Origin of the sequence: Actinocorallia herbida (genome assembly GCF_003751225.1) — a bacterium.
GTDB lineage: Bacteria > Actinomycetota > Actinomycetes > Streptosporangiales > Streptosporangiaceae > Actinocorallia > Actinocorallia herbida.
In genome coordinates this window covers 8000970-8056527 of the sequence record NZ_RJKE01000001.1, presented here as the reverse complement: position 1 = coordinate 8056527, position 55558 = coordinate 8000970, and the positions used below count along the sequence as shown (strand labels likewise).

Annotated in this window: 54 protein-coding genes (2 of these 54 only partly in view); 22 read left to right on the top strand and 32 right to left on the bottom strand. The window is 72.8% G+C overall.

What is annotated here, in order from left to right; genetic code table 11:
• Positions 1-87: the beginning of a DUF397 domain-containing protein gene (locus EDD29_RS47900; RefSeq protein WP_281280977.1), read on the bottom strand. It extends 261 nt beyond the left edge of the window; only the first 87 of its 348 coding nucleotides appear in the window; the start codon lies at positions 85-87; the stop codon falls past the left edge of the window.
• Between the two features lie 310 nt (positions 88-397).
• Between EDD29_RS47900 and EDD29_RS36515 the strand changes: the two genes are divergently transcribed.
• The 7 genes from EDD29_RS36515 to EDD29_RS36485 all read left to right on the top strand — a co-directional run bounded on the left by EDD29_RS36515 (position 398) and on the right by EDD29_RS36485 (position 7952).
• Positions 398-1978, top strand: coding sequence for an ABC transporter substrate-binding protein (locus tag EDD29_RS36515; RefSeq protein ID WP_123668769.1), 1581 nt, complete (start codon positions 398-400; stop codon positions 1976-1978).
• Complete coding sequence (locus EDD29_RS36510) at positions 1975-2910, top strand: ABC transporter permease (RefSeq protein ID WP_246053190.1); 936 nt, start codon at positions 1975-1977, stop codon at positions 2908-2910. The genes EDD29_RS36515 and EDD29_RS36510 overlap by 4 nt, the downstream gene beginning before the upstream one ends.
• Entirely contained in the window at positions 2907-4808 is a 1902-nt protein-coding gene (locus tag EDD29_RS36505) for a dipeptide/oligopeptide/nickel ABC transporter permease/ATP-binding protein (RefSeq protein WP_123668768.1), read from the top strand. Before EDD29_RS36510 ends, EDD29_RS36505 begins: the two co-directional genes overlap by 4 nt.
• Positions 4805-5542, top strand: a complete 738-nt coding sequence (locus tag EDD29_RS36500; protein ID WP_211360122.1) for an ABC transporter ATP-binding protein — start codon at positions 4805-4807, stop codon at positions 5540-5542. Before EDD29_RS36505 ends, EDD29_RS36500 begins: the two co-directional genes overlap by 4 nt.
• A 37-nt stretch (positions 5543-5579) precedes the next feature.
• Positions 5580-6083, top strand: coding sequence for a helix-turn-helix transcriptional regulator (locus EDD29_RS36495; protein ID WP_342774463.1), 504 nt, complete (start codon positions 5580-5582; stop codon positions 6081-6083).
• Positions 6084-6284: 201 nt separating this feature from the next.
• A complete protein-coding gene (locus tag EDD29_RS36490; RefSeq protein WP_123670906.1) occupies positions 6285-6965 on the top strand; it encodes a purine nucleoside phosphorylase YfiH/LACC1 family protein in 681 nt (226 codons plus the stop codon).
• Between the two features lie 141 nt (positions 6966-7106).
• Complete coding sequence (locus EDD29_RS36485; protein WP_123668766.1) at positions 7107-7952, top strand: spermidine synthase; 846 nt, start codon at positions 7107-7109, stop codon at positions 7950-7952.
• Positions 7953-8105: 153 nt separating this feature from the next.
• Here the strand turns inward: EDD29_RS36485 and EDD29_RS36480 are convergent, their stop codons facing one another.
• Positions 8106-10004: a PhoX family protein gene (locus EDD29_RS36480; RefSeq protein WP_123668765.1), complete on the bottom strand. Its 1899-nt coding sequence runs from the start codon at positions 10002-10004 to the stop codon at positions 8106-8108.
• Positions 10005-10232: 228 nt separating this feature from the next.
• Between EDD29_RS36480 and EDD29_RS36475 the strand changes: the two genes are divergently transcribed.
• The 6 genes from EDD29_RS36475 to EDD29_RS36450 all read left to right on the top strand — a co-directional run bounded on the left by EDD29_RS36475 (position 10233) and on the right by EDD29_RS36450 (position 15956).
• On the top strand, positions 10233-11441 hold the full coding sequence (locus EDD29_RS36475; protein WP_170201719.1) for a serpin family protein: 1209 nt from the start codon (positions 10233-10235) through the stop codon (positions 11439-11441).
• Between the two features lie 40 nt (positions 11442-11481).
• Positions 11482-12237, top strand: coding sequence for a DUF4184 family protein (locus EDD29_RS36470; RefSeq protein ID WP_123668763.1), 756 nt, complete (start codon positions 11482-11484; stop codon positions 12235-12237).
• Positions 12234-12911 carry a cyclase family protein gene (locus EDD29_RS36465; RefSeq protein ID WP_123668762.1) on the top strand — a complete coding sequence of 226 codons (678 nt, stop codon included), beginning with the start codon at positions 12234-12236 and terminating at the stop codon, positions 12909-12911. The genes EDD29_RS36470 and EDD29_RS36465 overlap by 4 nt, the downstream gene beginning before the upstream one ends.
• Before the next feature lie 41 nt (positions 12912-12952).
• Positions 12953-13690 carry a hypothetical protein gene (locus EDD29_RS36460; protein ID WP_123668761.1) on the top strand — a complete coding sequence of 246 codons (738 nt, stop codon included), beginning with the start codon at positions 12953-12955 and terminating at the stop codon, positions 13688-13690.
• 303 nt (positions 13691-13993) lie between these two features.
• Positions 13994-14494 (top strand): hypothetical protein, encoded by a 501-nt coding sequence (locus EDD29_RS36455; RefSeq protein ID WP_123668760.1) that lies wholly within the window; start codon positions 13994-13996, stop codon positions 14492-14494.
• A 190-nt stretch (positions 14495-14684) separates the two neighbouring features.
• Positions 14685-15956, top strand: coding sequence for a citrate synthase (locus EDD29_RS36450; protein ID WP_123668759.1), 1272 nt, complete (start codon positions 14685-14687; stop codon positions 15954-15956).
• Between the two features lie 139 nt (positions 15957-16095).
• Here EDD29_RS36450 and EDD29_RS36445 read toward each other — a convergent pair whose 3' ends face one another.
• The gene (locus EDD29_RS36445; RefSeq protein ID WP_123668758.1) at positions 16096-16521 is read right to left on the bottom strand and encodes a limonene-1,2-epoxide hydrolase family protein; all 426 of its coding nucleotides are present in this window, start codon (positions 16519-16521) and stop codon (positions 16096-16098) included.
• 106 nt (positions 16522-16627) lie between these two features.
• Between EDD29_RS36445 and EDD29_RS36440 the strand changes: the two genes are divergently transcribed.
• Together EDD29_RS36440 and glnII are read left to right on the top strand one after the other, a co-directional pair.
• Positions 16628-17185 carry a flavin reductase family protein gene (locus EDD29_RS36440; protein ID WP_123668757.1) on the top strand — a complete coding sequence of 186 codons (558 nt, stop codon included), beginning with the start codon at positions 16628-16630 and terminating at the stop codon, positions 17183-17185.
• Between the two features lie 219 nt (positions 17186-17404).
• The gene (glnII, locus tag EDD29_RS36435; protein WP_123668756.1) at positions 17405-18433 is read left to right on the top strand and encodes a glutamine synthetase GlnII; all 1029 of its coding nucleotides are present in this window, start codon (positions 17405-17407) and stop codon (positions 18431-18433) included.
• A gap of 200 nt (positions 18434-18633) precedes the next feature.
• On the opposite strand, the gene EDD29_RS46580 is transcribed toward glnII, so the two are convergent.
• Both EDD29_RS46580 and EDD29_RS45945 read right to left on the bottom strand, forming a co-directional pair.
• Positions 18634-20328, bottom strand: coding sequence for a serine/threonine-protein kinase (locus EDD29_RS46580; protein WP_211360121.1), 1695 nt, complete (start codon positions 20326-20328; stop codon positions 18634-18636).
• 143 nt (positions 20329-20471) lie between these two features.
• Entirely contained in the window at positions 20472-22124 is a 1653-nt protein-coding gene (locus EDD29_RS45945) for a serine/threonine-protein kinase (protein WP_170201718.1), read from the bottom strand.
• 79 nt (positions 22125-22203) lie between these two features.
• Here EDD29_RS45945 and EDD29_RS36420 point away from each other — a divergent pair, with 79 nt between their 5' ends.
• Positions 22204-22827 carry a pyridoxamine 5'-phosphate oxidase family protein gene (locus tag EDD29_RS36420; protein WP_123668755.1) on the top strand — a complete coding sequence of 208 codons (624 nt, stop codon included), beginning with the start codon at positions 22204-22206 and terminating at the stop codon, positions 22825-22827.
• Between the two features lie 22 nt (positions 22828-22849).
• On the opposite strand, the gene EDD29_RS36415 is transcribed toward EDD29_RS36420, so the two are convergent.
• Both EDD29_RS36415 and EDD29_RS36410 read right to left on the bottom strand, forming a co-directional pair.
• Positions 22850-23521, bottom strand: coding sequence for a GNAT family N-acetyltransferase (locus tag EDD29_RS36415; protein ID WP_246053188.1), 672 nt, complete (start codon positions 23519-23521; stop codon positions 22850-22852).
• Between the two features lie 32 nt (positions 23522-23553).
• The gene (locus EDD29_RS36410) at positions 23554-24789 is read right to left on the bottom strand and encodes a polysaccharide deacetylase family protein (RefSeq protein WP_211360120.1); all 1236 of its coding nucleotides are present in this window, start codon (positions 24787-24789) and stop codon (positions 23554-23556) included.
• A 145-nt stretch (positions 24790-24934) separates the two neighbouring features.
• Here EDD29_RS36410 and EDD29_RS36405 point away from each other — a divergent pair, with 145 nt between their 5' ends.
• On the top strand, positions 24935-25240 hold the full coding sequence (locus tag EDD29_RS36405; protein ID WP_123668753.1) for a hypothetical protein: 306 nt from the start codon (positions 24935-24937) through the stop codon (positions 25238-25240).
• A 111-nt stretch (positions 25241-25351) separates the two neighbouring features.
• On the opposite strand, the gene EDD29_RS36400 is transcribed toward EDD29_RS36405, so the two are convergent.
• Positions 25352-26179, bottom strand: a complete 828-nt coding sequence (locus tag EDD29_RS36400; protein WP_246053187.1) for an oxygenase MpaB family protein — start codon at positions 26177-26179, stop codon at positions 25352-25354.
• A gap of 110 nt (positions 26180-26289) precedes the next feature.
• Here EDD29_RS36400 and EDD29_RS36395 point away from each other — a divergent pair, with 110 nt between their 5' ends.
• A complete protein-coding gene (locus EDD29_RS36395; RefSeq protein ID WP_123668752.1) occupies positions 26290-26892 on the top strand; it encodes a TetR/AcrR family transcriptional regulator in 603 nt (200 codons plus the stop codon).
• 16 nt (positions 26893-26908) lie between these two features.
• On the top strand, positions 26909-27553 hold the full coding sequence (locus tag EDD29_RS36390; RefSeq protein ID WP_123668751.1) for an SDR family oxidoreductase: 645 nt from the start codon (positions 26909-26911) through the stop codon (positions 27551-27553).
• Between the two features lie 5 nt (positions 27554-27558).
• On the opposite strand, the gene EDD29_RS36385 is transcribed toward EDD29_RS36390, so the two are convergent.
• The 12 genes from EDD29_RS36385 to uraD are packed head-to-tail and all read right to left on the bottom strand — an operon-like array spanning position 27559 to position 39248.
• Positions 27559-28677, bottom strand: a complete 1119-nt coding sequence (locus EDD29_RS36385) for an XdhC family protein (protein ID WP_123668750.1) — start codon at positions 28675-28677, stop codon at positions 27559-27561.
• On the bottom strand, positions 28670-29218 hold the full coding sequence (locus EDD29_RS36380) for a nucleotidyltransferase family protein (RefSeq protein WP_123668749.1): 549 nt from the start codon (positions 29216-29218) through the stop codon (positions 28670-28672). Before EDD29_RS36380 ends, EDD29_RS36385 begins: the two co-directional genes overlap by 8 nt.
• Entirely contained in the window at positions 29218-30195 is a 978-nt protein-coding gene (gene alc / locus EDD29_RS36375; RefSeq protein WP_246053186.1) for an allantoicase, read from the bottom strand. The genes EDD29_RS36380 and alc overlap by 1 nt, the downstream gene beginning before the upstream one ends.
• On the bottom strand, positions 30185-31504 hold the full coding sequence (gene allB / locus EDD29_RS36370; protein WP_246053185.1) for an allantoinase AllB: 1320 nt from the start codon (positions 31502-31504) through the stop codon (positions 30185-30187). Before allB ends, alc begins: the two co-directional genes overlap by 11 nt.
• On the bottom strand, positions 31501-32637 hold the full coding sequence (locus EDD29_RS36365) for a DUF6986 family protein (RefSeq protein WP_123668747.1): 1137 nt from the start codon (positions 32635-32637) through the stop codon (positions 31501-31503). The genes allB and EDD29_RS36365 overlap by 4 nt, the downstream gene beginning before the upstream one ends.
• The gene (gene pucD, locus EDD29_RS36360) at positions 32631-34901 is read right to left on the bottom strand and encodes a xanthine dehydrogenase subunit D (RefSeq protein WP_123668746.1); all 2271 of its coding nucleotides are present in this window, start codon (positions 34899-34901) and stop codon (positions 32631-32633) included. The genes EDD29_RS36365 and pucD overlap by 7 nt, the downstream gene beginning before the upstream one ends.
• 31 nt (positions 34902-34932) lie before the next feature.
• Positions 34933-36285, bottom strand: a complete 1353-nt coding sequence (locus EDD29_RS36355; protein ID WP_123668745.1) for an 8-oxoguanine deaminase — start codon at positions 36283-36285, stop codon at positions 34933-34935.
• A complete protein-coding gene (locus tag EDD29_RS36350; RefSeq protein WP_123668744.1) occupies positions 36282-36755 on the bottom strand; it encodes a (2Fe-2S)-binding protein in 474 nt (157 codons plus the stop codon). The genes EDD29_RS36355 and EDD29_RS36350 overlap by 4 nt, the downstream gene beginning before the upstream one ends.
• On the bottom strand, positions 36746-37606 hold the full coding sequence (locus EDD29_RS36345; protein ID WP_123668743.1) for an FAD binding domain-containing protein: 861 nt from the start codon (positions 37604-37606) through the stop codon (positions 36746-36748). Before EDD29_RS36345 ends, EDD29_RS36350 begins: the two co-directional genes overlap by 10 nt.
• Positions 37594-38454, bottom strand: a complete 861-nt coding sequence (pucL, locus tag EDD29_RS36340) for a factor-independent urate hydroxylase (RefSeq protein ID WP_123668742.1) — start codon at positions 38452-38454, stop codon at positions 37594-37596. The genes EDD29_RS36345 and pucL overlap by 13 nt, the downstream gene beginning before the upstream one ends.
• Positions 38455-38751 carry a hydroxyisourate hydrolase gene (gene uraH, locus EDD29_RS36335; RefSeq protein ID WP_123668741.1) on the bottom strand — a complete coding sequence of 99 codons (297 nt, stop codon included), beginning with the start codon at positions 38749-38751 and terminating at the stop codon, positions 38455-38457.
• On the bottom strand, positions 38748-39248 hold the full coding sequence (uraD, locus tag EDD29_RS36330) for a 2-oxo-4-hydroxy-4-carboxy-5-ureidoimidazoline decarboxylase (RefSeq protein ID WP_123668740.1): 501 nt from the start codon (positions 39246-39248) through the stop codon (positions 38748-38750). The genes uraH and uraD overlap by 4 nt, the downstream gene beginning before the upstream one ends.
• A gap of 104 nt (positions 39249-39352) precedes the next feature.
• Here uraD and EDD29_RS36325 point away from each other — a divergent pair, with 104 nt between their 5' ends.
• The gene (locus EDD29_RS36325) at positions 39353-40780 is read left to right on the top strand and encodes a PucR family transcriptional regulator (RefSeq protein WP_170201717.1); all 1428 of its coding nucleotides are present in this window, start codon (positions 39353-39355) and stop codon (positions 40778-40780) included.
• On the opposite strand, the gene EDD29_RS36320 is transcribed toward EDD29_RS36325, so the two are convergent.
• From EDD29_RS36320 to EDD29_RS36300, 5 genes are read right to left on the bottom strand one after another with little or no spacing between them, the layout of a single operon-like run.
• Positions 40736-41410, bottom strand: coding sequence for a GrpB family protein (locus EDD29_RS36320; protein ID WP_123668738.1), 675 nt, complete (start codon positions 41408-41410; stop codon positions 40736-40738). The genes EDD29_RS36325 and EDD29_RS36320 overlap by 45 nt on opposite strands.
• 31 nt (positions 41411-41441) lie before the next feature.
• The gene (locus tag EDD29_RS36315; RefSeq protein WP_246053184.1) at positions 41442-42224 is read right to left on the bottom strand and encodes an ABC transporter permease; all 783 of its coding nucleotides are present in this window, start codon (positions 42222-42224) and stop codon (positions 41442-41444) included.
• Positions 42221-43006, bottom strand: a complete 786-nt coding sequence (locus tag EDD29_RS36310) for an ABC transporter permease (RefSeq protein WP_246053183.1) — start codon at positions 43004-43006, stop codon at positions 42221-42223. Before EDD29_RS36310 ends, EDD29_RS36315 begins: the two co-directional genes overlap by 4 nt.
• Complete coding sequence (locus tag EDD29_RS36305) at positions 43003-43773, bottom strand: ABC transporter ATP-binding protein (RefSeq protein ID WP_123668736.1); 771 nt, start codon at positions 43771-43773, stop codon at positions 43003-43005. Before EDD29_RS36305 ends, EDD29_RS36310 begins: the two co-directional genes overlap by 4 nt.
• A complete protein-coding gene (locus tag EDD29_RS36300) occupies positions 43766-44830 on the bottom strand; it encodes an ABC transporter substrate-binding protein (RefSeq protein WP_123668735.1) in 1065 nt (354 codons plus the stop codon). Before EDD29_RS36300 ends, EDD29_RS36305 begins: the two co-directional genes overlap by 8 nt.
• Before the next feature lie 256 nt (positions 44831-45086).
• Here EDD29_RS36300 and EDD29_RS36295 point away from each other — a divergent pair, with 256 nt between their 5' ends.
• Complete coding sequence (locus EDD29_RS36295) at positions 45087-46496, top strand: FAD-dependent oxidoreductase (protein ID WP_123668734.1); 1410 nt, start codon at positions 45087-45089, stop codon at positions 46494-46496.
• On the opposite strand, the gene EDD29_RS36290 is transcribed toward EDD29_RS36295, so the two are convergent.
• The 4 genes from EDD29_RS36290 to EDD29_RS47895 form a co-directional block, all read right to left on the bottom strand.
• Positions 46477-47298 carry an NAD(P)-binding domain-containing protein gene (locus EDD29_RS36290; protein WP_123668733.1) on the bottom strand — a complete coding sequence of 274 codons (822 nt, stop codon included), beginning with the start codon at positions 47296-47298 and terminating at the stop codon, positions 46477-46479. The genes EDD29_RS36295 and EDD29_RS36290 overlap by 20 nt on opposite strands.
• A 65-nt stretch (positions 47299-47363) precedes the next feature.
• Positions 47364-48524: an esterase-like activity of phytase family protein gene (locus EDD29_RS36285; RefSeq protein ID WP_123668732.1), complete on the bottom strand. Its 1161-nt coding sequence runs from the start codon at positions 48522-48524 to the stop codon at positions 47364-47366.
• A 63-nt stretch (positions 48525-48587) separates the two neighbouring features.
• Positions 48588-49379, bottom strand: a complete 792-nt coding sequence (locus EDD29_RS36280; protein WP_211360119.1) for an enoyl-CoA hydratase-related protein — start codon at positions 49377-49379, stop codon at positions 48588-48590.
• A 144-nt stretch (positions 49380-49523) separates the two neighbouring features.
• Positions 49524-52076: a serine/threonine-protein kinase gene (locus EDD29_RS47895; RefSeq protein ID WP_170201716.1), complete on the bottom strand. Its 2553-nt coding sequence runs from the start codon at positions 52074-52076 to the stop codon at positions 49524-49526.
• A 577-nt stretch (positions 52077-52653) separates the two neighbouring features.
• Here EDD29_RS47895 and EDD29_RS36270 point away from each other — a divergent pair.
• Entirely contained in the window at positions 52654-53286 is a 633-nt protein-coding gene (locus tag EDD29_RS36270) for a hypothetical protein (RefSeq protein WP_148086214.1), read from the top strand.
• A 2-nt stretch (positions 53287-53288) separates the two neighbouring features.
• On the opposite strand, the gene EDD29_RS36265 is transcribed toward EDD29_RS36270, so the two are convergent.
• The 3 genes from EDD29_RS36265 to EDD29_RS36255 all read right to left on the bottom strand — a co-directional run.
• Positions 53289-54182: an exonuclease domain-containing protein gene (locus EDD29_RS36265; protein WP_123668728.1), complete on the bottom strand. Its 894-nt coding sequence runs from the start codon at positions 54180-54182 to the stop codon at positions 53289-53291.
• 159 nt (positions 54183-54341) lie between these two features.
• Positions 54342-55001, bottom strand: coding sequence for a cache domain-containing protein (locus EDD29_RS36260; RefSeq protein WP_123668727.1), 660 nt, complete (start codon positions 54999-55001; stop codon positions 54342-54344).
• An 11-nt stretch (positions 55002-55012) separates the two neighbouring features.
• On the bottom strand, positions 55013-55558 hold the 3' portion of the coding sequence (locus EDD29_RS36255) for a FadR/GntR family transcriptional regulator (RefSeq protein WP_123668726.1). The gene runs 174 nt beyond the window's last position; the window shows 546 of its 720 coding nt (coding positions 175-720); its start codon lies off the right edge, out of view; the stop codon is at positions 55013-55015.

Below are 55558 nucleotides of genomic sequence, written 5' to 3'. Positions count from 1 at the left end.
CCCTGGCCGCCCGGTCGCGCGCGTTCCGCCGGTCCGTCCGCGCCGAGCCGGCGCCGCCCGCCCGCGAGGCCGTCGCGCCCGCGCCACGGCGTGTAGTGCCCTCCTCTGCGCCGACGCCGCTCGGCACCGCCGACCACCGGCCCGGCTGCCGCTCTCGGCAGGACGCCGGTCCTCGGCGGCCGAGCCTCCTTGCCCGTCTCGGCGGCCGGGGCCGCGCCCGGCGCGCCGCCGCGTGAGCCGCCGCGCCGCGCTCCGGTGACCCCGTACCGCCTCGCGTGTCCGGGGCTGCTGTGCGGATCTACAAGTGGGGGTGGGCGGCTTGTTTGATTCGACGATGACTGTTGGTGGCGGGGTTCGGGAACCTTGTTGATCTCCTCATCCCCCCAAAGGAGACTCCGTGAAGAAGGTTCTGGGTGTTGTGGTGGCGGTGGCGCTCGCCGCGGCCGCGTGTGGGTCCGATGACTCCGAGGGCGCGCCCGAGGTGGTGAGTGGAGGGACGTTCACGTTCGCGTTGTCGGCGGATCCGGGTGCGCTGGAGCCGGCGAGTGCGGCGTTGGGCGTCACCAACACGACGCTCGGGTTCGCGTACGACCCGCTGGTGCATTCCGATGCCGAAGGGCGGATCGTGTCGGGCATCGCGGAGCGGTGGGAGCCGTCGGCGAACCAGGTGGTGTTCACGCTGCGGAAGGGCGTCACCTGCGCGGACGGGTCGGCCGTGACGGCCAAGACCGTCGCGGACTCGATGAACTACCTCAGTGATCCGGCCAACAAGGCGGTGCTGCTCGGGGTGCTCATTCCGGCGGGGATGACGGCCACCGCGGACGAAGCCGCCGGAACCGTCACGCTCGCCACGAAGGAGCCGAATCCGTTCCTGCTGGAGTCGATGACCGCCGTGTCGGTCGTGTGCGGGAAGGGGCTCGCCGACCGGAGCGTGCTCCAGGCCGGGACGTCAGGGTCGGGGCCGTATCGGCTCACCGAGGCGGTGTCCGGCGACCACTACACGTTCCAGGTGCGCAAGGACTACGCGTGGGGGGCGGGCGGCGCCGGGATCGTCGCGGGAATGCCCGACACGGTCGTGCTGAAGGTCGTCAAGGACGAGTCGACGGCCGCGAACCTCCTCACCTCCGGGGGGCTCACCGCGGGCCAGTTCACCGGGCCCGATCGCGAGCGCGTCGCGGCGCTGCCCGGCATCAAGACGGGCAGCGCGCCCGACGGGATCGGCGAGTTCTTCTTCCACCAGGGCGACGACCGGCCGGCCGCCGCGCCGGAGGTGCGCAAGGCCCTCGTGCAGGCCCTGAGCCTCGACGAGCTCCGCACGATCGCGTCCGGCGGAAACGGGGTCGCGGCCACCCACCTGACCTCCCTCGCGCCCGACCCCTGCCGGGGCGACGCCGTCACCGGGAACCTGCCCGCGTTCGACGCCGCGGCCGCCGCGAGCGCGCTGGACGCGGCCGGGTGGAAGGCCGGATCCGACGGGGTCCGCGCGAAGGACGGGAAGAAGCTGACCCTGCGCATCGCCTACCAGACCTCGGCGGGGCCGTCGGTCCAGGCGGGGCTGGAGTTCGTCGCGCAGAAGTGGAAGGACCTCGGCGTCGACACGAAGCTCGTCGGGAGCGCCGACGCGGCCTACTCCGACTCGCTGTTCAAGAACGGCGACTGGGACATGGCGTGGGTGCCGCTCGGCCTGAGCCTGCCGACGCAGCTCGGCGGCTACCTGTCCGGGGCCGCGCCCGACAAGGGCGGCGCCAACTTCGCGCATCTGGACAACGCCGAATACGTCCGGCTCTCGGGTGACGCCGCGAAGACCGTCGGGGCCGCGGGCTGCGACGGCTGGATCGCCGCGCAGGCCGCGCTGGTGAAGAACGCCGACGTCGTCCCGGTCGTGCTGCCGACCCAGCTGGTCGCGGCGAAGAACGCCGAGGTCCAGGTGATCGGCGGGATCGTGCGCCCGACGTCCATCAGGATGCTGGCGCCGTGAGGTGGGGGCGGCGCGTTCTCCGGTTCGCCCTCTCCCTGGGCGGGGTGGTCGTGGCGTCCTTCGCCATGCTCCACCTCATCCCGGGCGACCCGGTGCGCGCCGCCCTCGGCCCGACCGCGCCTCCAGAGACGGTCGAGCGGCGCCGGACGGAACTGGGGCTCGACCGGCCGCTGCTCGACCAATTCACCTCCTATGCCGGCGGGATCTTCCGCGGCGATCTGGGCGAGTCGTTCCTGTCGCGGCGGCCCGCCGCCGAGGTGATCGCCGACCGGCTGCCCGCGACCGTCCAGCTCGTCGCGGTCACGATGCTGCTGGCCTTGGCCGTCGCGGTGCCGCTCGGCATGTGGGCGGCGGCCCGCACCGAGAACGGCAGGGGCCGCGGCACCGACCTGGCCTTCACCGCGGCGACCGGGGCGCTCTCGGTGGTGCCGGAGTTCCTGCTGGCGGTCGCCATGGTCGCGGTGTTCGGGGTGACGCTCGGCTGGCTGCCCGTCGCGGGCAAGGACGGGCCGGAATCGTTCGTCATGCCCGTCCTCGCGCTCGCCGCCGGGCCGACCGCGCTGCTCGCCCGGCTGGTCCGCGCGGAGACGCTGCGCGAACTCGGCGCCGACTACGTGCGGCTGGCCCGCGCGAAGCGGCTCCCGCCCGTCCGCATCCACCTGCGGCATCTGCTGCCCAACACCCTCACCGCCACCCTGACGACCGGGGGACTCCTCCTCGCGTCGCTGCTCGGCGGGTCCGTCGTGATCGAGTACGTCTTCCAGTGGCCCGGCCTCGGCGGGGCCGCGGTCGAGGCCATCGCCGGGAAGGACTACGCGCTCGCCCAGGCCGCCGTGCTCGTCTACGGGGCCATCTCGCTGACCGTCCTGCTCGCGGTCGACCTCGCGCTCGGCCTGCTCGACCGGCGCTCGACCCTGGGGAGCCGAGGATGATCCGCAGGCCCGCCGCGCTCGCCGGGGCCGTGCTCGTCGGCGTCACCGTGGTGCTCGCGGTGATCGGGCCGTGGGTGTGGGGGGCGGAAGCCGTCCGGTTCGATCCGCGGCACACCCTGGAGGGCCACGGCGCGGCGCACTGGCTCGGCACCGACGACGGCGGCCGTGACATGCTCGCCAGGACCCTCGCCGCGACCCGGTTGAGCGTGCTCCTCGCCGCCTTGGCGACCGCGATCGGCGCGGTCCTGGGTGTCGGCCTCGGGGCGGTGCCCTCGATACTCGGCCCGCGCGCGGCGCGGCTGGTGACCGCGCTCGTCAACGGGCTCACCGCGATCCCGGTGCTGCTGCTCGCGATGTTCGCGGCGCTGGTCGCCGGGACCGGGACGACGGGCGCGGTCGTAGGGATCGGGGTGGCCTCCGCGCCCGGACTCGCCAGGCTCACCCGGACCCTCGCGGCCGGGGTGGAGGCCGCCGACTACGTCGCCGCGGCCCGGATGCTCGGCACGGGACGCGTGCGGGTGCTCACCCGGCACATCCTGCCGAACATCGCGGAACCGCTCATCCTGTCCGTCACCGCGGCCCTCGGGTACGCGCTGCTCGGGATGGCGACCCTTTCGCTGCTCGGTCTCGGCGTCCAGCCTCCCGACTACGACTGGGGCCGGCTCCTGCACGACGCTCTTCCCCGCGTGTACGTCGACCCGGAGGTGATCGCCGGTCCTGCGCTGGCCGTCGCCGTCGCGGGGATCGGCTTCACCCTTGTCGGGGAGTCCTTGGCCCGCGCCGCGGCGCGGGCCCCTGTACCGCCCGGAGCCGGGGAGAAGGCCGAACTTCCCCTTGAGCCGACTTCCCGGCCCGGGCCTTCCGCAGCCGTTCTCGACGTGCGGGATCTGACCGTCTCCTTCGGCGGCGTGACGCCCGTGCGAGGGGTCTCGTTCTCGGTGGCGGCCGGGGAGGTCGTAGGGATCGTGGGGGAGTCGGGCAGCGGGAAGAGCCTGACGGCGCTGGCAGTAGGCGGACTGGTGCCTTATCCCGGACGGGTGCACGGGGAGGTGCTGCTCGAAGGCAGGCCGCTGGGGGAGCTGTCCCGGAAGGAGCTGGGGACGAAGCTCGCGATGGTCTTCCAGGATCCGCTCTCGGCGCTGAACCCCGCGCTCCGGGTGGGGACACAGCTCGCCGAGACGGCGACCGTCCATCTGGGGATGACGCGCCGGGAGGCCCGCGCACGGGCGGTGGAACGGCTGGAGCGGACGGGGGTGCCGGGCGCTCGGGCCGCGTCGTTCCCGCACGAGCTGAGCGGCGGGATGCGGCAGCGGGCGGTCATCGCGATGGGGCTGATGGGGGACCCGCGGCTGGTCGTCGCGGACGAGCCGACGACCGCCCTGGACACGACGGTGCAGCGGCGGGTGCTGGATCTGCTGGAGGAGGTCACGGGCGCGTCCGGGACCGCGGCGCTGCTCATCTCGCACGACATCGCGGTGGTCTCCGGCCGGTGCTCCCGGGTGCTCGTCATGTATGCGGGGCGGGTCGTGGAGGAGCTGGGCGCGGAGGAGCTGCGTGAGGCCCGGCATCCGTACACGCGGGCGCTCGTGGCCTCGATCCCCGACCTGTCCACGGATCGGAGTCTTCCGCTCGCGACGATCCCCGGGGCGCAGCCGGTGCCTTCCGAGGTGCCGGAGGGGTGTGCCTTCGCGGCTCGGTGCGCGTTCGCGGACGGGGTGTGCCTTGAGGAGGCGCCTTCGTTGGTGAAGGGGGTGGCTTGCCATCATCCGGTGCGGGAGGACGCCGTGGGGTTCGTCGCGGAGGTGCCCGTGCAGGGATCGGCATCGGGGGAGGGGCTGCACGGGGCGTCACAGGGTCTTGGAGAAGGCGCCGGGGACGGGGAGGGGAGCGCGGGATGAGCCCGTGGAAGCGGCGGAAAGGCGCCTCGGCGCCTTCGGAGAGCGGGGTGACGGTCGAGGGGCTGCGTGTCCGCTATGGGGCTTTCACGGCCGTCGACGGGGTGTCCTTCTCGATCGGGGAGGGGGAGGTGCTCGGGCTCGTCGGGGAATCGGGGTCGGGCAAGTCGACCGTCGGACGGGCGCTGGCGGGGCTCGTGCCTTACGAGGGGGAGGTGCGCGGGGGAGCGCGCACCCAGATGGTCTTCCAGGATCCGTACGGGTCGCTCGACCCGCGGATGCGGATCGGCGCGGCGGTCGCGGAGGGGCTGGGCCGGGACCTCTCGCGGGCCGCGCGGTCGGCGGAGGCTCGGCGGCTCCTGGAGGTCGTCGGGCTCTCCGGCGACCTCGCCGCGCGCTACCCGCGCGAACTGTCCGGCGGCCAGCGGCAAAGGGTCGCGCTCGCCCGCGCGCTGGGCGCCCGGCCGGGCCTGCTCATCGCCGACGAGATCACCTCCGCCCTCGACGCGTCGGTCCAAGGCGCGGTGCTCAACCTCGTCCGGGACCTGCGTGACGCCCTGGGCCTCTCGGTGCTGTTCGTCTCCCACGATCTGGCGGTCGTGAGGTACGTGTGCGACCGGGTGGCGGTGCTGCGCGAGGGGCGGATCGTGGAGTGCGGGACCGTCGAACAGGTGACGGAAGTACCGGGGCACGAGTACACGAAAGCCCTGCTAGAGGCGGTCCCGCGGCTCAAGTGAACGCCCGGTGTTCGAACATACGTGCTATACTGTTCGCATGGACGTGATGACGCTTCCGGGCCTCGAAGACGCCGCGCAGATGGATCGCCTCACCCTGTCCGCCGACGAGATCTCCGCACTCGCGCTGTCCCTCGCGCACCTCGGCGCGGGCCCCCAGGCCGCCACCGCGCGGCGCGCGCTCGCCCATCTGGCCGAGCGCGGCGGGCCCGACCTCGCCGCCCTCCTCACCCCACTCGACCCCGACACCGCGCGCCGCGCCCGCGTCCTCGCCCAGGCGATCACCGAGCGCCGGGTCGTGCGCGTCCACTACGCCGACGAGAAGCGCCGGGTCTCGCACCGCGAGGTCGAGCCCGTCACCACGCTCGTGCACGGCGACCATTGGTACCTCGTCGGCTGGTGCCGCCTGCGGCACGGCGTGCGCGCCTTCCGCATGGAGCGCATCCTCGCCGTCGAGCAGACCGAGCTGCCGGCCTCTCCCCACCGCCCAGATCGTTTCCTCCCCTTCCAGGGCAAGCGCGCGCAGGGCGTCCAGGCCGCCTGAACCGGAAAGGCGCCCGCACGCCCAGGGCCTCTGCACCGAACCCCCGGAACCAGAGCTTCTGAACCGAGACCCCCCGGCCGGAGCCGCCTGACCCGCCGCCGGGGCCGCGCCGCACTCCCCCTGCGGACGGCCCCGGCAGGCCAGGCGACGCTCGTGGGGGCGGGTGGGCCGGCGGGGCCGCGGTGCGGCAGTATGTGGCTCATGCAGCTTGCGGACGGCGTGCGGACGGTCGTCACCGATCGCACCGGCGGATTCAGCACCGGCCCCTACGACAGCCGCAACCTCGGGACGAACGTGGGCGACGCGCCCCGTGCCGTCGCCAGGAACCGGGCGAGGACGGTCGCGGAGATCGGCGCCGAGGCCGCGGTCTTCATGCGCCAGATCCACGGGGTCCGGGTCGAGCGGGTCTTCGCCGCGCACGAAGGCGTCCCCGACACCGACGCGGTCTTCACCGACACCCCGGGCCTCGCCCTCGCCGCCCTCGGCGCGGACTGCCCGGGCGTCGTCGTCGCCGGGGACGGCTGGGTCGGCGCCGCTCACGCGGGCCGCGTGGGCACCCTCGGAGGCGTCGTCCCGGCCCTGGTCGAGGCGATGCGCAAGGCGGGCGCCGACGACCTCGCCGCGTTCATCGGCCCGGGAGCCTGCGGCCGCTGCTACGAGGTCCCCGAGGAGATGCGCGCCGCCTCCCCCCTGGCCATGCGCTCCACCACGAGCTGGGGCACCCCCGCCCTCGATCTCCGCGCCGCCCTCACCGCCCAGCTCGCCGACCTGGGCGTCCCCACCGCCCACGACCCCCGCTGCACCATCGAGACCCCCGAGCTCTACTCCTACCGCCGCGACACCACCACAGGCCGCTTCGCCACCTTCATCTGGCTCACCTGACCCAGCCTGCCCACGCGCCCCCGTCCTCGCGGCGCCCCTCGCCCTTGCCGGGCCCGCAGAGCGGCCCGGGCACCGGCGAGAGATCCGGAGGGACCGGCGTCTGCGGGGAGGGGTGGGGGTGGGGCGGCTTAGGGTGGTGGGATGAGACGAGGGGAGAGGCCGGAGGCCGGGGTTCACGCGATCGGGCAGGGGGAGGCCGAGCTGGTGCGGGACGGGGACCGCGGCGGCTGGGTGATCCTCATCGACGGGGTGCCGCAGTCGTATGTGGACCCGGACGATCCGACGCATCTGGATTTCGAGTACATGCGGATGCTCGGCGACATCGTCGACCACCTCGGGGTGGGGGACGAGCCGCTGGACGCCGTGCACATCGGCGGCGCCGGGTGCACCCTCGCCCGTTACGTCGCCGCGACCCGGCCCGGATCCCGGCAGGTGGTCTTCGAGCTCGACGGCGCCCTGGTCCAGCTCGTCCGCGACAACTTCCCGGTGAAGCAGATCCGCGGCCTCAAGATCAAGGTGGGCGACGGCCGCGCGGGCCTCGCCGCCCTCCCCGACGCCTCCGACGACCTGGTCGTCCTGGACGCCTTCTCCGGGGCCGAGATGCCCCTCGCGCTGGCCACCGCCGAGTTCACCCGCGACGTCGCCCGCGTCCTGCGCGACGACGGCGTCTACCTCGTCAACGTCGCCGACGGCGGCCGCCTCCCCTTCGCCCGCCGCCTTGCCGCCACCCTCCAGTCGGTCTTCCCGCACACCCTCCTCATGGCGGAGCCCGGCACCCTCCGCGGCCGCCGCTACGGCAACCTCGTCCTCGGCGCCTCCCGCGAGCCCCTCCCCATCGCCGCCCTGACCCGCATCAGCGCGGGCAAGCCCATCCCCGCCCGCTGTATGGACACCGCGGACCTCGCCCGCTTCACCTCCGGCCACCCGCCCATCCACGACGGCGACCCGGTGATCCCCCCGAACCCCCCGAAATCCACCTTCGCTTGATCGCGCCCGGGAAAGCGGTCGGTTCCTGAGCGACCGGAGCCCGCCCTCACCTGAGCGCCGCGCCCGGGAAATGGGCGGCGCCCCCGTCTCCCTGAGGCCTCAGATGGGAGAGGGGGCGCCTGGTCTTTCTGGGGAAAGTCGTGGGACAGGGGGTCAGGATCCGATCTTGCCGCCGTCGTTCTTGGTGATGACGACGGTGGCGGAGCGGGGCCGGCCGGCTGGGTCGAAGTCGGGCCAGTTGGAGACGGCGCGGGGGTTGGCCGGGGTGGGCGCGCCCCAGGCCGTCGACGCCTCACCGGGGTGCTGGACGTTGACGAAGAGGGAGCGGCCGTCGGCGGCGAAGGTGATGCCGGTGACCTCGGCCCCGCGCGGGACGGTGAGGAACCGCTTGATCTCCTTGGTCTCCGGGTCCGCGGCCAGCATCGCGCAGTTGCCGATGTTGTCGTAGCCCTTGGACGCGAGCGTCTGGGACGTGTTGGAGATGTCGGTCTGGATCCACAGGCGGCCGTCGGCGTCGAAGCCGATGCCGTCGGGGGAGCCGAAGATGTTGTCCGGGCCGAGCTGCACCGCGGGGTCGTAGGCCGGGTCGCCCGCGAGCACGAAGACGTCCCAGGTGAAGGACAGCGCGGTGTTGTCGCCGTTCTTCTCGTGCCAGCGCAGGATGTGGCCGTACGGGTTGGGCTTGCGCGGGTTGACCGTGCCGCCGTTGCCGACGCCGTTGGTCAGCGTCAGGTAGACGTCCTTGTTGTCAGGGTTGACCGCGACCCACTCGGGCCGGTCCAGCTTGGTCGCGCCGACGGCGTCGGCGGCCGAACGGGTCCGGATGAGGACGTCGGCCTGGTCCGCCCAGCCGTTGGCCGCGGTCAGCGCGCCCTTGCCGAACTCCAGCGGCAGCCACACGCCCGAGCCGTCGTCGTTGAACTTGGCGACGTACAGGGTGCCGTGGTCGAGCGGGCTCTGGCGCTTGGCCCGGCGCTTGCGCCACGAGCCGTCGCCCACGAACTTGTAGACGTACTCGCCGTCCTGGTCGTCACCGGTGTAGACGACGACCTGGCCCTTGGACTCGGTGACCGTCGCGCTCTCGTGCTTGACGCGGCCGAGCGCGGTGCGCTTCACCGGGGCGGCCTTGGGGTCGAACGGGTCGATCTCGACGACCCAGCCGAACCGGTTGGCCTCGTTCGGGTTCTTGGCGATGTCCCAGCGGGCGTCGGCCTTGTGCCAGTTGTAGCCGGACGTGGCGGTGATGCCGTAGCGCTTCTGCTCGGTCGTGGCGGTGAACGCCTCGTCCGTGCCGAAGTACCCGTTGAAGTTCTCCTCGCAGGTCACGTAGGTGCCCCACGGGGTGTAGCCGCTGGAGCAGTTGTTCAGCGTGCCCTTCGGCGCGTTGTTGCTGCGCAGCAGCGGGTGCGAGGCCCGGACGGGGCCGGAGAACTCCACCGGGGTGTCGGTGGTGACGCGGCGGTTGTACCGCGAGTCCTTCAGCTCCCACTTGCCGGATCGCTTGTCGCGCTCCAGCTTGACGACGCTGATGCCGTGCCCGGCGGTGGCCTTGTCGACCTTCTCCTGAGTGATCGTCGCGCTGCCGTCGGTGTAGTGCAGCGTCGTGTCGATGTACTCGTGGTTGAGCGCGAGGAGGCCGGACGAGCCCGTCAGCGGGAACAGGTGCATGCCGTCGTGGTGCGCGCCGATCTGCCGGCGCTGCTCGGCGGCGGTGTTGGACCCGTCCTTCTTGAACTGCGGGCCACGGCTGTGGATCGGGGTGCCCCAGGGGATGATCACCTGGGCGGAGTAGCCCTCCGGGACGCGCACGGCGTCGTCGGTGCTCGGCGCGATGGCCTCGAAGCCCAGCAGCTTCGGCTTCGGCTTGCCCGGCTTGGAGGGCTTGCCCTTGCCGCTCTTGGCGGCGGCCGAGGTCGTCATGAAGCCCGCGGCGGCGACGACGCCGCCGCCCACGATGACTGCCCTGCGGGACAGGACGTCGCGGATGTGGCGGTTGCCCGAAGGGTTGGACGGGACGTCGTCCGGGTCGACGTCGACAATGACGCGGGTCATGCGGGACTTCCTTTTTTTGCCTCTAGGTGCACGGCACATTCGTTGTGCACGCTGGTGCGGATGTTCGCTCCGCGAGCTTCGACGGCCCGGAAGACGCCAAGGGAAAACCCGGATGAACTCAGGGCAAAGTGCCGAGCAAGCCATCGAATCCTTGCTTTTCGGATATACCCACGCTGCAACGCGAGGCGGCGGCCGATCCGTCACAGGGACATGAGGACCTATCGGTTGATGGCGGGGCTCGTGGCGCTGGCGGGAATCGCGGGCCTGGCCGCGGGGTGCGGGAGCGCGAGCGCGGAGGAGCGGCGCGGCGCCGACCTGGAGGTCGCGGCGGGGGACCCGGCGGCCGCGGCCGCGGGCGACCTGGCCTTCGGCCTCGCCCTGCTGGACGCCTGGTGCGCCGCGGACCCCTCCGCGAACATCGTGCTCTCCCCGGCGAGCGTCGCCTCGGGGCTCGGCATGGCCGCGCTCGGCGCGAAGGGCGCGACCGCCGCGGAGATGTCCGAGGCGCTCGGCTGGCCCGCCGACCCGCTGCCCGATCTGCGGGCCCGCACCGCGGCGCTGCGCGCGACGCCCGGCCTCAAGGTCAGCGACCAGATCTGGGCGGACCCCGGCCCGGCCACCGAGCGGCCCTACCTGGACCGCCTTCAGACCGCCTACCGGGCGCCGCTCCGCCTGGTTCCGCTGCTCGCCGAGCCGGAGGACGCCCGCGCGACGATCAACGACGCGATCGCCGAGGACACCGACGGCCTGATCGAGGACCTCCTGCCCGAGGGCTCCCTCGGCGGCGTCCCCTGGGTGCTCACCGACGCGGTCCACTTCGAGGCCGACTGGGCGAGCCCCTTCGAGCCCGAGGACACCGCGCCGCGCCCCTTCACCACCGCGTCAGGGGGCCGGGTGGACGCCGAGTTCCTCAACCGGTCGAACCGCTACGGGTACGCGAACGAGAACGGATGGACCGCGGTCCGGCTTCCGTACTCCCGGGGGACCGTCTCCATGGTCGCCCTCCTGCCCGACGCCGACGCCGACGACACGGGCTGCGCGATCCCGTCGGCGGAGGCCCTGCGGGGTCTGGCCCTGAAGGACGAAGTGGTCTCCCTGGCCCTGCCGAAGACCGATCTGACGACCAAGCGCCAGCTCAAGGACCTCCTGGAGAAGACCGGGATGTCCCTCCCCTTCTCCGACACCGCGGACTTCACCGGCATCTCCCGGGACGCCGGGAAGCTCGCCTTCGTCCTGCACGCCGCGACCCTCCGCGTCGACGAGGAGGGCACCGAGGCCGCCGCGGCGACGGCCGTCGGGGTGGAGGCGACCGGCGCCGCCCCGCCGGACCAGCTGCTCGAAGTGGTCTTCGACCGCCCGTACCTCCTGCTCCTGCGGGACGAGGTCACGGGTCAGCCGCTCTTCCTCGCCCGGGTGGCGGACCCGACCCGGCACTGAGGACGATGGGGATGATCATTCCCCGACCCCGCGAGTGCCGATGCCCTTCACCGTGAGCCACGTCGCCGCGATCCTGCCGCTGCGCGGACGGCCCTTTGTGCCGTCCGCGCTGGCCGTAGGGGCGATGGTGCCTGATGTGCCGCTGTTCGTGCCGATCTCTTCCCGGGAGGAGACCCATGTGCTCAGCGCCGTCTTCACCTGGAACCTGGGCCTCGGCCTCCTCCTGTTGGCCGGGTTCCACCTGCTCCTCAAGCGGCCCCTGCTGCGGCTCGCCCCGCGCGCGGTCCGCGAGCGGCTCGCCGTCCCGGCCGCGGCGCTGACCTGGCGGCGCGCCTGGCTGACCGTGCCGTCGCTGCTGATCGGCCAGGCGACCCATCTGATCTGGGACGGGTTCACGCACTGGACCGGACCGTTCGTGGAGCTGTGGCCGGTGCTCAGGGAGTTCGCCGGGCCGCTCCCCTGGTACCGGTGGGGGCAGTACGGCTCGGGCGTGTTCGGCGGTCTCGCCGTCGCGGTCTTCGTCCTGCTCTGGCTGCGCCGGGCGCCGCGCGTGCCCGAACCCGGTCTGTCTCGCGCGACGGTCGCCGCGGTCCTCGTCGCGTCGGCGGCGGCGGGCGCGGTGGGGGCCGTGCTCGGGGTCGAGCGGCTGCCCGACACGCTCTACCACGACGTCAGCCACGCGATCACCGGCGCGATCGCGGCGGTCGGCGCGTGCCTGACCGCCTTCGCCGCGCTGTACTGGCTGGCGGTCGGTTTCCGCGCCACCACCGGGAGACCGGCACAATCGGCGTCATGACGAAAGATTCGCCCGGAGCCCGGCGGCTCGTGGACCTCAGCCACCCCGTCGTTTCCGGCATGGTGACGGTGCCGGGACTGCCCGGACCCGAGATCGCGCCGCACATGACGCACGCCCAGTCCAGGCCGAAGTACGCGCCGGGCACCGAGTTCCACTTCGCCCGCGTGTCCCTGCTCGGCAACACCGGCACCTACCTGGACGCCCCCCTGCACCGGTACGAAGACGGCGCCGACCTGGCGGGCATGCCCCTGACGGCCTTCGCCGACCTCGACGGCGTCGTCGTCAGGGCCGAGGACGTCACGGAGATCGGCGCGGACCGGTTCGCCGGCCTCGACGTCCGGGGGAAGGCCGTCCTGGTGCACACCGGGTTCGACCGGCACTGGGGCACCGACGTCTACCTGTCCGGCGGGCACCCCTGGCTGGCGGCCGAGGCGGCGGCCCTGCTCGTCGAGGGCGGCGCGGCGCTCCTCGGCATCGACTCGCAGAACGTCGACACCATGAAGGGCGGCGAACGCCCCGTGCACACCGCCCTGCTGGGCGCGGGCGTCCCGATCGTGGAGCACATGACGGGACTCTCGGGCCTGCCCGATTCGGGGTTCCGCTTCCACGCGGCGCCTCCCGCGCTCGTCGGGGTCGGCACCTTCACCGTCCGGGCCTACGCGGTCGTCGGGTAGCCCCGGAGCAGCGCCGATTACCGCGCAGTAGCCTTGGGCGCGTGAGCACCGACGGTAACAACCTCTTCCGGGTCGTGCCCGGACCGCCGAAGCTGGCGCTGCCCGGGCTGCTGCCGGTTTATGACCTCTATGTACGGGCGAGCGCCGAGCTCCTCACCCGCGGCGGCGCCTTGGAGGCCGAGCTGTGGCTCTCGGCCCAGCTCGGCGAACTGAGCCAGGCGGCCCCCGACGCCGAGGCGCTCGGCAAGGCGTGCAGCGATCTGATCAAGGTGCTGCGCCGCGCGGGCACCCCCGGCGCGTACGTCTTCCTCGCGGTCATGGCCGCGGTCGGCCCCGAGGAGCACAGGCCGGCCGCCGCCAAGGCCGTCGCGGACCTCACCGGCCCGCTCCTGCCCACCCCGCCCGCCTGGACGGCCGATCTCGGCCTGGCCAAGGCGGTCGACGCCTGCTCGATCGAGGACGGCACCCTCGACCGGACCCAGTACCTGGTCGAGTACCGCTACCCCGACGGGAGCGGCCACCACGCCCTGTCGATCTCCCTGTCGGCCGGTCTGCCCGTCCAGCTCGTCGCGGTCACCGACATGATGGGGATGCGCGCCGAGGTCCGCAGGGTGCTGGAGGAGGGCGAGGTCGTGGTGACCGCACTGCCCCTGCCGACCGCGTCGCTGATCCTGCGCCCGGCCTTCGCCGAACTGGAGTCCGTGCCGCGCGTGGAGCTGACCGGTCCGTTCCACGCGAACCTCCTGTTCGCCGCGCATCGGCTGGCCCTGCTGCCCTAGCGCCCGGGAAAACCGCGAGAACCGCGAGAACCGCGAGAGCCGCGAGAACCGCGAGAAGCACGGAAGCGGCGCCCGGACGAACGGGGGGCGGATCTTCCGTGCATTTTTCGCTTCCCGCGACGGCCTTCGGTAAAAGATCCGGCACTCCTGGCAGGTCGTCGGGACGTGCCTGGTCAACCGGGCAAAGATCGGGAGGCGTTCATCCTTTACCCTGGTCATGGAATGCTCATGTGATGGTCCGGGGTTGGACATAGTGCGGGCTTGATTAGGGCTCGCACGTCAGTGGTCCAGGAGGTGCTTTCGTTGGAAACCGCGATCCAGATGGTCTGTCTCGAGTGCGACACCCCGCTCGATTTCAGTGAGGACTGGGCAGACGGAGAGCTGGCCGGAATCCGGTTCGAGCACCCGGCACGCCCCGACGTCGCCTACGACCACGACCCCCTGCCCGCGCTGGCCGACCTCAGCACGCCGCTGTACAACGGCTGCGACTGCTGCGGCATCGAGTCGGCGAGCCCCGAGGGCTTCGTCAACGTGTGGACCATCGCCGCGGACCGGCCGGTCACCCTGCGCGTCGGCGACCGGACCTACCACTACTCGACCCCGTGGCGGGTCTGCGCGGCCTGCTCCGCCGCGATCGCCGACGACGACCTGAAGCTGCTGCTCCGGCGCAACATTCAGTACAACCCGGCGCTGGAGACCGTCACTCCCCAGCAGCGCGAGATGGGCCTCGCCCTCACCCGCGAGCTCCTGCTGTCCTTCCTCGCGGCCCAGCCGAAGCTGCAGAGCGCGGAACCCAGGGTCTGAGCCGCACGTTACGGGCTTGTGAAGTAGGTCACCCAGGCCGCCTTGTGGTTCCGTACGGTAAGAGGTTTACGCTTCCGCAGGGAATCCCGTCCGGACCGGCCATCCACGGTCACGCGGCAGACTGGGAGTCCCTGGCAGTACGGGTCCGACCAGACGGACACCGAACGGATAACGGGAGAGCGGGAGAACAATGTCCGACTTCGGGCTTGACCACAAAGACGGGCGGCTGCCTCTTGAGGTGACCGAGTCGACCGAGGGCCCGGGCGGGCTCAAGATCGGCAAGCTCCTGAGCGAGACCGGCTACGTGACCCTGGACACCGGCTTCGTCAACACGGCGTCCTGCACGTCCGAGATCACCTACATCGACGGCGACGCGGGCATCCTGCGCTACCGGGGCTACCCGATCGAGGAACTCGCGGAGAAGTCCTCCTTCCTGGAGGTCTCCTACCTGCTCATCAACGGCGAACTGCCGACCCCCGAGCAGCTCACCGAGTTCCAGGACAAGATCACCAACCACACGCTGCTGCACGAGCGCTTCCGCTCGTTCTTCAACGGCTTCCCCAGCTCCGCGCACCCGATGGCGGTCGTCTCCTCGGCGATCGGCGCGCTGTCGACGTACTACCCCGACAGCCTCGACCCGTTCGACCCCGAGCAGGTCGACCTCGCCTCGATCCGGCTGCTGGCCAAGCTTCCGACGATCGCGGCCTACGCCTACAAGACCTCCGTGGGCCAGCCGCTCCTTTACCCGGACAACACCCTCGGCTACGTCGAGAACTTCCTCCGGATGACCTTCGGCCTGCCGACCGAGAAGTTCGAGGTCGACCCCGAGGTCGCCAAGGTCCTCGACATGCTGTTCATCCTGCACGCCGACCACGAGCAGAACTGCTCCACCTCGACCGTGCGGCTCGTCGGCTCCTCCCACGCCAACCTCTACGCCTCGGTCTCGGCCGGCGTGAACGCCCTGTGGGGCCCGCTGCACGGCGGCGCCAACCAGGCCGTCCTGGAGATGCTGGAGAAGATCCACGCGGACGGCGGCGACGTCAAGGCCTTCGTGAACAAGGTCAAGAACAAGGAAGACGGTGTGAAGCTCATGGGCTTCGGGCACCGCGTCTACCGCAACTACGACCCGCGCGCCGCGGTCGTCAAGAAGGCCACCCGCAAGGTCCTGGACACCATGGGCGTCAACGACCCGATGCTGGACCTGGCCATGCAGCTCGAAGAGGTCGCCCTCACCGACGACTACTTCGTGCAGCGCAAGCTGTACCCGAACGTCGACTTCTACACCGGCATCATCTACAAGGCGATGGGCTTCCCGGTGAACGCGTTCACCGTGCTGTTCGCGCTGGGCCGCCTCCCCGGATGGATCGCCCAGTGGCGCGAGATGATCAACGACCCGGCGACCAAGATCGGCCGCCCCCGGCAGATCTACGTCGGCTCCCCCGAGCGTCACTACCCGGCCTAGCCGTCCCCGCCGCGCCGCCTGAGCGCGGCGCGGCACGCAAGGCCGCATGCGCCCCCGAGGCCCGTCTCCCCAGCAGGGGGCGGGCCTCGGCCAATGTCCGGCCGGGAAGATCCGGTCGGCCGGATTCGGACAGGCCGGGTCAGACCCGGGCGGAGCGGGTGCTTCCGCCGGGCAGGACGAGACCCGCGAGCCCCTTCAGCCCGGCGAGGGCGAAGGTCGTCCAGTCGAAGTAGTCGCGCCACAGCACGATCCGGCCCTCCCGGACACGGAAGGTGCCCGCCACCCAGAACTCGGCGCGGAACCCGCCGCGCACGAGGGCGTCCGTCCGGCTGGTCAGCACGGTGTCGCCGTTGGCCGCGATGTCGTGGGTGACCGCCTCGAAGCCGGTGAGGTAGCGGGTCATCAGCTTGAGCTGGCGCATGGTCGCCGCCCTGCCGCGCGCGGGCGGCAGCGGGACGTTCTGGTACAGGACGCCGGGGGCGAGCAGCCGCTCGGCCGCGGCCAGGTCGAAGGCCTCAAGGGCGGCGAGGAAGTTCTCGACGACCTTCGTGTTCTCGTCCGACATGGATCGCCCTCCAGGATTCTCCGGCACGGTGTGACTTGGATCCTAGATCTATATAAACCGGGTAGGAAATGTTGACTTACTGCGCGGTGGCTGCTTCAGTGGGCGCATGAGCGCAAGCCTGACCCGGCGCCCCAAGGCCGACCCCGGGACCCCCTCGGCCGTGACCGAGCCGAACGCGCGCCGAGGCATCGGCGCCGACCTCTACCGGGAGGCGCTGGGCGCCCACGCGGCCGGGGTCGTCGTGATCACGGGGCATCCCGAGAGCGGGCCGATCGGCCTGGCCGCGACGTCCTTCGCGGCGGTGAGCCAGGCGCCGCCATTGGTCTCCTACTACGCCGCGCACTCCTCCGGGACCTTCCCCGCGCTGAGCCGGCTGCCCTACTTCGGGGTCAACGTCCTCGCCGAGGGCCAGCGCGACATCGCCGCGCGGTTCGCCGCCCCGGGCGTCGACCGGTTCGCCGGGACGGCCTGGCGGGCCGGCCCGCACGGGGTTCCGCTCCTCGACGGGGCGGCCGTCCATCTCGTCTGCCGGACCTACGATCGGCTGGATCTGGGGGACCACACCTTGGAAGTCGGCTATGTTCTGTCCGCGGACGTGACGGGAAGCACACCGCTGCTGTATGTTCGTGGTTCCTTCGGCGGGTTCGTCCCCGACTACCGCTGAAACCCCCTGCGAGCAGGGCGATTCCAGGCCCGCGCGGAGGGCCTGGAATCGTCGCTGGTCTATACCAAAGCGTAACCGCCCTGCTCAGGCGTGCTGGAACGGTGCCGAGTTAACTTCGGGTTTACACAAGGGCAATCGACGCGAAATCGCGGCTCAGCAAACTCCCTCGTAGGCAAAACCCCGGAGTCACCAACCCTCGCACACCAGGCAAGGACATTCATGAGCGTCAAGGCTGAGTACATCTGGATCGACGGCACCGAGCCCACCGCCCAGCTGCGGTCGAAGACTCGCATCCTTGACAGTGCCGAGAAGGCGAAGCTGGAGAACCTGCCGATCTGGGGCTTCGACGGTTCCAGCACCAACCAGGCCGAGGGCACCTCCTCGGACTGCCAGCTCAAGCCCGTCTTCGTGTGCCCGGACCCGGTCCGCGGCGGCACCAGCGTTCTGGTCCTGTGCGAGGTCCTGAACGTCGACGGCACCCCGCACTCCACCAACACCCGCGCGCTGCTCTCGCCGATCGACGAGAAGTTCGCCGCGCAGGAGTCCTGGTTCGGCATCGAGCAGGAGTACACCCTGTTCAAGGACGGCCGCCCGCTCGGCTTCCCCGAGGGTGGCTTCCCCGGCCCGCAGGGCCCGTACTACTGCGGAATCGGCGCCGAGAAGGCCTTCGGCCGCCCGATCGTCGAAGAGCACCTCGACGCCTGCCTCGCCGCCGGCCTGCAGATCTCCGGCATCAACGCCGAGGTCATGCCCGGCCAGTGGGAGTTCCAGATCGGCCCGGCGGGCCCCCTCGAGGTCTCCGACCACATCTGGATCGCCCGCTACCTGATGGCCCTCATCGCCGAGAAGCACGGCGTGGTGTTCTCCATCGACTCCAAGCCCATGAAGGGCGACTGGAACGGCGCCGGCGCGCACACCAACTTCTCCACCAAGGCGATGCGTGAGGGCTACGACCCCATCATCACCGCGTGCGAGGCGCTGGGCGAGAAGTTCCTGGAGCACGTCAAGGCCTACGGCGCCGGCATCGAGGACCGCCTCACCGGCGCCCACGAGACCGCCCCGTGGAGCGAGTTCTCCTACGGCGTGTCCAACCGCGCCGCCTCCATCCGCCTGCCCTGGCAGGTCGAGATCGAGCGCAAGGGCTACCTGGAGGACCGCCGCCCGAACGCCAACATGGACCCGTACCTGGTGACCCGCATGATCACCGACACCTGCTGCACCGCCCTCGAGAAGGCCGGCCAGGTCTGATCACGCCCCGGGCGTCAACGCCCGCGTGACTCCGCGGCAAGCCCCCGTCCCCACTAGGGACGGGGGCTTTCCCGTTCCCCGGTGACGCCCGGGAGGACTCATCGTCGCTCTGCCTTCCCCGCTGCGCGCGACGGCCCCCGTCCCGGAGGGGGAAGGGGGCCGTCACGGTTCGGGTCTTGGGCCCGTCGAGGCGGGGCGGGTCAGCCGCAGTTGGCCCAGGCGGTGCCGGTCTTGCCGCCGGGCGCGCCGCCGGCGATCTTGACGCAGGTGCCGGGGGCGGAGAGGAAGACGGGGCCCGCGTAGTAGCCGTAGGAGCCCTTGTCGGTGACGGCCTTGCCGTCGGACTGGCGGGTGAGGGTCACCCAGACCGCGGACTTGGCGCCCACGGAGGCGGTCTTGAGGGTGACGGCGCAGTTCTTCTCGGTGGCCTGGCTGTAGAGCTGGTAGACGGTGCCGCCGTTGAAGGCCGCCGAGCGCTGGACGGCGTAGCCGGAGCCCTGCCCTGCCGAGTCGCACACCTGGGCGGCGGTGTAGGGGTTGGCGGCGGGCGCGGCGGGTGCGGAGGAGGTCGCGGCGGGGGTCGGAGTGGAGGACTCCTGGGCGCCGGATCCCGTGCCCGAGTCGTCCGAGCCCTTGGTCGGCTTGGCGCCGCCCTTGTCCTTGCCCTCTTTGTTGGGCTTGGTGGTCTTGTCGTCCTTGGCGGGCTTCTCGGTCTCCGCAGGGTCGCCCTGGCCCATCAGCGCGCCGCCCCCGCCACCCGACGGGGCCACGGTCACCTCGGTCCGGTCTCCCGAGGACAGCGTCCCCTTCCCGGAGTCGGTGTCCCGAGTGAGGGCCCAGCCGCCCACCCCGACGGTGAGGATCAGCGCGACCGCGCCCGCGACGACCAGGGCCGACCTGCGGCCGGACAGCGCGTCGCTCTTGCCGTCGGACGGTCCCACCTCGAACGGGTAGGGCTGCCGCGGCGGCTGCGCGGCCGACGGATAGGTCGGCACCGGGCCCGGCGGAGGGACCTGCGGGGCCGGGTAGGCCGGAGGCCGCGGCGTCAGGGGGCCGTTCGGCTGCCCGGCCTGCGCCTGCGGCGGGACGGGCAGGGGGCCCGAGCCGAGCAGCACGGCCTGCGCCTGGGCGGCGGACGGCCGGGCCGCGGCGTCCTTCGCCAGGCATCCCGCGACGACGCCGCGCAGCGGCTCGGGCAGCGCCGAGAGGTCGGGCTGGGTGGCGATGATCTGGTGGAGGATCGCGCCGATCTCCGGGGCCGCGAACGGGGAGACGCCCGTCGCGGCGAACACCATGCTCACGCCCCACGAGAACAGGTCGGTCGCGCCGGTGAGCGGGAGCCCGTTGAGCTGCTCGGGGGACATGTAGGCGGGGGTGCCGATGGCCTGGCTCTGGGTGGTCGCGTCGAGCGCGCGGGCGATGCCGAAGTCGATGACGCGCGGGCCGTCCGGTCCCATGAGGACGTTCTGCGGCTTGAAGTCACGGTGGACCAGCCCGGCCTGGTGGATCGCCGCCAGCGCCGTGAGCGTGCTCATGGCGAGGCGTTCCAGCGCGCCGCCCGTGCGGGGACCCTCGGCCGTCACCAGCTCCTGGAGGGACACGCCGGGGACGTACTCGCTGACGATGTAGGGCTGGTCGCCGTCGAGGTCGGCGTCGAGGACCTGGGCGGTGCAGAACCGCGCGACCCGCTTGGCCGCGTCGAGCTCCCGGACGAACCTGCGCCGGGCGTCGCCGTCCTCGGCGAACCTGGTGTGCAGCAGCTTCAGCGCCACCCGCTCGCCATCGCGCTCGGCGAGGTACACCGACCCCTGGCCGCCCTCACCGAGCAGGCCCGTCAGCACGTAGGGGCCGACGACCGCCGGATCCCCCGTCCGCAGCGCCCGCGCCTCAGCCATCCCCTTGCTCCCGTCCTCACCCCGGCCAACCGTCCGACCCTACTCCGAAAGCACCCCACCTACGATCTTGTTCGGGACATTCGGCCGCAATCGCCCCAAGAGAGGGGGAACTCTCCGTACGGTGTGATCCCGGTCGCGCCGGGTCAGGGGCAGGGGCCCCAGCCCGCGGAGGTGGTGCTGGTGGGGGTGCCGCCTGCGATGCGGACGCAGTCGCGGGGGGCGCGGAGGTAGACGGGGCCCGCGTAGTACGGGTCGGGGCCCTGGTCGGTGGTGGCCGAGCGGTCGGACTTTCGGGTGAGGCGGGCCCAGACGTCGGTGGGCCTGCCCAGATCGGCGGACTTCAGGGTGACGACGCAGTGGGTGCGGGTCGCGGCGTTGAAGAGGTGCACCACGCGGCCGCCGGTGAAGGGACGGGAGCGGACCACCTGGAAGCCGAGGCCGCGGCCGCCCGCGTCGCAGATCTGGGCCGCGCCGTACGGGTTGACGGTCTCGGTGGGGGTCGGCGTGGGCTTCGGGGTGGGCGTCGCGGCCTGGGTGGGGGTCGCGGTGACCGTCACGGTGGTGGTCGCGGCGGGGGAGACGGTGACGGTCTGGGTGGGTCCCGGCTTGTCCGTGGTGGCGGTCGGGGTGGCTTTGGGCTGGTCCGAGCCCCCCGCGCCGCTCCCCTGATCGGGCGGGGGCACCTGCGGGCCGCCCGGAAGGCGGGTGTTCGGCACGGTCTCCGGCGAGATCGTGACGGAGGGGTCCGTCCCCTTCGTGTCGTCGCGGGTGAGCGCCCACCCGGTGACGCCGATGGCGAGCATCAGCGCGATCGCGACCGCGATGACGATCGTCGGGCCGCGCCCGGCCAGCGCGTCGCTCTCGCCGGCCGCGGGGCCGATCTCGAACGGGTACGGCGCGCGGTCGTCGGCGTCGACGGAGGTCGGCGCGGCGGCGTGGGCCGCGTGACGGGCCCCGCGCGGGGGCGGGGGCAGGTCGATGGGCTCCTCGGGCACGTCGGGAACGGTCCCGCCGACCAGCGCCGCCTGCGCCTCGGCCGCGCTCGGCCGCAGCTCGGGGTCCTTCGCCAGGCAGGCCGCGACGACCCCGCGCAGCGGCTGGGGCAGCGCGCCGACCTCCGGTTCGTCGTTCATGATCCGGTACATGACGGCGCCGATCTCGTCGACGCCGAAGGGCGGCTCGCCGGTGGCCGCGAACACGATCGACGACGCCCAGGAGAACAGGTCGGACGCCGCGGTCAGCTGGTGGCCCGAGAGCTGCTCGGGCGACATGTAGGCGGGTGAACCGATGTTGTGGCTGTGCGAGGTGACGTTCAGGGCGCGCGCGATCCCGAAGTCGATCACCCGCGGCCCGTCGTCGCCGAGCAGGACGTTGTGCGGCTTGAAGTCGCGGTGGATGATCCCGGCCCCGTGGATCGCGGTGAGGGCCGTCAGGGTGTTGACGGCCAGGCGTTCCAGCCCCGCGCCGCCGCGCGGCCCCTCCCGCTCCACGATCTCCTGGAGGGAGACGCCCTGGACGTACTCGCTGACGATGTAGGGCCGGTCGCCGTCGACGTCGGCGTCGAGCACCTGCGCGGTGCAGAACCGGGCGACCTTCTTGGCCACCTCGAGTTCGCGGACGAACCTGGCGCGGGCCTCGGCGTCGGCCGCGAACCTGGCGTGCATCAGCTTGACGGCCACGTCGACGCCGTCACGGCTGCCGAGGTAGACCGTGCCCTGGCCGCCCTCGCCGAGGACCCCGACCAGGGTGTAGGGCCCGATGGCCGCGGGGTCTCCCGCTCGCAGGGCGTCCACCATGGTTCACTCCCGTCACGCGGTCCGAGTGCGGCTACTTTAATGGAGTGACCGCCTCTTTCCGATCTGTTTGTATGGTCTGATGAGCGAGATCACCTCTGCGGAGCAATTGCGGGAGCTCCTCGGCACGCCGATGCCCCGCGCGATCAGCAAGGAACGCGTCGCCCTGCACGATCGGGACCTGGAGTGGATCGACGCCTCCCCGTTCCTGGTGATGGCGACGGGCGACGCCGAGGGCAACCTCGACGCCTCGCCGAAGGGCGACCCCACGGGTTCCTTCGTGCACGTCGTGGACCGGCACACCCTCGCGATCGCCGAGCGCCCGGGCAACCGACGCGCCGACGGCTACCTCAACATCCTCGCCAACCCGCACGTCGGGCTGCTGTTCCTCATCCCGGGGCGCAACGAGACCCTGCGCGTCAACGGGCGGGCGAGGCTGCTGCGCGACGCCCCCTACTTCGACGAGCTCGTCGTGAAGGGCCACCGGCCGATCCTGGCCGTCGAGGTGGCGGTCGAGCAGATCTTCTTCCACTGCGCCAAGGCCTTCCTCCGCTCCGGGCTCTGGAAGCCCGAGACCTGGGATCCGGGCGTGCTGCCCTCGCACGCCCGGCTCGTCAAGGAGACCCAGAAGACCGAGGAGACCGTGGCGGAGCTGGAGGCCTACTACGCGCCGGAGAACTACGAGCGCGGCCTCTACAAGGGCTGAGGCCCTGGCGGCGGCCGAGGCCCTACCGCGGCCGGGCCCCGCGTGGCTCAGGCTCCTCGGCGAGGCCGAACAGCGGTAGGCAGGGTGCCAGGCCGGTGATCTCGGTCTCGACCCCGCGGTGCGCGCTCCAGGACTCGCGGTCCACGAGGTAGAGGGTGTCCTCCACGGGGCGGCCCTGGACGGCGGAGAACCTGCGGCCGTTCTCGCGGTAGCCGACGCGGCGTGAGACGGCGTGCGAGGCCGGGTTGTCGGTGTGCGCGGCGCTGCCCACGGTGCGGGCGCCCAGGCCGGTGAAGGCGAGCTCGAGGATCGCCGCGCGCATCTCGGTGCCGTGACCGCGGCCCTGGTGGGCCAGGCCGAGCCAGGAGCCGGTCTCGGCGTGGCGGGCGACGGTGAAATCCTGGGCGTAGAGCTCCTGGATCCCGATCGGAGAGCCGTCGGCGAACACGGTGAGCGGCAGCTTCCAGTCCTGCGCGGTCCAGCCCGCCAGGCAGCGCCAGGAGTACTGGAGGACGTTCCGGGCGACCTTCTCGGGCGGGGCGTCGGTCCACGGGAACGCGAACGGCATGAGGTCCGGCGGGTGGACGCCCGCGGCCGCGACCTCGGCCAGCGCGTCGAGCTCGCTGTCGCGGGGCAGGCGGAGCTCCAGGCGCGGGGTGCGCACCCGGAGTCCGAAGATCGGCCAGTGCTTCATGAGACCCATCGTGGTCCGTACGGCACCGTCTGTCACCCGGTTTTCCGCGGCTCCGTCCTCGGGAGGTCCGGGTGCGCGGGGCCCGGCCGCGCGGCTGGGGAGAGGTAGTCGGCCCACCCCTTGGCGGGCGCCTTGCCGACGGGCAGGGCGCGCAGCGCGGCGAGGACCGCGGGATCCTGGAGCTCCAGCCACGCGACGAGCTGCTTGAAGGAGACGAACCGGACATCGGGCCGCCGCGCGTTGCGGGTGAGGAGCTCGTGGACGGCTTCGAGGTGGATGCCGCCGTTCCAGTGCGCGAAGTGGTTGCCGAGCACGAGCGGCGCGCGGTTGCCCCGGTAGGCGCGCTCGAATCCGGCCTGGAGCACCGCGCGCGCCTCCTTGCGCCAGTGCGGCCGACGGTGGGCGCTGCCGTAGAAGCCGTGCGGGATCTGGGCGCGGAGGATGTCGTGGTCGGTGCCGCGGACCTCCGCGGCACGGCCGGGGAACGGCAGGGTCTGCACGGGCAGCCGCCACAGGCCCCGGTTCCGCCGCGGCCACACCTGACGGCCCGTGCCGCTGGCGTCGTACTTCCAGCCGAGCTGCCGGGCCGCCTTGCGCAGGGTCCGGCCGCCGCCGAGGCAGGGGGTGCGTCCGCCGACGAGTTCGGTCCCGTAGTCGAACGGCAGGGGCGGCAGGTCGGTGAAGCCGGTGTGGGTCTTCCAGGAGCCGACGAACCCGACGGCCTGCCGTATCTCGCGCTTCCAGTCCGCGGCGGTCCAGGTGCGCACTCCCGACCTACCGCAGTAGTGCCCGTTGAACTGGGTGCCTATCTCGTCGCCCTCCCGCCAGGCGAGGCCGAGGTTGAGGACGGTGTCGCGGATCTGCCGGTCCGTCAAGACGCCGAGGTCGGAGGCGCCGGCGGCCCGGTGAGGCGGCCGGTAGAGGTGCCGTCGCCGTTCCGGCAGCAGATACAGCCCGGACAGGAAGAAGGTCATGGTCGCCCCGTTCAGTCGGGCCGCCTGCCGGACCCGCGCGAACGTCCCGTCGGTCGCGCCCGCCCCGTCCCAGGACAGGACGACGAATTGCGGAGGCGCCTCCCCGGCCTTGAGCCTTTCCGGCGTCCACCCCTGAGGTTGCGGTCCTCCGTCGACCGAAGACCCGTCACCCGTCGCCACCGGCGTCGCGCCCCGCGCGGGCCTCCCGGGCGTGTCGGCCGGGTCGGAGATCCCGCACCCGGCCAGGAGCGCCCCCCCGAGCCCCCAGGCCGTCCACTTTGTCCAGCGCCGCACCCTGTCCCCCCGCCGTCCCCGTCCTCGTCCTGGGGGCCGAGGATCCCGAACCCTTGAGCCGCACTGCACGCTCTTGGCGAATCGTCCCCGAATGTTTGCCCGAACCTGACGGGTGGCGCGCGAGGAGGACGCGCGATCGCGGCGCGTGCCGGGGGAGCCCGAGTACGGGCTGATCGACTGGGAGACCTTCCCGGAAGCGTCGGCGGAGCCCGTCGTGCGCAAGGGGCGGCGGCCGGAGGGGAGAAACCAGCGGGCGTTCATCCTGATCGTGGTCGTCGGGTTCATCTTGACGGCGGCGATCGCCGCGGGCTCGTTGGGCGCGGCGTTCCTTGAACCCGAACAGTGGCGGCGGCCGGCTCCTGAGGTGAAGGAGGTCCGCATGTGGGCCTTCTTCACCGCGGGCCCGATCATCGGCTACTTCTTCGCCTTCCACCAGGATCACAGGCGGTGAAGGCCCCGGGCCTCGCGGCCCGGGGCCGGCCCGCAGGACCACGCGGGCGCGGGAGGGCTCCGCACACGGAGGGCGCGCCGGGCGCCGGACGGGCCCGGAACCGGCGGGGGGTCAGCGGGGGGTGCCGTCTCGGGTGAAGGCGCGGCGGGCGTGGGGGGTGTAGCGGAGGGGGAGGGGGAGGACGTTCCAGAGGCCGTCGAAGCGGCGGACGGTTCTGGCGAAGGTCCGGTAGCGGCGTTCGTCGGCGGGGGACCAGGGCAGGTCGAGGATGCGCCGGGTCTCCGGGGGCAGGCCGCCGACGGTGAGGAAGCGGGCGACGGCGTTGGCGGGGGCGCCGAGGACGCGCCAGACGGGGGCGGGGATCCGCTTCGGGCGGGGGAGCCCCTTGGTGGCGTAGCCGACGCTGTAGCGGGCCGACTTGTGGGCGGTGACGCGCTCGGTGAGCATCCGGTGCCAGTACTCCTGGAAGTCCGCCCAGGTCTCGGGCACGGCCCGGTCGCTCACCCCGTACATCGCGTACCAGGTCTTGGATTCTTCGTAGAGGGCGTTCTTCTCGGCCTCGGTGAGCCGCCGGATGAAGGTCTCGGTGCCGTACATGAGGTGGTCGAAGAAGGTCGCGTGGGCCCAGAAGTAGATGTCGGGATCGAGCGCGTGGTAGCGGGTGCCGTCCGGCATGACGCCCTTGATGTCGCGGTGGTAGTCGCGGACGGTCGTGCCCGTCGAGGGGGCCCCGGAGCCGCCGTAGACGGTGTTGAGGATGGGCCCGGCCGAGCGCATGAGGCGGCCGAAGGTGTCGGCGAAGAAGACCGAGTGGTCGAGGACGCCCTGGCCCAGCTCGGGCAGCATGAGCTGGAGGATGCCGGCCCGCGGCCCGACGAGCAGGGTCCGGTTGTCGCCGAAGAAGCGCCAGGTCAGGGAGGTGGGGCCGAGGGGCTGCACGGGTGACTCCTCACGAGGGCGGTGGTCGGCGGACGGTTTCCGCGGAATAATCTGGTGGCGACCGCCACCGACTATGGTTTTCCGGGGCCGAGGCGTCAAGATGGGGGGCGATGGGATCTCCGACACGTTCGTACCGGGGCCGCTCGGCGGCCGAGCGCACGGCAGAGCGGCGCGAGCGGCTGCTGACCGCGGCGCTGGAGTCGTGGGGGGACGGCGGCTGGGCCTCGGTGACCATGCGCGGCGTGTGCGCGCGGGCCGGGCTGAACGACAGGTACTTCTACGAGAGCTTCGCCGACGTCGAGGCGCTCCTGCTGGCCGTCTACGACCGCGCGCTGGACGACATGGTGCGCCATCTGGACCGGGCCGCCTCCGCGCAGCCCGACCCGCGGCTGCGGCTGCGCGCCTCGGTCGCGGCGTTCGTCGGCGCGTTCACCGCGGATCCGCGCCGCGCCAGGGTGGGCCTGGCCGAGCCCGCGGGCAGTCCCGCGCTGGAGCGCAGGCGCAGGGCGACCTACGCGATGTTCGCCGAGCTGGCGCGCGGGGAACTGAGCCCGGCCGACGCCGCGGGGTTCGACACCGCGATGTTCTTCGCGCTCGGCGGCGCCGCCGAACTGGTGATCCGCTGGCTGGAGGGCACCCTTCCGCTGACGGCCGGGGAACTGGAGGAAAGGGTCGCGACACTCGTGCTCGCGGTCGTCGCGCCCCATCTGTGACTGCCATGATCACGGCATGCGCATCGTCATCGCGGGCGGCCACGGTCAGATCGCCCTTCACCTGCTCCGCCAATGGCCCGACGGCTCTGCCGCCGGCCTCGTCCGCAATCCCGTCCACCTCGCCGACCTGGAGGCCGCGGGCCAGTCCGGGCTGGTGCTCGACCTGGAGCGCACGACGGTCCAGGAGCTGGCCGGGGCGATCGACGGCTTCGACGCCCTGGTCTTCGCCGCGGGCGCGGGTCCGGGCAGCGGCGCCCCGCGCAAGCGGACCGTGGACCAGGACGCGGCGATCCTGTGCGCCGCGGCGGCCGAGCGCGCGGGGGTGGACCGGTTCGTCCAGATCTCGGCGATGGGCGCCGACACCACGCCGGATCCGGCCAAGGACGAGGTGTGGGCCGCCTACATCGAGGCCAAGGCCAACGCCGAGGCCGATCTGCGCTCCCGCGACCTGGACTGGACGATCCTGCGCCCCGGCCTGCTCACCGACGACCCCGCCAAGGGCCGCGTGCTCCTCGCCCCCGACACCGGCCGCGGCGCCGTCCCCCGCGCCGACGTGGCGGCCGTCATCGCCGCGATCCTGGGCCAGGGCACCGGCGTCCGCCAGACCCTCGAGCTCATCGAGGGCGACACCCCCGTGGACGAGGCCGTGGCCGCCGTCTGACGCCTTCAGCGGTGGATCGGGCCCCGGGTCCTGGCCAGCGGGGTCGTGCTGCCCGACCAGCGGGTGGCGATGATCTCGGCGGTGATGCTGATGGCCGTCTCCTCCGGGGTGCGGGCGCCCAGGTCGAGGCCGATGGGGGAGTGCAGGCGGGCCAGGTCGGCTTCGGTGAGGGAGGTCGCGCGGAGGCGGTTCAGCCGGTCGGCGTGGGTGCGGCGGGAGCCCATCGCGCCGACGTAGGCGACGGGGAGCCTTAGCGCGACCTCCAGCAGCGGGATGTCGAACTTGGCGTCGTGAGTGAGGACGGCGAGGACGGTCCGGCCGTCGATCCGGCCCGCGGCCGCCTCGGCCGCGAGGTACCTGTGCGGCCAGTCCACGACCACCTCGTCGGCGTCGGGGAACCTGCGGCGGGTGGCGAAGACGGGACGGGCGTCGCAGACCGTCACGTGGAAGCCGAGGAACGAGCCGGCGCGGGCGAGGGCCGCGGCGAAGTCGATCGCGCCGAAGACGATCATGCGGGGCCGGGGCGCGTGCACCTGGACCGCGAGGGTGAGGTCGCCGTCGAGCCGTTCGCCGTCGCGGCCGTAGCGGAGCGTCCCGGTGGTCCCGGACGCGAGCAGGCCCCGGGCGTCGTCGACGGCCGCCTCGTCCAGCCGGGCCGACCCGAAGGTGCCTTCGGCGGAGTCCGCGCGGATCACCATGCGGCGGCCGAACGCGGCGGCGTCGGGCGGGTCCACGCAGGTGGCGACGGCGACGGGCACCCCCGCCCGGATGTCGGCGACGACCCCGTCGAGCCGGGGGAAGGTCTCGGGGCTCACCCGCTCGATGTAGACGTGGATGGTCCCGCCACAGGTCAGGCCGACGGCGAAGGCGTCGTCGTCGCTCACCCCGTACCGCTCGAGGACGGGCACGGCGTCCGGATCGGTGGCCGCGTCACGGGCCAGATCGTAGACGGCCCCTTCGACGCAGCCGCCCGACACGCTGCCGAGGGCCTCGCCGGATTCCGACACCAGCATCGACGCACCCGGCGGGCGGGGCGCCGACTTCCACGTCTCCACGACCGTCGCGAGTCCGGCCGGGCGGCCGGCCGACCACTGCGCGAACAGGTCGTCGAGGACGTCACGCAAGAGGCACGTCCAGATCGGTGCCGTCGGCGATGTCGTCGCAGGGCACCCGCTCGTGGTCGTGCAGCTTCAGGTAGGGCCTGGCCCCCACGTCCCCGATGGCGAGTTCGGCGACGCCCGCCCAGTGGTCGTGGCCGAGGACGACGGGGTGCCCCTGGCGGCCGTCGTAGGTCGCCACGCGCAGGGTCTGCGGTCCCGCCCCCTCAGCGACCCGCTGGACCGCCTCCGGGGTGATCCACGGCGTGTCGACCGGCAGCACCACGACCGCGTCGGCGGACAGCGCGGCGAGCCCGGCGCGCAGCGACGAGCCCATGCCCGACGCCCAGTCGGCGTTCACCACGACGATCACGCCGGGCAGCGGCGGCACCCGGCGCGCCTCCGCGCCGAGCACCGCGACCACCGGGCCGCACCCGGCCTCCCGCAGGGTCCGGACGCCGTGCTCGACGAGCAGGAGGTCCGGGTCGCCGGGGGTCGGGACGAGCGCCTTGGGCATGCCGTAGCGCCGTCCCGCTCCCGCGGCGAGCAAGAGGCCGGGGATCGCCATCAGTCCTCCTGGAGCGCGTTCCACCGCGCGGCGAGATCCGCGCGGGACTGCGGGGGGAGGGTGCCGTACACACGGAAGCGCGCCATGCCCCCGTCGGGGAAGATGTCCAGCCGCACCGCGTCGACGGGCCGGTCGGCGGTGACCCGGAACCGGTGCCGGGTGTCGGGCTGGAGCTTGACGGGCTCCAGTAGGACGGGCCCGTCAAGCGCGCTCACCTTGGCGCTTCCCGGGCAGTTGCCCTTGAAGTGCGAGGTGTCCAGCTCGATCAGCTGCGGCAGACCGGGGGCGGCCAGCTTGACCTCGACCCAGTCGTTGCCGTTGTCGCGGCGGCGCTTGGTCTCCCAGCCCTCGCCCATGGTCCGGGCGAGGCCGGGCAGGAGGAGCTGGTTGGGCGAGCCGTAGAACCGGTCGGACGCGTCGGTGACGGCGCCGCCGTGCTCGGCGGCGGCGAGGTCGAACACGTCGGGGACGAGCGACGGGTCGATGACCGGGGTCCCGTGCACCCGCAGCCGGGCGACGCCGCCGTCGGGGTAGATGTTCAGCCGCACATGGGTGACCAGGCGCGCCGACGGCACCGGGAAGGAGTTCTCGGTGTCGCCCTCCAGCTCGGAGCGGGGGATGACCGGGAACCAGGTGGCCTTCTCCAGCTCCTCGGCCGACGGGTAGTCGGGCAGGAAGCAGCCGTCCACCGACGCCTCGGTCGGGTAGTTGCCGGTGAAGAACGCGGTGTCGACGATGATGTTGCGCAGCACCCCGGGCACGCCGAGCCGCACGATGGCATGGTCGTGTCCGGGCTCGCGGCGCCGCCGGGTCTCCCAGCCGTCGTAGACCTGGCCCTTGTGCCCGAAGGTCGCCAGGGTGAAGGTCGGGCGGTGCGGGTTGATCAGGTTCTCGCGGTCGGCGAAGAACTCGTCGTTGGCCGAGACGACGGTCCCGCCCATCGCGCGTGAAGCCAGATCCAGCAGTTCAGTGAACAACGCTTTCCTCTCGGTGCAGGAACCGTCCGGCGGGCTCGCCGCCGGTCGGCGCGCCGCGCAGCCACGTCGTGTGGACGACGCCGCGAAGGGTCCTGCCGTGGTACGGCGTGACGGGATTGCGGTGGAAGAGGCGTGCCGCGTCCACCGTGAACTCCTCATCCGGGGCGAACGCGACGAGATCCGCGTCCGCTCCTACCGCGATCCTTCCCTTCGCGGGCAGTCCCACAAGATCGGCGGGTGCCCGGCTCATCCATGCAACGAGAGTACTGAGTGGAATGTCGCGTTTGGCGGCCTGCGTCCACATGACGGGCAGTCCCAGCTGCACTGAGGCGATTCCGCCCCAGGCTGTGGCGAAATCTCCCTCTTTGAGATCGGGAGTGCAGGGAGAGTGGTCGGAGACCACGCAGGTGATCACCCCCTCCTTGAGCGCCTCCCACAGGGCGTCCTGGTGGGCGCCCTCCCGGATCGGCGGGCAGCACTTGTACTCGGTCGCCAGCGCCGGGACGTCCTCGGCCCGCAGCGTCAGGTAGTGCGGGCACGACTCGGCGGTGATCCGCACCCCGTCGGCCTGGGCCGCGCGCAGGTGCGGCAGCGCGTCGGCGGCGGCCAGGTGCAGGATATGGGCGCGCGCGCCGGTCCGGCGGGCCGCCTCGATGACGGTCCGGACGGCGGCGGCCTCGGCCTCCGGCGGCCGGGACGCCACGAAGTCGGGGAACGCGGGGCGCGACTCGCCGACCAGGGACGGGTCCTCGGCGTGCACGATGAACAGGGCGTCCACCGTCCGCATGGCCTCTTCCAGGCCCGCCGGGTCCAGCGGCGGGAACTCCGGGACGCCGGAGTCGATGAGGAAGCTCTTGAACCCGAACACCCCGGCCTCGTGCAGGGCCGCGAGATCTCCCGCGTTGCCGGGGATCGCCCCGCCCCAGAACCCGACGTCCACGTGGATCTGGCCCTCGGCCGCCTTCTTCTTGACGGCCAGGGACGCCACGTCGACGGTCGGGGGCAGCGAGTTCAGCGGCATGTCGACGATCGTCGTCACCCCGCCCGCGGCCGCCGCCCGGGTGGCGGTCGAGAAGCCCTCCCACTGGGTGCGGCCCGGCTCGTTCACATGGACGTGCGTGTCCACCAGGCCCGGGAGCAGGACGAGGTCGTCGGAGAGGCCGGTGACGCCTTCGACGTCGGCCTCGTAGGGGAGGATCGCGGCGATCTTCCCGTCCCGGACCACGACGGTCGCGGGTCCCTCGCCTTCGGGCAGCAGCACCCGCTTCGCGCGGACCGCCTTCAACGGGCCGCTCTGCGCGGTCGTCACAGCGCCTCCAGGGTGGTCGAAGGGAAGGGCAGGTCGGACGGGTCGAGCGCGCCGCAGTCCAGGGCGCGCCGCAGGTAGGACGCCAGGGCGCGGGCCGTGGCGGGTTCGTCGAGGAACCCGCTCTCGGTCCGGTTCAGGTAGGCGTCGAGCCTTGTGACGGCCTCGTCCGCGCCCTCCCGGTAGAAGGCGTAGTTCGCGGCGAACCGGGTCGGGAGCTGCGCCGGGTGCAGGTCCCAGCCCTGGTAGAAGCCGCGCTCCAGCGAGCGGCGGACCAGCCGGGAGTGCAGCGCCCAGGCGTCGCGGGTCCGGTCGCCGACCGGCATGACGTTGGTCGAGCCGTCGCTGAGCCGGACCCCGGTCAGCGCGGCCGCGGCCTGCATGACGGCCTTGGCGTGGTCGGCCGCGGGGTGGTCCATCGCCTGGTAGGCGGCGGCGATCCCGCACGAGGCCGAGTAGTCGTAGGTGCCGTAGTGCAGCGCGGTGCAGCGGCCGGCCGAGGCGTGGATCATCGGCGCGACCAGCGCGGTGCCGTCCGGGCCGAGGATCGACTGCGGGGTCTCGATCTGGATCTCGAACCGCAGCTCGCCCGGGGTGGACTCCAGCGCCGCGCAGAGCGCGACCATCGCCTCGACCTGGGCCACCGAGGTGACCTTCGGAAGGGTGACGACGAAACCGGCGGGCACGCCGCCCATCTCGTCGAGGAGGATCTTCAGGGTCCGGACGGCCCGGCGCCGGAGGTCGGCCTCCAGGCACTTGATCCGGATCCCGGAGAAGGGCGTGGTCCCCTCGGCCAGGAACTTGGCCGCCGCGCGGGCGTGCGCGTCCTCCTGGGCGTCGTCGCGGCGGCCGTAGCCGTCCTCGAAGTCGATCCGCAGGTCCTCGATCGGCTCGTCCGCGAGCTTGGCGCGGACCAGGCCGTCGAGGTCGGGGGCGTAGGGCAGGCCGTGCTCGTCGAGCGCGGCGAGCGCGAGGCCGCCCCACGCCGCCGGCAGGTCCGCGGTGACGCGGTCGGCCGGGACATAGACGGTGTGCACGGGCTGGCGGCCCGGCCTGTCGCCCGGATAGCGCGCGGCGAGATCGGCGTCGGCCGTGGCCAGCCGAGCGTCGAGTTGGTCGTAGATCTCTTCTAGCATGTGGTTCCCGTGATGTGCTCAGGTCGCACGGGCACCCTGGTGAGAGCCGTGCCCGTCGCGGCGCGGACGGCCGCGACGACCGCCGGGGTCGAGGAGATCGTCGGAGGCTCGCCCACCCCGCGCAGCCCGTAGGGCGCGTCGGGATCGGCGAGTTCCAGGATGTCCAGCGACATCGGCGGCATGTCCATGATCGTGGGTAGCAGGTAGTCCGTGAACGAGGGGTTGCGCACTATCCCGTCGACCACCTGGATCTCCTCGAACAGCGCGAGGCCCAGACCCTGCGCGGTGCCGCCCTGGATCTGCCCTTCGACGGCCTGGGGATTGACGGCCTTGCCGACGTCCTGCGCGGTCGCGATCTCCACCACCCGGACCAGGCCGAGCTCCACGTCGACGTCCACGGTCGCGCGGTGCGCGGCGAAGGCGTACTGGACGTGCGCGTTCCCCTGGCCGGTCGCGGGGTCCAGCGGATAGGTGCGCTTGTGCCGCCACTCGACGGTCTCCTCGAAGGCGTCGCCGCCGAGCAGGTCGGCGAGGGAGGCCACCGGGGCGCCCGAGGCGTCCACGACCTGCTCGTCCTCCAGCCGGAGGCCGGGGCCGGCGGCCTCGCTGAGCCCGGCGAGCACCCTTTCCCGGACCGCCTCGCACGCGGCCTTCACCGCCCCGCCCGTCACATAGGTCTGGCGGGAGGCCGAGGACGAGCCCGCGGAGCCCACCGCGGTGTCGGCGGGCGCGATCGTCACCCGGGAGACGCCGAGTTCGGTCCGCGCGATCTGCGCGAGGACCGTCACCAGGCCCTGCCCGACCTCGGCCGCTGCGGTGTGCACCAGGACGGCCGGGCGGTCGCCGACGAGTTCGAGCCTGACGCGCGCGGTGGAGTAGTCGTCGAAGCCCTCGGAGAACCCGACGTTCTTGATCCCGATCCCGTACCCGACGCCGCGCACGACGCCCTCGCCGCGCGTGGTGTTGGCGGTCCCGCCCGGCAGGAGGTCGGCAGGGTCCGGCGCGGGCCGCCCCTGCACCAGCCGCAGCAGCTCCGCGACGGGCGCGGCCCCTTCGACGAGCTGGCCCGTCGGCATCCGGTCGCCGACCTTGAGCGCGTTGCGCACCCGGACCTCCACCGGGTCCACCCCGACGGCCTCGGCCAGCCGGTCCATCTGCGACTCGTACGCGAAGCACGCCTGCACGGCGCCGAAGCCGCGCATGGCCCCGCACGGAGGGTTGTTGGAGTAGACGACCTCGGAGTCCATGACGACGTTGGGCACGTCGTACGGGCCGATCCCGAGCGCCGCCGCGTTGGCCGCCACGGCGGGCGACGTCGAGGCGTAAGCACCCCCGTCGAGCAGGATGCGCGCCTTGACGTACACGAGACGGCCGTCGGCGTCGGCCCCGTGCTCGTACCAGAGACGGGCGGGATGCCTGTGGACGTGCCCGAAGAACGACTCCTCGCGGCCGTAGACCATCTTCACCGGGCGTCCCGTGCGGAGCGCCAGCAGGCAGGCGTGGATCTGCATCGACAGGTCTTCGCGCCCGCCGAACGCGCCGCCCACCCCGGCGAGGGTGAAGCGCACCTTCTCGGGGGCGAGGCCGAGGCTCATCGCGACCTGGTTCCGGTCCGAGTGCAGCCACTGCGTCGCCACGTACAGGTCGACGCCCCCGTCGTCGGCGGGGACGGCGAGGCCGGACTCAGGCCCGAGGAACGCCTGGTCCTGCATCCCGACCTCGTAGAAGCCGCTGACGACGACCTCCGCCGCCGCGGCCGGGTCGCCCTTGCGGATCGGCACGTGCCGCAGCAGGTTCGGCCGATCGGCGTGCACCCGCGGCCCGTCCGGCGGCACCGCGGCCTCGGGGTCGGTGATCGGCGGGAGCACCGCGTACTCCACCCGGATCGCCGCGGCCGCGCGGGCCGCGGTCTCGGGATGGTCGGCCGCCACGATCGCGACGGGCTCTCCCTGGTAGCGCACCTCGTCGAAGGCCAGCACCGGCTGGTCGGGGACCTCCAGGCCGTAGACCTTGCGGCCCGGCACGTCCTCATGGGTGAGGACCGTCCGGACCCCGGCGATGGCGAGGGCGGGCCCGACGTCGATGGCGGTGATCTTCGCGCGGGGGTGCGGGCTGCGCAGCGTCGCGCCCCACACCATCTGGTCCGCCCACAGGTCGGACGAGAACGCGAACTCCCCGGTGACCTTGAGCCGCCCGTCCGGCCGTGCCGGACTGCTCCCGACCCCCGCCTCGACCGCCGCGGCGAGTCCCAGATGCGTGGTCATCGGCTCCTCCTTCGCGGAGTTCCCCGGGGCGTCATACGGCGGTTCCGGCGAGGCGGGTGCTCGCGCGGGTCAGGGCGGCGGTGAGCGCGCCCTCGTCGGCGGTGGTGAGGCGACCGTCACGAACGACGAGAGCGCCCGCGACGAGCAGGGCGGCGAGGGGCGGTTCCGCGCCCAGGACGAGGGCGGCGACCGGGTCGGCGATGCCCGCGTGGGCGAGGGTGTCCAGCCGCCACAGGGCGACGTCGCCGAGCTTGCCGGGCTCCAGGGAGCCGATCTCGGCCTCCCGGCCCAGGCAGCGGGCGCCGCCCATGGTGCCGAGGCGCAGCGCCTCGCGCGCGGTCATGGCGGCGGGTCCGTCCGCGAGCCGGGCGAAGTACAGGGCCTGGCGGAGTTCGGGGGCCAGCCGCCCCGCCTCCTGGGAGGCGGCGCCGTCCACGCCGAGCCCGACGGGCGCGCCCGCGCCGAGCAGCGCCCGCACCGGGGCGATGCCCGCGCCGAGCCTGCCGTTGGAGCTGGGGCAGTGCGCGACGCCGGTGCCGGTCGCGCCGAGGGTGGCGATCGACTCCGGGTCGAGGTGGACGGTGTGCGCCAGCCACACGTCGGGGCCGACCCAGCCGAGACGCTCGGCGTACTGCACGGGCGTGCAGTCGAAGCGCTCCCGGCAGAACTCCTCCTCCTCGAGGGTCTCGGCGAGGTGCGTGTGCAGCCGGACGCCCTTGGCCCTGGCCAGCACGGCGGCCTCGCGCATGAGGTCCTCGGTGACCGAGAACGGAGAGCAGGGCGCGACCGCGACCCGCAGCATCGAGGCGGGGGAGGCGTCGTGGTGGGCGTCGACGGCCTCGGCGGTCGCCGCCAGGGCGGCCTCGGTCGTCTCGACGATGTGGTCCGGCGGCAGCCCGCCCTGGGAGGCGCCGAGGTCCATCGAGCCGCGGCACGGGTGGAACCGCAGCCCGATCGTCCGGGCGGCCTCGACCTGGGCGGCGAAGACGTCGCCGCCGTCGCGCGGGTAGACGTAGTGGTGGTCGGTGCTGGTCGTGCAGCCCGACAGCGCCAGCGTGGCGAGGCCGGCCCCGGTCGTCGCGTGCGCGATCTCCGCGTCCAGCAGGCCCCAGACGGGGTAGAGGGCCTTCAGCCACTCGAAGAGGATCGCGTCCTGGGCCAGCGCGCGGGTGGCCCACTGGTACAGGTGGTGGTGGGTGTTGACCAGGCCCGGGGTGGCCAGGCAGCCCGTCCCGTCGACGACGAGGTCGGCGAGGCGCGGGGAGGGCCCTTCCCCGACCGACGTGATCACGCCGTCCTCGATGAGCACATGGCCGCGCGCGTGCTCGGTGCCCGCCGCGTCGACGGTGGCGATCGCGGCGTTCTCGATCAGTGTGGAGGTCATCGGCTGCCGCCCCTCTCCGCGGCCGCCAGGCGCACCGCGTCCATGATCTTCTCGTACCCGGTGCAGCGGCACAGGTTGCCCGCGAGCGCCTCGCGGATCTCCGGGTCGGACGGGTCGGGCACCCGGTTCAGCAGGTCGTGCACCGCCACGACGAGGCCCGGCGTGCAGAACCCGCACTGCACCGCGCCCGTGCGCAGGAACGCGCGCTGCACGGGATCGAGGTCGTCCCCGTCGGACAGGCCCTCCACCGTGACGATCTCGCGGCCCGCCGCCTGGCCCGCCGCGACCAGGCACGCGCACACCGCGACCCCGTCGAGGTAGACCGTGCACGAGCCGCACTCGCCCTGCTCGCAGGCGTTCTTGCTGCCGGGCAGGCCCAGCCGCTCGCGCAGGACGTACAGCAGGCTCTCGCCCTCCCACACGTCGTCGGCGGTACGGGTCGCTCCGTTGATCCTGCAGGTCACCCGCATAGCTCGCTCCAGGCCCAGGTGAGGGTGCGGCGTGCCAGGACGCCGAGGGTGTGCCGCCGGTAGGCGGCGGTGCCGCGCACGTCGTCGATGGGCGAGGCGGCCGCCGCGACGAGCTCGGCGAACCGCGCGGTGAGGGCCGGGGGCAGCCCGGGGTCCCGGGTGGCCCACGGCAGCGCGGCGGCGGCGAACGCCTCGGCCTCCGGCGCGCGCAGCGGGGTCGGCCCGGCCGACCCGATCCCGGTGCCGACGGTCCCGTCCGCGCCGCCCGGCCGCAGTTCCAGCGCGAACGACGCCACCGCGATCACCATCGCGTTCCTGGTGCCGATCTTGGCGAACTGCTGCGGGCCCGGCGCGGGCGGCACCAGCACCGCCGCGATCAGCTCGTCGGGGGCGAGCGCGCTGCGCTTGGGCCCCAGGAAGAACTCGCCGATCGGGATGGTCCGCACGCCCCGGACCGAGGCCGCCTCGACCAGCGCGCCCGCGGCCAGCAGCGGCGGATGGCCGTCCCCGGCGGGCGAGGCCGACCCGAGGTTGCCGCCCAGCGTGCCCCGGTTGCGGATCTGCGGAGACCCGACGGTCCGGGAGGCCCGCGCGAGCCCCGGGAGCCGGTCGCCCAGCTCGGCCATGATCCGGGTGTAGGGCATGCCCGCGCCTATCCGGATCAGCCCGTCGGCCTCCGACCACTCCCGCAGCCCGCCGATCCGGGTGAGGTCGAGCAGCGCTCCGGGTCGCCGCCTGCGGAAGTTCAGCTCCACCATGACGTCGGTGCCGCCCGCGAGCGGCACCGCGTCCGGCAGGTCCGCCTTGGCGGCCAGCGCCTCCGCCCAGGTCCCCGGGCTCAGGAACTCCACGCGAGCCCCTCGTCAGGGGCGCCGTCGCGCAGCACGCTCCCTTCGATGAGGCCGTACGGACGGTCGGCGGCGAAGTAGACCTCGTCGGGATTGTCCAGCCCGAACGGGGCGAGATCGACCAGGAAGTGGTGCTTGTTCGGCAGGGTCAGCCTGACCTCGGCGACCTCCGGCACCTTCTCCAGGACCCGCGTGCCCATCGCGTAGAGGGTCTGCTGCAAGGACAGGCTGTGGGTCTCCACGAAGGCCGAGATCAGGGACTCGCGGATCAGCGCGAAGGCGGGGCCCCAGTCGACGTCCAGGGTCCCGAACCTCCAGGTCGCGGCGACGTCGGTGGCGAGGATCCGCTCTGACGTCTCCTTGAGCGTCGTGAACTCGTCGCGGGGGAACCCGTGGAACTCCGAGTCCGTGGTGTTCATCAGGGTCAGGCCGCGCAGTCCGCCGGTGACCCACGCGCCGTCGGCGGTGACGGTCGCGACGGCCGAGCGGATCTCGCCGCCCGCCTTGGCGAAGGAGTGGTCGCCGATCCGGTCCCAGGAGTAGGCGTCGATCGCGACCCTGGCCTTGTGGATCTGCTCCTGGGACGCGACGAAGTGGCTCGCCAGCGTCGTCGCGAACAGCTCGATCTCGCCGATCCCGAATCGCCGGGCGAAGGCGTAGACGGTGTTCTTCTGCGAGTCGGTCGGCAGGACCCCGGAGTTGTCGCCGGTGAGGTGCGTCGCCGCGAGGTCGCCGGAGAGCTTCGTGCTGACGTTGAGGTCGGTGATCGTGTGGCGGACCCCCTCGCGCTCGACGCGGACGAGGCGGGTCTCGGCCTTGCCGTAACCGTTCGGACCCAGGCTGAACTTCATCTACGAACCCCTGTACGTGGTGTAACCGAAATTGCTGAGCAGCAGGGGGATGTGCAGATGGCCCTCCCCGGGGGCGTCGAAGACGATCGACACCTCGGGGAAGAACGACCGCGGCACCTCGAACCTGAGCCGGTGCCGGCCCCGGTCGGCGTGCCAGCCGGAGATCCGGCCGTCGTCATCGGTCATCCCCTCCGCGACCGGCTCCCACCCTTGCGGGCCGAGCCGGTCGAGCGCGACGGGGACCCCCTGCGCGGGACGCCCCGACGTGGTGTCGAGGACGTGCGTGGAAAGACTCATGGGTTCGTCACCAGCTTCTCCAGGCGCAGCCGCACGATCGCGGCGAGCTCCCGGCGCACGACGCGCCGCTCGGTCTCGGGATCGTTGCCGAGCCGGTGGAGGGCGGCCTGGAGGACCTCTCCCGCGGTGCGGCCGGTGGCGCAGATGAGGAAGACATGACCGAACCTCTCCTCGTAGGCGACGTTCGCGGCGATCAGGGAGCTCTTGGCCGACTCGTCTGGGTGCGCCGCCGCGGACTGCTCCTGGCGGGACCAGGCGGCCTCCTTGGACGTCCCCTCCGCCCTGTCCCCGATCCTCGGGTGGGCGGCGAGAGCGGTCAGCACCTCGTCCCAGGACAGGCCGTCCAGCACGCCCACGGCCGCCTCGGTGAAGGCCGCGACGTCCGGATACGGCCGCCCTTCGGCCACCGCACGCGCCCAGCGCGGGACCGCGCAGCAGGCCAGCAGCCCCTCCTCGGCCTCGGCGCGGGACCGCCCGTTGAAGTCCGCCATCGTCATGACTTGAGTCAATCTCCCCGGGTAGCACCGCCGAAACGTGCGAAGCACCGAAGATGAAACAACGCACGGCTAGCTTCTTTGGAGACCGCTACAAGGAGGGGCCCATGCAGCTCAGGGACGTGCTGGAGCAGCCCGGCCGGAACCTGCCCGTCCTGATCGGCGCGCAGGCGCTCGACCGGCCGCTGCGGTCCAGCTTCACCACCGACCTGCTCGACCCCGGCCGCTACCTCGTCGGCGGCGAGATGGTGCTCACCGGCCTGATGTGGCGCAAGGAGCCCGCCGACTCCGAGGTGTTCGTGGAGAACCTGGCCAGGGCCGGGATCGCCGCGCTCGGCGCGGGCGAGGGCCTGCTCGGCTCGGTCCCCGACGATCTCGTGGAAGCCTGCCGCAGGCACGCGGTGCCGCTGTTCGCGGTCCCCGCCGACGTGTCCTTCCGGGAGATCACCGAGCGCATGGCGACGGTCCTGTGGGCCGAGCGCGAGGCCACCGCGCTGGCCGCCCGCAGCAGGCACCGGGGACTGATCGCCGCCCTCACCTCGGGCGCGACCCTCCGCGAGGTGTGGCCGTCGGTCCACGCCTGGACCGTCGGCTCGTCCGGGCGGGTGCTCGCGGGCGGGCGGCTGCCCGAAGCGCGCCGTCTGGCCACCGCGTTCCTGTCCGCCGACCGCCTCCCGGCCGCCGCCACCATCGACGGCAGGCTGTACCGGATCGAGGGGCTGCCCGGCGTGGCCAGGCTCGGCGGCAGGTTCGTCGCGAGCACGTCGCCGGAGGGCATCGACGAACTCGTCTCGCTCGCCGCGCTGGATCTCGCCAGGACCGAGAGCGCCCGGCAGGTCGAGCGCAGGCTCGCCGCCCAGCTCGTCGAGGCGGTCGCGGCCGAGGAGAACCCGGCCCCCGCGCTGCGCGCCTGCGGCCTGGACGCCGACGGGGCCCACCTCGTGCTCGTCGGGTCGCTGTCCGGGGGTCCCGCGGGCGCCCTCCTGGAGGAACTGACGGACGGGGCGGTCGCCGACCTCGACGGCACCGCGGTCGCGGTGGTGCCCGAGCGTCCCGGGCTGCTCGCGGAACTGCGCGAGGACGTGCTGCGGATGGCCGTCGCGACCCGGGTGACGATCGGTGTCAGCCGGGCCGCCCGCGCGCCGCAGGGCCTGCCCGCGGCGCTCACCGAGGCCCGGCACGCGCACGCCTACGCGCTGGAGCGGCCGGGCCGCTCACGCGTGGTGGGCTGCGACGAGCTCGCCTCGCACGACCTCCTGCTCGCCGGGATCCCCGCGACGGCCAGGCGCGCGTTCGCCGACCGGCTGCTCGCGCCGCTCGTCGACTACGACGCGCGGGGCGGCTCCGAGCTGCTGCGCACCCTTGAGGCGTTCCTCGCCTGCGACGGCTCGTGGACGCGCTGCGCGAGCGTCATGCACGTCCACGTGAACACCCTGCGGTACCGGATGCGCCGGATCGCCGACCTGACCGGCCGGGACCTCGACCTGTTCTCAGACCGGGTCGATTTCCACCTCGCCCTGCGGCTCCGCCGCTGACCCGACCCGGTCCGCGGACGCCTTGGCGAGGCCGGGTTCTTCAAGTGGCCGTGGACCGGGTCCGTCGGATGCGCGCCGCGCTCGTGCCGCTGCGACGGATCCGCCGAGCAGGCCGTCGATGAACGTGGACTTGGCCGAGGTGTAGGCGGTGCGGTCGTCGCCGTGCCGGGCGGCGAGCCCGTGCTTGAGCCTGGCGTACTCGTCGCGGGCCGTCTCGTCCTTGCGGAGCAGGTCGCGCAGCTCCAGATAACGCTCCCACTGGACGTCGCCGGGTGCGATCCCGTGCAGGTGGGCGACGGCGTGGCCCGGGGCGTCCGCGGGCTCCAGGACGTACAGGAGGCCGCCCTGGTCCCCGGTGTCGCCCCGGTAGCCGTAGCCGAGCGGGGCGACCGCCTGGGCCACCTCGGCCGGGTCCACGCCCGGGACGAGCAGCGCGGCGATGTCGATGATCGGCTTGGCGGGCAGGCCGGGGACCGAGGTGGAGCCGACGTGCTCCAGGTCCGAGGCGAGCCCGCCCAGCGCGGCGGCGAGGTCGGCGGCGAGCAGCGCGTAGGCCTGCGACCAGCTCGGGTCGCTGGGAACGACCTTGACGGTTCCGTGCCGCAGCCCGAGCGGCGAGGTGTCGGTCATGTTCTCAGTGTGGCGTCCCGGGCGCGGCGGGTCAGGCGTTACGGCCGAACCGTGCGAGGACGATGTTCTCCACGACGCTGATCACCGAGTAGACGGCGAGGGAGACCAGGGTGATCACCACGACGCTCGTCCACAGGTTGTCGGACTCGAACGTGCTCACGTCCTGGAGCATCCGGTAGCCGATGCCCTTGCCGGTGGCCAGCCACTCCGCGAGCATCGCGCCGATGATCGCGCCGGGCGCGGAGATGCGGGCGGAGGTGAAGAACGCGGGCAGGGCCGACGGGATGAGCACCTTGCGCATGGCCGTCCAGGTGCCGCCGCCGTAGGCGCGCACGAGGTCGACGGCCTGGGGGGAGGCCGAGCGCAGCCCGAGCACGAGGTTCACCAGCGCGGGGAAGAACACCACGATCCCGACGATGACGGTCGTCGCGGTCAGCTCCCGGCCGAAGACCAGGGTGAGGACCGGCGTCATCGCCACCAGCGGCACACTGCGCATGATCATCGCGATGGGCATGAACGCCTGCTCGGCCGCGGTGGACAGCACGAACGCCACGGCGATCACCGACGCCCCGATCAGTCCGACGACGAGTCCGAGCCCCGCGTCGACCAGGGTGATCGTCAGGTCGTCCCAGACGAGCGCGCGGTTGGCCTCGGCCGTCTCGGCGGTGAACAGGTACGCCCAGACGTCGCCGGGGCCGCGCACGACCATCGGGTTCATGTCGAACTGCCGGATGAAGACCAGCCAGGCCACCACGACGAGCACGAGCGAGACGGTGATGGACAGCAGCGTGCCCGCGGTTCTCTTCAGGATCACGACGTACGCTCCCAGGGCATGGCGAACCGGGCGACGAGGGCGACGACCGCGTAGCCGAAGCCGGCCAGCGCGCCCGCGACGATGGCGACCCCCCACGTCCGCTCGGTGGCGAGCTGGGTCTGCGCGACGACCATGGCGAGGCCGAGCCCCTGGTCGACGCGGCCGAGGAACTCGCCGATGATCGCGCCGAGCACCGCCGACGGCGCGGCGATCTTGAGCGCCGCGAAGCTGGAGGGCAGCGCCGCGATGAGCCGCACCTTGACGAGTTGCTTCCACCGCCCGCCGCCGTAGGCCTTGACGAGGTCGAGGCTGGCCTGGTCGGCGGCGCGCAGCCCGGCGAGCACCCCGATGAGCGTGGTGAACAGCACCTGGAGCGCGGCCATCGCGACCATCGGCGAGTCGCCTTCGAGCACGACGGTGAGGATCGGGCCGACCGCGATGACGGGCAGGCAGTAGGAGGCGACGCCGATCTGGGTGATGACCCGCTCGGTCGGCGGGACGAGGATCACCAGCAGGGCGAGGCCGAACGCGATCGCGTTGCCCCAGAAGAAGCCGCGCAGGGCCTCCCATCCAGTCCCCTCCAGATGCGGCCGGTAGAACTCCCACCCGTCGTCGGCCAGGGCCTTGGCCGTGTCCCACGGGGCCGGGACGGCCTCGCCGGGGACGGCGACGGACGCGATCTGCCAAGCGAGGACGAGGGCGACGAGCCCCGCGACGCCCGCCGCCCACTTCGGGACGGTGAGGCGCCTTTCGCCTGCGGCCTTCACTCCTGCGGCCTTCACTCCTGCGTCTCCGGCCCGAAGAGCAGCTCGGAGAGCTTGTCCTGGTAGGCGTGGAACTCGGGCGTGCGCATCACGTCGGGCGTGCGGGGGCGCGGCAGCTCGATCGGCACCTCGGCGATGACGGTGCCGGGCCGGGGGCTCATCACCGCGACGACGTCGCTGAGGAACACCGCTTCGGAGATGCTGTGCGTGACCAGCAGCGTGGTGACCGCGCGCTCGCTCCAGATCCGCTGGAGTTCCAGGTTGAGGCGCTGGCGTGTCATGTCGTCGAGCGCGCCGAAGGGCTCGTCGAGCAGCAGCACCTGAGGTTCGACGACCAGTGCGCGGGCGATCGCGACGCGCTGCCGCATCCCGCCGGACAGCTGCGAGGGCCGCGCCTTCTCGAACCCTTCGAGCCCGACGAGCTTGATGAGGTCGGCCACCTGGTTCTTGCCCGGCTTGATCCCGGCGACTTCGAGGGGCAGCCGGATGTTCGCCGTGACCGACCGCCACGGCAGCAGCGCCGAGTCCTGGAAGGCGATGCCGAGGTGGTGCGCGTCGCGGGCGGCCGAAGGCGCCTCCCCGTGGAGGAGGGCCTCCCCGGCCGTCGGCTTCTCCAGGCCCGCGAGGATGCGCAGGACCGTGGACTTGCCGCAGCCGGAGGGGCCGAGCAGGGACAGGAAGGCGCCCTGCGGGGTCCGCAGGTCCACGCCCTTGAGGGCGGTGACGGACCTGCGGCCCAGCTTGAACTCCTTCACCAGGCCGTGGAGGCTGATGCCGTCAGACAAGAGAAGGGTCTTCCTTGTAAACCTCTTCGACCAGGGACATGTCGAAGAGCTGGTCCGCGGTGATCTCCAGCCCGGCGAACTTGAGCGTGGCGATGTTCAGCTCGATCAGCTCGGGCGTGATGGTGAACAGGCCGTTCTTCTTGGTGTCCTCGGTGTGGATGAGGGCGTTCTCGTCCTTGGACTCCAGGATCTGCTCCTCGAGGTCCAGGCCGAGGTCCTTGCCGTACTTCTCGACCGCGAGCTTCGCGCCGAGCGTCGGGTCGGCGAAGTTGTCCTTCCAGCCGCGCGCCTGGGCGCGCAGGAAGGCCTTGAGGGTGTCGCGGCGCTTCTCGATGGTCTCGGTCTTGACGACGTAGACCTCGCTGACCAGCGGGTAGTTCTGGTCGGCGAACATCATCGTCTCGACCTTGAAGCCCTTCATCCGCAGCGCGTTGGGCTCGTTGGTGACGAAGGACATCCAGCCGTCGACGGTGCCCGTGGTGAGGGGCATCGGGTCGAACTGGACGGGCACCTTCTCCAGGCTCTCCGGGTCGATGTCGTTGGCCTTGAGGAAGGCCGCCCAGATCGCCTCGTTCGTCGCCTGGACGCCGATCTTCTTGCCCTTGAGGTCGGCGACGGTCTTGATGGGGTTGTCGGCCATCGACAGGATGCAGAACGGGTTCTTCTGGTATTCCGCGCCGATGATCTTGATCGGGGCGCCCTTGAGGATGGCCGCCGCGGCGGTGTCGGGGGCGCTGATGCCGATGAGGGCCTTGCCGCCGACGACGTCGGTCTCGGCCGGGGTCGCGGTGGGGCCGCCGCCGATCAGCTCGAAGCCGCTGAACCCCTCTTCCTTGTAGTAGCCGTTCGTGTCGGCGATGTACGCGCCGGCGAACTCCACGTTCTTGACCCAGGAGAAACGGAGGCTTCCGGCGCCGATCGCGCCCGCGGCGTCGGCGGTCGCCGTGTCGGTGGGCTCGTCGTCTCCGCAGGCGGCGAGCAGCGGGGCGGCCGCGAAGAGGCCGGTGGCGAACAGGCCGCCGCGCAGGATCGCGCGGCGGTCGAGGTCATACGTCACAGAGGGCTCCGATCAGGGGGGCGTTGCGGCGACTCGGGGGTGACGTTAAGGATGTGCTGTTGCGTCAGAGGTTCCCATGCGATTCAGGTTTGTTACGCACATCTCACCAATTGTCGGGAGATACAGATCGGTACGGTCCATTGCCGGGGCTTTGGTGGGATGCGCCGAGCAACCGCCCGATCTTGACCGGAGCCATAGAAGAGGGAAACACTGTATGCACTGGTGGAACACGTTGGTCAGGTAGAGGGGCGGGGCCGTGGCGGTGGACGTGATCGTGGTCGGCGCCGGTCCGGGTGGGCTGGCCTGTGCCGTGGCGGCGGCCGAGGGCGGGGCGCGTGTCCTGGTGCTGGACAAGGCCGCGGACGTCGGAGGCGCCCTGCCGTACTCGGGCGGCCACCTGTCCGCCGGAGGCTTCTCCGCCCAGCGCGCGCAGGGCATCACCGACGATGTCGCGGCTCACTGGGCCGATGTGAGGCGGATCAGCCGGGGTCTCGGCCGCGCGGACCTGACCCTGCTGTCCCTGCACGAGCAGCCCGCCGTCATGGAGTGGCTCCTGGACGCCGGCCTGCGGCTCGACCCGGCGACACCGCGCATCGTGCACGGGCACGAGCAGTACGGCACGCCGCGGACCGTGCACGCGCCCGAGGTGCCCGGCGGCCCGGAGATCCTGCGGGTGCTGCGGCTGCTGCTCGCCCCGCACACCGCGAGCGGCGCGGTCGAGGTCCGCACCGCTACGCCGGTGCGCGACCTCCTCGTGCGCGACGGCGTGGTCGCCGGCGTGATCACCGAAGGGCGCGAAGAGATCGAGGGCGCCGCGGTGGTGCTGGCCACCGGGGGGTTCGGCTACCACCCCGAGCTGTTCGGCGAGCTGGAAGGCGCGCCGCTCACCACGTCCGCCGCCCCCACCTCCACCGGCGACGGCCTGGAGATGGCCCGCCGGATCGGCGCCGGGCTCCAGGGGCTCGGCAAGTACATCCCCACTTTCGGGGGGCTGCCGCCGGAACCCGGCGACCTGCGCGTCGACTGGATCCACCGGCCACAGCTCGTCGCGCCGGAGCGGCCGCCGTGGGAGGTCTACGTGGACCGGGGCGGCGCGCGCTGGGTGGCCGAGGACGACCCGAGCATCGACCGCAAGGAGCGCGCGCTCACCGGGATCGAGCGGATGACGTTCTGGATGGTCTTCGACGCCGCCGCGCTGGAGGCGTCCCGGCCGATGGTGCACGGCTGGACTCCCGAAGAGCTGGACGCCCAGTGCGGGATCCGCCGGGGCGTCCACAAGGCGGACACGCTGGAGGAGCTCGCCTCCCGCGCGGGCATCGACCCCGCAGGGCTGGCCGCGGGCATCGCCCGCTACAACGAGTGCGTCGCGGCGGGCAAGGACGCCGACTTCGGACGCGCCCACCTTCCGGCCCGCATCCTGAAGCCGCCGTTCTACGCGGTCGAGAACCACCCCGTCACGCTCATCACCTTCACCGGCGTGGACGTGGACGAAGAGTCCCGGGTCAGGCGGGCGGACGGGACCGTCATCGAAGGGCTGTACGCGGTGGGCGAGGTCATCGGATCGGCCGCGGTGAACGGGAACGCGTTCTGCTCCGGGATGTGCCTCACCCCCGCGATGGCCTTCGGGCGGCTCGTCGGCCGCGCGCTCACCCGTGGTCGAAGGTGAACCCCGCCGCGCGCAGCTTCGCCGACGAGACCGGGACCACAGGTGTCTTGATCTCGCCCCGGAACGACAGCGCGGGCCAGCCGTGCTCGGCGCAGATCGCGCCGAAGGCGACCTCGTTCGTCGGCGGGACGACCGCGTCGGGCACCGCGTTGTACAGGCCGGCCAGCTCGTTCTCGACCACGAAGGCGAGCGCGGCGGCGGCGTCACGGTAGTCGATCCGGTAGAGCAGCGAGTCGGCGGAGAACGGGACGCTTCCGCCCAGCATCTCGTGCGCCATCTTCACCCGGCTCGGGTAGTCGATGTCGCGCGGGTGGCCGAACACGTCGGGGATGCGGACCGCGGATCCGCCGGGGGAGGCCAGCACCGCGCGCTCGCCGTTGGCGAACTCGCGCGGGGAGGCGTCGTCCTCGGACGTCACCGGGGTGTCCTCGGTGACGAGGTCGCCCTCGCCCGCGCCGTAGACCGAGACGGAGCTGGTGAACAGCACCCGGGGGTGGACCGCGGCGGCCGTCGCGGCGCTCGCGGTGAGCGTGTCGGCGTACTCGGCGACCCGCTGGGCCGCGTCGAACGAGCGGGACAGCCGCGGGCTCACGGTCAGCACGACCGCGTCCGCGCCCGCCACCGCCCGCTCGACCGCGGGCCGGTCGCTGCCGCGCAGCACGGCCACCTCGGTGCACACCGGCGCCAGTTCGGCGACCCTCGCCTCGGTGGTCGTGGTCCCGACGACGGAGTGCCCGGCGGAGGTCCACCGCCGGGCCAGCTCCATGCCGACGTTGCCGCAACCGATGATCACATAGCGCATGGGACGACCTTCAGATGGGAAACAGTGTTTCCATTCTGCCGGTCCCCGGTACCGCGCGTCGAGGGTCAGTCGAGAGTGCGCGGGCAGCCCTTCACCGCGAGCGCGAGAAAGACCGTGCGTTCCGGCTGGTAGAAGTTGTCGTCCGAGCCCGCGACGAGGCTGCACTCGCCCGTCGCCAGCTTCGGCCCCCACGCCAGCGCCTCGAAGTTCTCCACGGTCGGCTCGAACTCGTAGACCAGGCGCTTGGTGACCGGCGTGTGCGGCCGCGACAGGTCCTCCCGGTCCAGCACGTTCGACGCCGCGGACAGGTCGATCTCGTAGATCCGCGCCTGGTAGCCGACCCCTTCGAGCCAGGTGCGCTCCAGCGCGAGGAACCGCGTGCGGGAGACCGCGAGCAGCTCCGAGATCCCGGTGTCGCTGAGCCCGTCCGCGGGCCTCGGCGCCTCCCGCAGCTTGTCCAGCGGGTACACGTACTGGCCGACGGGACGGCCCGTCTCCCTGTTCCACACCGTGATCCGCGCGGGCGCGCCCCGCTCGACGGTCGGCGGGGCCCCGTCCTCGAACCGCGGGCCCTCCACGGCGGCCACGATCGTGCGGCGGGTCGTGGTGAGGCCCTCGAGGCCGAAGTTCCGGCGCGGGCCGGACTCGGTGTCGGTCATCCGGAGCGTCCTCGGCAGCCGGACGCGGCCCGTCTCGGTGCCCTGGGTGTCGGCCCAGAGCAGCGACATCTGCGCGACCGGAATCGTGGGATTCGCCTTGTCCGGGCGGTCGCCCTCACTGGACCACAGCAGCCTGCGCGTCCACGGGTCGAACCTCAACGACTCCGGATCGACGGAGTCCGGCTTGCCGTACTCGGGATACGCGGAGCCGTCGGGACGGTGGAACGTGCGGCCGCCCGTCAGCTCGACGCCCTTGAAGACCCCGCTGCGCGGGTCGAACGTCAGCTCGCCCGTGTAGAACCGGGCCGAACCGTAGCGGCCCCGGTCGTCGGAGATGAAGTACCACTTGCCCGTCACCGGGTCGCGGTCGAACCCGGAGATGCCCCCGAAGGTGGTCCCGGCCACCTCCAGCTTGTGCGGGACGACGTGCTGCCCCAGCTCCCGGACGACCTCCACCTCGCGTGCTCCCGGCGCGGCGGCCCCCGCCGCCTGCGGTGCGGCCGCAAGGCCCACCGTGCCCCCGATCGCGGCCATCGCCGCGGTCAGGCCCCTCAGCCCCCGCTTCATGCATCCCCCTGTAGGTCGCTCGACCAGACGGAGGCATGATGACGGGGGCCGGGCCCTGTCGCGTCAGGGACGCGCCGGAGGGGGCGTGAAGACGGGTTTGCGCTTCTCGTTCCTGGCCAGCAGCGCCTCGGCGAGATCGGCGCCGCCGAACGACGCGTCCATCAGCCCGAGCGTCTCGGTCAGCGCCTCCGGCTCGGCGAGGTCGAGGTGGCCGTAGACCTGGTGCTTGATCGCCGCCAGGGACGACGGCGCGCAGTTCTCCGCCATGTCCGCCGCGTACGCGATCGCCGCGGGCAGCAGCTCCTCGGGTTCCACGACCCGGTTCACCAGGCCCAGGGAGAGCGCCTCGGCCGCGTCGATGGTCCGGCCCGACAACAGCAGGTCCATCGCGGCCGAGACCCCGATGAGCCGCGGGAGCTGGTAGGACAGCCCGTACTCGGCGACCAGGCCGAGCCGGGAGAAGGCGGTGGCGAGCTTGGCGGTGCTCGCCGCGAACCGCACATCGCTGCCGAGCGCGTAAGCGAAGCCGATGCCCACCGCATGGCCGTTGATCGCGGCCACCACCGGCTTGGACAGCGCGAGCGCGAGCCGAGGCATGTCCTTGGCCGGGGGCAGGAACTTGCGGATCGCGTCCCCGCCCTGCTCCAGGATGCCCAGGTCCGCCCCGGCGCAGAAGCCGCGTCCGGCCCCGGTGACGACGATCGCGCGCACCTCGGGGTCGGCGTCCGCGGCCAGCAGCGCCTCCGAGTAGGCGAGCGACATCTCCAGGGTCATCGCGTTGAGCGCCTGCGGCCGGTTCAGCGTGACGACCGCGACCCCCCGCTCGACCTCCACCAGCACCACGGACTCACCCAACGCGCCCACACCCTTCCACCGATCGTCGATCCACCCCGCCAAGCTACCGACCGCCCTCCGCCCCGCGTCGCCCGGGGGCGGCCCCTTCCACGCCCGCCCGCCGCCGCAAGGGTGCGGGGCGGGCGGGGGCCGGGCAGGGACGCGTCAGCCTTCGGAGGTCGTGGTGGCGGGCGGGGTCTCCGGGGCGGAGGGCTCGGCCGGGGGCGCGACGGTGGTCGGCGGGTCCGTCGCCGGAGCGGGCTGCGCGGGTTCTTCCGCGGGTGCCGGGGACGGTTCCGGCTCGGGCTCGGGTTCCGCCGGCGCGACCTGGTTCGTCACCACCTGGGTGGGTTCGAGGGTGGGGGCCTCGGGCTTGGGCTGGCCGGGCTTGGTCGGCTCGGGGGTGGCGGGCTTCGTCGGCTTCGGTCCGTCGGTCTGCGCGGGGGGCGTGGTCGCGGTCTGCTGCGGCTCGGGATCGGGGCCCTTGGGGGTCTGCTCCGGGACCACTTCTCCGTCGGAGGTGCCGCCGTCGCCCTCGCCGTCGGTGGTGGTCGGGGTGGGGGTGGGCTCGGTCTCGGGGGCGGTGACCTCGACCGAGACGGTGATGCGGACGGTCTCGGTGCGGCCCGCGTCGTCCGGGACGATGACCGTGGCGGTGTGCAGGCCGGGCTCGGTGGCCTTGCCGGGGGTGAAGGTCACGTAGATCGTGCAGAAGGTGCCCTCGCCGGCCTGCTCGCACTCGCCGAACGTCGCGGAGAAGGCGGGGTCTCCTTCGACGGTCAGGCCCGCCTCGTTGTCGCAGGGCAGCCACGGGTAGCGGAGGCCGAAGGTCGCGGCCTCGCCGTTCTGCGCGACCGAGGGGAACCGCACGCTCGTGGTGTAGGGCGAGCAGGTGAAGGTGGCGTTCCCGAAGAGGGCGAAGGTGAGGCCGTCGGAGCCGTCGTCGGCCGCGAGCACCAGGGTCGCGTTGTGCACGCCGAGGGTGGCGGGGGAGAACCGCACGGTGGCCGTGCAGTCGCCCTCCTCCGGGCACTCCACGGACGTCAGGGTGTAGGCGGGCGAGGCGTCCCGCAGCGCCGCCGCGGGCGCGCCCGGGTCGCCCCCGTAGCAGTCCCGCCAGGGGAACGTGATGGTCGTGGACTCGGCCTGGCCGACGGCCACCTCGCCGAAGTCGAACGCGGGCAGCGCGGCCACCGCGCAGTCCGCCGGCTCGGGCTCTTCCGGCCCGGGGTCCACCGGGCCGGGGTCCACCGGGCCGGGTCCAGGCCCCGGGTCGACGGGGCCGGGCCCGGGATCCACGGGTCCGGCGCCGGGTCCGGGCTCGCCGGGTCCGGGGGCCACCGGGCCCGGGTCGACGGGATCGGGGCCGGGGTCGGCCGGGTCCGGGTCGGCCGGGTCCGGGTCGGCCGGGTCCGCGGGGTCCGGGTCGGCCGGGTCCACCGGCGCGGTGCCGGACGGCGCGGGGGACGGGCTCGGGACCGCCGAGGGGTCCCCGGCAGGGGTCGGGGGCACTGCGGAAGGGGAGTCGGTGGGTGCGGCGGTAGGGGTCCCCGTCGGTTCGGCCGAGGGCGCGGCGGGCACGAACGTCACGACGTCCTCGGTCGGCTGCGCCGCGGGCGCCGGGTCGCTGTCGTTGGCCAGCACGAACACCACGGTGGTGGCCGCCGCGGCGACCGCCGCGACCGTGGCGATGGCCAGCGCCTTGCCCCCGCCGCCGACCAGCGCCTTGACGCCGCCGCGCACGCCCGTGCCGAGGGTGCTGAACGCGGTCGAGCCGACCGAGGTGCCTCCCGCGCCGCCGCCCAGCAGCGCGGTCGTCGCGCCGCCCGCCGCGAGCCCGGTGACGGCCAGGGGGAACAGCCCCGCGAAGGTCACCGCGATGCCGCCGAGCAGCAGCGCGCCGCGCTTGCGCCAGTCCTCGCCGTACGCGCCGAGCGCGGCGGCCTCCAGTTCGGCGAGGAACGCCCCGGCGCTCGGCGGCCGCGCGCCCGCGCCCTTGGCCAGCCCGTGCGCGACGAGCGGGCGCAGCTCCTCGGGCACCTCGTGCAGCGGAGGCGGGGCGGTCAGGTGCCGCTCCATCAGCGCGAGGCGGTTCGGCCCGGTGTACGGCCGGTGCCCGGTCACGCACTCGAAGAACGTGACGGTCGCGGCGTACACGTCGGTGGAGGGCACCGCCTCCTCGCCGCGCCACTGCTCCGGCGCCATGTAGGCGGGGGTGCCCGCCATCGAGCGGCGTCCGGCGTGGGTGGCGATGCCGAAGTCGATGAGCTTGCTGACGCCGTCCGCGCGCACGATGACGTTCGCGGGCTTGTAGTCGCGGTGCACGACCCCGGCGCCGTGCGCGGCCTCCAGACCGAGCAGCGACCCGCGCAGCACCACGAGCGCGGCCTCAGGCGGCAGCGCGCCGTACTCGGCGAGCACGACCTTGAGCGCGACCCCGTCGACCGCCTCCATGATCATCGCTACGCCGTGCTGGTTCTCCACCACGTCGTAGAGCTGCGCCACGTACGGGTCGCGCACCGAGACCAGCATGCGCGCCTCGTGGCGCAACTGGGTGCGCTCGTCGGTGCCCTCGGGCAGTGCCGCCCCGGCGTCCATGTACTTGATGGCGACGAGGTCCTCCGACCCCGCGCGGCGGGCGAGCACGACGCGCCCCTGCTGGCCCGCGCCAAGCTCGCCCTGCTCGTCGTACCCGTCGAGTCGCCAGTTCCCGCTCATCTTCTGCCCCAGAAGTTCCCGCCCCCGGTGCGTCATGGGGCGATGTGGCGCTATTCGACCCCCGGGTGCGCTTCCCGGTCAACCCGATGGACCGGAACGTACTGGGTGGTCCGCGCGGCGCCGAGTTAGGGCCGATCCCTAACTCCCGGAACGGAGAGTTCCGCTGGTGAGATGCTCACTCTTGGATCTTTCCGGACTCTGTACCGCCTGACGCATTCGTCCGGAGGGGCGGCGGGGGCCTTCGAGGCGGGAGAATTTCCGCGGGGCCCGCTGTGCGTCACGTGGCGGCCGCCACCAGCGGGAACGCCATGGTTCCGGGACGTGCCGGAGATCTCCGACGCGGCAGAAATATCGGAACGTTCCCGAAGATTTCCTGCAATCCATAGGGATCATCCGGTAATCAACTGCCATTACGGCCGGGACGCACCCGACGGCACTGACCGCGGTCGGCCATCTCCGGTAAATGCGGGGGAATTCTCACTCATGGAACTCGGGACCGCGGCCGGAGATCCTTTCCGACGCGGACCCGGGCACCTGGGGTTGACTCCCGCGCAGGTGCACGGTGTGCAATGGAGCCATGGACACCGCGCGAGGAATGACGGGGTCGTGGCGGCGCTACGTGCCGGAGAGAGCACGCCATCTCATGGGCATCGACGTGAAGGGGACCGTCAGCCTCGGGCTGTGGTTCGCCCGCCGCAAGCACGGCGTGCCCGACGGGGCGTTGCCGGTCCCGTACGCGTCCGGTGGAAGCGCGCTCTTCTACGTCGTGCTGTTCTCGATCGTGGTCGAGACCATCGCCGTGGAGGCGCTGATCCGGGGGCTGGACCTCACGGCGACGGCCGGCGCCGTCTCCTTGGCGCTGCACGCGTGGGCCGTCCTCGCCGTCCTCATCACGGCCGCCGCCTACGTGACCCGCCCCCACGTCGTCACCGACGAGTACGTGCGGGTGCGCCACGGCGCCTTCTTCGACCTGCGGATCCCGCGCGCGCAGATCACGGGGGCGAGCCTCACCCGGGTCTACGACGCCGACGACGGCGTCACCGTCTCCGCGGGGGTCCTGGGCGTCGCCGTCGCGTCGCAGACCAACGTCGTGCTGACGCTCGCCGCCCCCGTGGAGGTCGTGCGGCCGCTCGGCGGGCGGGCGCGCGCCTCGACCGTCCGGCTGTACGCCGACGATCCCGCGGCGGCCCTCCGGGCGCTCGCCGGCTGACCTCAGGCGGGCGCCCGGCGGCCCGGGCGGATCGCGTCGAGCAGCGCGAGGAACGTGGGCTCGTCGAGGAAGGGGACGCCCTCTCTCCGCGCGCGCAGCGCCTTCGTCGACGTCGAGCGCAGGTCATTGGCGACGATGAGGCTCGTGTACCGGCTGACGTTGCCCATGACGTTCAGGCCCGCCTCCGCCGACCGCGTCATCAGATCGTCGCGGGAGACCCTGGTCTCGCCGGTGAACACCACCTTCATGCCCTGCACGAGAGGCTGCCCGTCGCGCCAGCGTCCGGGGCTCTCGTAGGCGCACCGCTGCTTGGGGATGCTGGGCGGGAAGGAGCCGCGCCCGGCGAGGTCGCCCTCGACGATCGGCGGCTCGATGCCGCGCTCCTTCGCCACCGCCAGGGAGCCGCGCAGGATGCCCGCCAGGACACGGGCGTCGTCGAGCGCGTCGTGCGCGTGCTCCTGCCGGACGCCGTAGTGCGCGGCGAGGGTGCCGAGCTTGAAGTCGGCCGTAGGAGGACGCAGTTTCCGGTTGAGCCGGAGCGTGCACAGGCTGTGCCGCACAGGCATCGGCATGCCCAGCGCGCCGAACTCCCGGGTGAGGAAGCCGTGGTCGAACTGCGCGTTGTGCGCGACCATCACCTTGCCGCGCAGCAGCTCCGCGGTGTGCTCGGCGACGTCCTCGAACCGCGGCGCGCCCGCGAGCTTCTCGCGGGTCAGCCCGTGCACGTGGACGGGGCCGGGATCGCACCCGGGGTTCAGCAGCGTCGTGTACTCCTCGACCGGCCAGCCGTCGGCGTCGAGCACGATGACGGCGAGGGACAGGACGCGGTGCCGGTTGCGGTCGATCCCGGAGGTCTCGACGTCGACGGCCGCCCACGGGCCCAGGTGCGCACTCATAGATCTTCGACTGTAGACCCGTGCGGGCCGCGTGGCGCACCCGTGCCTGATAGGCGTGGTTCGTCGGGAAAGTGGTTCGTCGGGAAAGGTGCCGTGTGCGGGGGCGGGCCGGGGTGGCGCGGCCTTCGAGGGGGTTCGGCGGAGGCGGGCCGTGCGGGTCTAGCCCGCCGTGATCAGGGACAGCCCCGTCCGTCCGATGGGGTGGCTGGTGTGGCCGGGCGCGCCGCGGTAGACCGCGCCGCTGGTCCAGCGCGCGCTGGTGGAGGCGATGACACGGCCCGCGGCGCTGGCGATGAACGCGGGCGCGCGCAGGTCCTTCAGCGCGGGCAGGACCGCGCGCTCGAAGGCGCTGACGAACACGTCGGCCGCCGCGACGCCGACGAACGCGCCCCCGGCGAGGACGGGCAGCGAGAACGTCAGGCTGTACTCGTCGGTGCAGAGGTAGTCGACGTACGGCCCGCAGATGGACCGCTCGGCCCCGGCCTGCGGCCCGGCGAACCAGTCCCACTGCGTGTAGTCGTAGAAAGCGGGACGTGCCGGGTCGAGCTCGGCGTTGAACTGGCGCGGCACGCCGCCGTCGGGATCGTGCTGCCACCACTCCAGGTACCAGTGCGAGTCGGCCAGCAGGCCGGGCAGCGCGATGAAGCCGAGGCCGACGACGAGCGGGCCGAGCCGCTCGAACAGCAGCGGGCGCAGCGCGGCGAGGTCGGTGCTGCGCAGCGGGCCGCCTCCGGCGAGGCGCACGGTGGCCTCGCGCACCGCGGCGACCGCCGCGAAGACCTCGTCCGTCAGGGCCTGCGCCCGTTCGACGATGAGCATGGCCACCCGCTTCAGGTCGCGCGCAGGCGGAGCTCGACCAGCCGCTCCACCGCCTCCAGGATGTGTCGTTCGGCAACATTACGGGCACCGGCGGCGTCTCCGGAACCGATGGCGTCAAGGATCTGGCGGTGCGGGCACGCGACCGCCGGGCCGTCGAGTTCGGCGTGCGGCAGCCACAGCAGCAGCCCGAGGTCGGCCTGGAGCATGACCTCCTCGCGGGTCAGCCGCGCCGACTGCGACGCCGCGGCGACCTCGATGTGGAAGCGGCCCTCCAGACGCCTCAGCTCCGCGGCGGAGGCGGCCGCCTCCATCTGCGCGATCGTGCGGCGCAGCGGGGCGAGCTCGGCCTCCAGCGCGCGCTCGGCGGCGAGCTTGGCCGCCGCGCCGGAGATCGCCGCGTAGTGGTCGCCGAAGTCGCGCAGGTCCTGGAGCGCGACGCCCTCCAGGCGCACGGCGACCACGGCGGTGTGCGGGGTGCGCACGAAGCTGCCGCCGCCGCGCCCGCGCCGGGTCTCCACGAGCCCGTTGTTGCGCAAGGTGACGAGGGCTTCCCGCAA

Excerpts from the sequence above, each read along its gene's own strand:
- EDD29_RS36485 (WP_123668766.1), top strand. The coding sequence starts at position 7,107 with ATGAGACGAGGGGAGAGGCCGGAGGCCGGGGTTCACGCGATCGGGCAG.
- EDD29_RS36380 (WP_123668749.1), bottom strand. The coding sequence starts at position 29,218 with ATGGCGATCCCCGGCCTCTTGCTCGCCGCGGGAGCGGGACGGCGCTAC.
- EDD29_RS36445 (WP_123668758.1), bottom strand. The coding sequence starts at position 16,521 with ATGTCGGACGAGAACACGAAGGTCGTCGAGAACTTCCTCGCCGCCCTT.
- EDD29_RS36265 (WP_123668728.1), bottom strand. The coding sequence starts at position 54,182 with ATGAGTGCGCACCTGGGCCCGTGGGCGGCCGTCGACGTCGAGACCTCC.
- EDD29_RS47895 (WP_170201716.1), bottom strand. The coding sequence starts at position 52,076 with ATGAGCGGGAACTGGCGACTCGACGGGTACGACGAGCAGGGCGAGCTT.
- EDD29_RS46580 (WP_211360121.1), bottom strand. The coding sequence starts at position 20,328 with ATGGCTGAGGCGCGGGCGCTGCGGACGGGGGATCCGGCGGTCGTCGGC.
- EDD29_RS36415 (WP_246053188.1), bottom strand. The coding sequence starts at position 23,521 with ATGAAGCACTGGCCGATCTTCGGACTCCGGGTGCGCACCCCGCGCCTG.
- EDD29_RS36420 (WP_123668755.1), top strand. The coding sequence starts at position 22,204 with ATGAGCGAGATCACCTCTGCGGAGCAATTGCGGGAGCTCCTCGGCACG.
- EDD29_RS36495 (WP_342774463.1), top strand. The coding sequence starts at position 5,580 with ATGGACGTGATGACGCTTCCGGGCCTCGAAGACGCCGCGCAGATGGAT.
- EDD29_RS36320 (WP_123668738.1), bottom strand. The coding sequence starts at position 41,410 with ATGACCGACACCTCGCCGCTCGGGCTGCGGCACGGAACCGTCAAGGTC.
- EDD29_RS36470 (WP_123668763.1), top strand. The coding sequence starts at position 11,482 with ATGCCCTTCACCGTGAGCCACGTCGCCGCGATCCTGCCGCTGCGCGGA.
- uraH (WP_123668741.1), bottom strand. The coding sequence starts at position 38,751 with ATGAGTCTTTCCACGCACGTCCTCGACACCACGTCGGGGCGTCCCGCG.
- EDD29_RS36290 (WP_123668733.1), bottom strand. The coding sequence starts at position 47,298 with ATGCGCTATGTGATCATCGGTTGCGGCAACGTCGGCATGGAGCTGGCC.
- pucD (WP_123668746.1), bottom strand. The coding sequence starts at position 34,901 with ATGACCACGCATCTGGGACTCGCCGCGGCGGTCGAGGCGGGGGTCGGG.
- EDD29_RS36285 (WP_123668732.1), bottom strand. The coding sequence starts at position 48,524 with ATGAAGCGGGGGCTGAGGGGCCTGACCGCGGCGATGGCCGCGATCGGG.
- EDD29_RS36355 (WP_123668745.1), bottom strand. The coding sequence starts at position 36,285 with ATGACCTCCACACTGATCGAGAACGCCGCGATCGCCACCGTCGACGCG.
- EDD29_RS36505 (WP_123668768.1), top strand. The coding sequence starts at position 2,907 with ATGATCCGCAGGCCCGCCGCGCTCGCCGGGGCCGTGCTCGTCGGCGTC.
- EDD29_RS36440 (WP_123668757.1), top strand. The coding sequence starts at position 16,628 with ATGAGCGCAAGCCTGACCCGGCGCCCCAAGGCCGACCCCGGGACCCCC.
- EDD29_RS36260 (WP_123668727.1), bottom strand. The coding sequence starts at position 55,001 with ATGCTCATCGTCGAACGGGCGCAGGCCCTGACGGACGAGGTCTTCGCG.
- EDD29_RS36450 (WP_123668759.1), top strand. The coding sequence starts at position 14,685 with ATGTCCGACTTCGGGCTTGACCACAAAGACGGGCGGCTGCCTCTTGAG.
- EDD29_RS36350 (WP_123668744.1), bottom strand. The coding sequence starts at position 36,755 with ATGCGGGTGACCTGCAGGATCAACGGAGCGACCCGTACCGCCGACGAC.
- EDD29_RS36325 (WP_170201717.1), top strand. The coding sequence starts at position 39,353 with ATGCAGCTCAGGGACGTGCTGGAGCAGCCCGGCCGGAACCTGCCCGTC.
- EDD29_RS36270 (WP_148086214.1), top strand. The coding sequence starts at position 52,654 with ATGGACACCGCGCGAGGAATGACGGGGTCGTGGCGGCGCTACGTGCCG.
- EDD29_RS36465 (WP_123668762.1), top strand. The coding sequence starts at position 12,234 with ATGACGAAAGATTCGCCCGGAGCCCGGCGGCTCGTGGACCTCAGCCAC.
- EDD29_RS36480 (WP_123668765.1), bottom strand. The coding sequence starts at position 10,004 with ATGACCCGCGTCATTGTCGACGTCGACCCGGACGACGTCCCGTCCAAC.
- glnII (WP_123668756.1), top strand. The coding sequence starts at position 17,405 with ATGAGCGTCAAGGCTGAGTACATCTGGATCGACGGCACCGAGCCCACC.
- EDD29_RS36490 (WP_123670906.1), top strand. The coding sequence starts at position 6,285 with ATGCAGCTTGCGGACGGCGTGCGGACGGTCGTCACCGATCGCACCGGC.
- EDD29_RS45945 (WP_170201718.1), bottom strand. The coding sequence starts at position 22,124 with ATGGTGGACGCCCTGCGAGCGGGAGACCCCGCGGCCATCGGGCCCTAC.
- pucL (WP_123668742.1), bottom strand. The coding sequence starts at position 38,454 with ATGAAGTTCAGCCTGGGTCCGAACGGTTACGGCAAGGCCGAGACCCGC.
- EDD29_RS36365 (WP_123668747.1), bottom strand. The coding sequence starts at position 32,637 with ATGCTAGAAGAGATCTACGACCAACTCGACGCTCGGCTGGCCACGGCC.
- EDD29_RS36475 (WP_170201719.1), top strand. The coding sequence starts at position 10,233 with ATGGCGGGGCTCGTGGCGCTGGCGGGAATCGCGGGCCTGGCCGCGGGG.
- EDD29_RS36395 (WP_123668752.1), top strand. The coding sequence starts at position 26,290 with ATGGGATCTCCGACACGTTCGTACCGGGGCCGCTCGGCGGCCGAGCGC.
- EDD29_RS36390 (WP_123668751.1), top strand. The coding sequence starts at position 26,909 with ATGCGCATCGTCATCGCGGGCGGCCACGGTCAGATCGCCCTTCACCTG.
- uraD (WP_123668740.1), bottom strand. The coding sequence starts at position 39,248 with ATGACGATGGCGGACTTCAACGGGCGGTCCCGCGCCGAGGCCGAGGAG.
- EDD29_RS36500 (WP_211360122.1), top strand. The coding sequence starts at position 4,805 with ATGAGCCCGTGGAAGCGGCGGAAAGGCGCCTCGGCGCCTTCGGAGAGC.